The organism is Vibrio sp. STUT-A16, assembly GCF_026000495.1.
In the GTDB taxonomy this organism is placed as follows: Bacteria; Pseudomonadota; Gammaproteobacteria; order Enterobacterales; family Vibrionaceae; genus Vibrio; species Vibrio diabolicus.
This window is the reverse complement of sequence record NZ_AP026765.1, coordinates 2,883,426-2,941,096: the sequence shown is the minus strand read 5'-3', so window position 1 is coordinate 2,941,096 and position 57,671 is coordinate 2,883,426. Positions and strand designations below refer to the sequence as shown.

General features: G+C 45.2%; 47 protein-coding genes, 2 tRNA genes, 2 rRNA genes and 1 other annotated feature (2 of these 52 cut by a window edge). Of the genes, 32 read left to right on the top strand and 19 right to left on the bottom strand.

Translation table 11 applies throughout. The features are described 5' to 3' along the window. The 4 genes from prfB to OO778_RS13945 form a co-directional block, all read left to right on the top strand. Positions 1-399, top strand: a protein-coding gene (gene prfB / locus OO778_RS13960; protein WP_100068604.1) for a peptide chain release factor 2; it begins 700 nt to the left of the window's first position. Within the gene, positions 1-399 belong to an annotated coding region that runs on past the window's edge; the region does not span the whole gene. Between the two features lie 34 nt (positions 400-433). After that, positions 434-1,951, top strand: coding sequence for a lysine--tRNA ligase (gene lysS, locus OO778_RS13955; RefSeq protein WP_005397328.1), 1,518 nt, complete (start codon positions 434-436; stop codon positions 1,949-1,951). A gap of 244 nt (positions 1,952-2,195) precedes the next feature. Then, positions 2,196-3,530 (top strand): cyclic-di-GMP-binding transcriptional regulator VpsR, encoded by a 1,335-nt coding sequence (gene vpsR, locus OO778_RS13950; protein ID WP_046873964.1) that lies wholly within the window; start codon positions 2,196-2,198, stop codon positions 3,528-3,530. Positions 3,531-4,058: 528 nt separating this feature from the next. Next, complete coding sequence (locus tag OO778_RS13945; RefSeq protein WP_005397324.1) at positions 4,059-4,310, top strand: hypothetical protein; 252 nt, start codon at positions 4,059-4,061, stop codon at positions 4,308-4,310. Between the two features lie 134 nt (positions 4,311-4,444). On the opposite strand, the gene OO778_RS13940 is transcribed toward OO778_RS13945, so the two are convergent. Next, on the bottom strand, positions 4,445-5,479 hold the full coding sequence (locus OO778_RS13940) for an NADP(H)-dependent aldo-keto reductase (protein WP_047009105.1): 1,035 nt from the start codon (positions 5,477-5,479) through the stop codon (positions 4,445-4,447). A 154-nt stretch (positions 5,480-5,633) separates the two neighbouring features. On the opposite strand from OO778_RS13940, the gene OO778_RS13935 reads away from it, so the two are divergent. After that, positions 5,634-5,945, top strand: coding sequence for a DUF6482 family protein (locus OO778_RS13935; protein ID WP_005397320.1), 312 nt, complete (start codon positions 5,634-5,636; stop codon positions 5,943-5,945). 15 nt (positions 5,946-5,960) lie between these two features. Here the strand turns inward: OO778_RS13935 and mutH are convergent, their stop codons facing one another. Next, positions 5,961-6,641, bottom strand: a complete 681-nt coding sequence (gene mutH / locus OO778_RS13930; RefSeq protein ID WP_264910084.1) for a DNA mismatch repair endonuclease MutH — start codon at positions 6,639-6,641, stop codon at positions 5,961-5,963. A 619-nt stretch (positions 6,642-7,260) separates the two neighbouring features. Between mutH and rppH the strand changes: the two genes are divergently transcribed. The 5 genes from rppH (at position 7,261) to OO778_RS13905 (ending at position 12,599) form a co-directional block, all read left to right on the top strand. Beyond that, positions 7,261-7,782 (top strand): RNA pyrophosphohydrolase, encoded by a 522-nt coding sequence (gene rppH, locus OO778_RS13925; protein ID WP_005381953.1) that lies wholly within the window; start codon positions 7,261-7,263, stop codon positions 7,780-7,782. 2 nt (positions 7,783-7,784) lie between these two features. Continuing rightward, complete coding sequence (gene ptsP / locus OO778_RS13920) at positions 7,785-10,031, top strand: phosphoenolpyruvate--protein phosphotransferase (RefSeq protein ID WP_047009107.1); 2,247 nt, start codon at positions 7,785-7,787, stop codon at positions 10,029-10,031. A 6-nt stretch (positions 10,032-10,037) separates the two neighbouring features. Then, positions 10,038-10,829 (top strand): sulfite exporter TauE/SafE family protein, encoded by a 792-nt coding sequence (locus OO778_RS13915; RefSeq protein WP_006743341.1) that lies wholly within the window; start codon positions 10,038-10,040, stop codon positions 10,827-10,829. A gap of 87 nt (positions 10,830-10,916) precedes the next feature. Next, positions 10,917-11,738 carry a prolipoprotein diacylglyceryl transferase gene (gene lgt / locus OO778_RS13910; protein ID WP_005381948.1) on the top strand — a complete coding sequence of 274 codons (822 nt, stop codon included), beginning with the start codon at positions 10,917-10,919 and terminating at the stop codon, positions 11,736-11,738. Between the two features lie 9 nt (positions 11,739-11,747). Then, positions 11,748-12,599, top strand: coding sequence for a thymidylate synthase (locus OO778_RS13905; RefSeq protein WP_005381947.1), 852 nt, complete (start codon positions 11,748-11,750; stop codon positions 12,597-12,599). A 71-nt stretch (positions 12,600-12,670) separates the two neighbouring features. Here OO778_RS13905 and OO778_RS13900 read toward each other — a convergent pair whose 3' ends face one another. Together OO778_RS13900 and OO778_RS13895 are read right to left on the bottom strand one after the other, a co-directional pair. Continuing rightward, complete coding sequence (locus tag OO778_RS13900; protein WP_048626656.1) at positions 12,671-13,813, bottom strand: flavohemoglobin expression-modulating QEGLA motif protein; 1,143 nt, start codon at positions 13,811-13,813, stop codon at positions 12,671-12,673. A 148-nt stretch (positions 13,814-13,961) separates the two neighbouring features. After that, entirely contained in the window at positions 13,962-15,107 is a 1,146-nt protein-coding gene (locus tag OO778_RS13895) for a Na/Pi symporter (RefSeq protein ID WP_031780616.1), read from the bottom strand. Between the two features lie 386 nt (positions 15,108-15,493). Between OO778_RS13895 and nhaR the strand changes: the two genes are divergently transcribed. Beyond that, a complete protein-coding gene (gene nhaR / locus OO778_RS13890; RefSeq protein WP_005381942.1) occupies positions 15,494-16,384 on the top strand; it encodes a transcriptional activator NhaR in 891 nt (296 codons plus the stop codon). Positions 16,385-16,673: 289 nt separating this feature from the next. After that, positions 16,674-16,976 carry a metalloregulator ArsR/SmtB family transcription factor gene (locus OO778_RS13885; RefSeq protein WP_005397309.1) on the top strand — a complete coding sequence of 101 codons (303 nt, stop codon included), beginning with the start codon at positions 16,674-16,676 and terminating at the stop codon, positions 16,974-16,976. Positions 16,977-17,282: 306 nt separating this feature from the next. Here OO778_RS13885 and rpsT read toward each other — a convergent pair whose 3' ends face one another. Continuing rightward, positions 17,283-17,543, bottom strand: a complete 261-nt coding sequence (gene rpsT, locus OO778_RS13880; RefSeq protein ID WP_005381938.1) for a 30S ribosomal protein S20 — start codon at positions 17,541-17,543, stop codon at positions 17,283-17,285. 305 nt (positions 17,544-17,848) lie between these two features. On the opposite strand from rpsT, the gene murJ reads away from it, so the two are divergent. The 6 genes from murJ (at position 17,849) to ispH (ending at position 25,470) form a co-directional block, all read left to right on the top strand. After that, complete coding sequence (gene murJ, locus OO778_RS13875) at positions 17,849-19,411, top strand: murein biosynthesis integral membrane protein MurJ (RefSeq protein WP_046873949.1); 1,563 nt, start codon at positions 17,849-17,851, stop codon at positions 19,409-19,411. A gap of 70 nt (positions 19,412-19,481) precedes the next feature. Beyond that, a complete protein-coding gene (gene ribF, locus OO778_RS13870; protein ID WP_264910042.1) occupies positions 19,482-20,417 on the top strand; it encodes a bifunctional riboflavin kinase/FAD synthetase in 936 nt (311 codons plus the stop codon). Between the two features lie 64 nt (positions 20,418-20,481). After that, a complete protein-coding gene (gene ileS, locus OO778_RS13865; protein ID WP_264910040.1) occupies positions 20,482-23,310 on the top strand; it encodes an isoleucine--tRNA ligase in 2,829 nt (942 codons plus the stop codon). A gap of 73 nt (positions 23,311-23,383) precedes the next feature. After that, complete coding sequence (gene lspA, locus OO778_RS13860) at positions 23,384-23,893, top strand: signal peptidase II (RefSeq protein WP_005397302.1); 510 nt, start codon at positions 23,384-23,386, stop codon at positions 23,891-23,893. Between the two features lie 156 nt (positions 23,894-24,049). Then, positions 24,050-24,481: an FKBP-type peptidyl-prolyl cis-trans isomerase gene (fkpB, locus tag OO778_RS13855; RefSeq protein WP_012842130.1), complete on the top strand. Its 432-nt coding sequence runs from the start codon at positions 24,050-24,052 to the stop codon at positions 24,479-24,481. Positions 24,482-24,504: 23 nt separating this feature from the next. Next, positions 24,505-25,470, top strand: a complete 966-nt coding sequence (ispH, locus tag OO778_RS13850) for a 4-hydroxy-3-methylbut-2-enyl diphosphate reductase (protein WP_047009110.1) — start codon at positions 24,505-24,507, stop codon at positions 25,468-25,470. A 46-nt stretch (positions 25,471-25,516) separates the two neighbouring features. Here the strand turns inward: ispH and OO778_RS13845 are convergent, their stop codons facing one another. The 4 genes from OO778_RS13845 to OO778_RS13830 form a co-directional block, all read right to left on the bottom strand. Beyond that, positions 25,517-25,990, bottom strand: a complete 474-nt coding sequence (locus tag OO778_RS13845; protein WP_264910037.1) for a low molecular weight phosphatase family protein — start codon at positions 25,988-25,990, stop codon at positions 25,517-25,519. 71 nt (positions 25,991-26,061) lie between these two features. Beyond that, positions 26,062-26,790, bottom strand: a complete 729-nt coding sequence (gene btsR / locus OO778_RS13840) for a two-component system response regulator BtsR (protein ID WP_006743107.1) — start codon at positions 26,788-26,790, stop codon at positions 26,062-26,064. Between the two features lie 31 nt (positions 26,791-26,821). Next, on the bottom strand, positions 26,822-28,492 hold the full coding sequence (locus OO778_RS13835; RefSeq protein WP_264910035.1) for a sensor histidine kinase: 1,671 nt from the start codon (positions 28,490-28,492) through the stop codon (positions 26,822-26,824). 193 nt (positions 28,493-28,685) lie between these two features. Then, a complete protein-coding gene (locus tag OO778_RS13830; RefSeq protein WP_005381914.1) occupies positions 28,686-30,170 on the bottom strand; it encodes a carbon starvation protein A in 1,485 nt (494 codons plus the stop codon). Positions 30,171-30,450: 280 nt separating this feature from the next. Here OO778_RS13830 and OO778_RS13825 point away from each other — a divergent pair, with 280 nt between their 5' ends. Beyond that, positions 30,451-30,792 (top strand): DUF2799 domain-containing protein, encoded by a 342-nt coding sequence (locus OO778_RS13825; RefSeq protein ID WP_012842128.1) that lies wholly within the window; start codon positions 30,451-30,453, stop codon positions 30,790-30,792. 113 nt (positions 30,793-30,905) lie between these two features. Continuing rightward, the gene (locus OO778_RS13820) at positions 30,906-31,178 is read left to right on the top strand and encodes a hypothetical protein (RefSeq protein WP_012842127.1); all 273 of its coding nucleotides are present in this window, start codon (positions 30,906-30,908) and stop codon (positions 31,176-31,178) included. A 63-nt stretch (positions 31,179-31,241) separates the two neighbouring features. Here the strand turns inward: OO778_RS13820 and murQ are convergent, their stop codons facing one another. Both murQ and OO778_RS13810 read right to left on the bottom strand, forming a co-directional pair. Beyond that, positions 31,242-32,171: an N-acetylmuramic acid 6-phosphate etherase gene (gene murQ / locus OO778_RS13815; RefSeq protein ID WP_046873943.1), complete on the bottom strand. Its 930-nt coding sequence runs from the start codon at positions 32,169-32,171 to the stop codon at positions 31,242-31,244. Positions 32,172-32,191: 20 nt separating this feature from the next. Continuing rightward, positions 32,192-33,304, bottom strand: coding sequence for an anhydro-N-acetylmuramic acid kinase (locus OO778_RS13810; RefSeq protein WP_164666779.1), 1,113 nt, complete (start codon positions 33,302-33,304; stop codon positions 32,192-32,194). Positions 33,305-33,403: 99 nt separating this feature from the next. On the opposite strand from OO778_RS13810, the gene nagZ reads away from it, so the two are divergent. From nagZ to tyrA, 3 genes are all read left to right on the top strand, one after another. After that, positions 33,404-34,387 (top strand): beta-N-acetylhexosaminidase, encoded by a 984-nt coding sequence (gene nagZ, locus OO778_RS13805; protein ID WP_237311969.1) that lies wholly within the window; start codon positions 33,404-33,406, stop codon positions 34,385-34,387. Positions 34,388-34,594: 207 nt separating this feature from the next. Continuing rightward, positions 34,595-35,671, top strand: coding sequence for a 3-deoxy-7-phosphoheptulonate synthase (locus tag OO778_RS13800; RefSeq protein ID WP_005397501.1), 1,077 nt, complete (start codon positions 34,595-34,597; stop codon positions 35,669-35,671). Positions 35,672-35,692: 21 nt separating this feature from the next. Then, positions 35,693-36,820 carry a bifunctional chorismate mutase/prephenate dehydrogenase gene (gene tyrA, locus OO778_RS13795; protein ID WP_134647792.1) on the top strand — a complete coding sequence of 376 codons (1,128 nt, stop codon included), beginning with the start codon at positions 35,693-35,695 and terminating at the stop codon, positions 36,818-36,820. Positions 36,821-36,897: 77 nt separating this feature from the next. On the opposite strand, the gene OO778_RS13790 is transcribed toward tyrA, so the two are convergent. The 3 genes from OO778_RS13790 to ettA all read right to left on the bottom strand — a co-directional run bounded on the left by OO778_RS13790 (position 36,898) and on the right by ettA (position 40,195). Continuing rightward, positions 36,898-37,899, bottom strand: coding sequence for a M23 family metallopeptidase (locus tag OO778_RS13790; RefSeq protein WP_005397491.1), 1,002 nt, complete (start codon positions 37,897-37,899; stop codon positions 36,898-36,900). A gap of 28 nt (positions 37,900-37,927) precedes the next feature. Then, a complete protein-coding gene (locus tag OO778_RS13785) occupies positions 37,928-38,296 on the bottom strand; it encodes a PilZ domain-containing protein (RefSeq protein WP_012842125.1) in 369 nt (122 codons plus the stop codon). 231 nt (positions 38,297-38,527) lie between these two features. Further along, positions 38,528-40,195: an energy-dependent translational throttle protein EttA gene (ettA, locus tag OO778_RS13780; protein ID WP_005381894.1), complete on the bottom strand. Its 1,668-nt coding sequence runs from the start codon at positions 40,193-40,195 to the stop codon at positions 38,528-38,530. A 373-nt stretch (positions 40,196-40,568) separates the two neighbouring features. Between ettA and sltY the strand changes: the two genes are divergently transcribed. Continuing rightward, a complete protein-coding gene (gene sltY / locus OO778_RS13775; protein ID WP_264910026.1) occupies positions 40,569-42,506 on the top strand; it encodes a murein transglycosylase in 1,938 nt (645 codons plus the stop codon). 13 nt (positions 42,507-42,519) lie between these two features. After that, a complete protein-coding gene (trpR, locus tag OO778_RS13770) occupies positions 42,520-42,828 on the top strand; it encodes a trp operon repressor (protein ID WP_047009122.1) in 309 nt (102 codons plus the stop codon). Between the two features lie 110 nt (positions 42,829-42,938). On the opposite strand, the gene yjjX is transcribed toward trpR, so the two are convergent. From yjjX to OO778_RS13745, 5 genes are all read right to left on the bottom strand, one after another. Then, positions 42,939-43,472 (bottom strand): inosine/xanthosine triphosphatase, encoded by a 534-nt coding sequence (gene yjjX, locus OO778_RS13765; RefSeq protein WP_047009123.1) that lies wholly within the window; start codon positions 43,470-43,472, stop codon positions 42,939-42,941. A gap of 24 nt (positions 43,473-43,496) precedes the next feature. Next, entirely contained in the window at positions 43,497-44,675 is a 1,179-nt protein-coding gene (gene pheA, locus OO778_RS13760) for a prephenate dehydratase (RefSeq protein WP_005397485.1), read from the bottom strand. Between the two features lie 12 nt (positions 44,676-44,687). After that, positions 44,688-44,809: a sequence feature (Phe leader region), on the bottom strand. 108 nt (positions 44,810-44,917) lie between these two features. Continuing rightward, complete coding sequence (gene raiA, locus OO778_RS13755) at positions 44,918-45,244, bottom strand: ribosome-associated translation inhibitor RaiA (RefSeq protein WP_005397484.1); 327 nt, start codon at positions 45,242-45,244, stop codon at positions 44,918-44,920. A 325-nt stretch (positions 45,245-45,569) separates the two neighbouring features. Continuing rightward, positions 45,570-47,051, bottom strand: a complete 1,482-nt coding sequence (locus OO778_RS13750; RefSeq protein ID WP_309474336.1) for a lytic transglycosylase F — start codon at positions 47,049-47,051, stop codon at positions 45,570-45,572. A 145-nt stretch (positions 47,052-47,196) separates the two neighbouring features. Next, complete coding sequence (locus OO778_RS13745) at positions 47,197-47,925, bottom strand: outer membrane protein assembly factor BamD (RefSeq protein ID WP_006743118.1); 729 nt, start codon at positions 47,923-47,925, stop codon at positions 47,197-47,199. A gap of 136 nt (positions 47,926-48,061) precedes the next feature. On the opposite strand from OO778_RS13745, the gene rluD reads away from it, so the two are divergent. From rluD to OO778_RS13710, 7 genes are all read left to right on the top strand, one after another. Next, positions 48,062-49,039 (top strand): 23S rRNA pseudouridine(1911/1915/1917) synthase RluD, encoded by a 978-nt coding sequence (rluD, locus tag OO778_RS13740; RefSeq protein WP_005385913.1) that lies wholly within the window; start codon positions 48,062-48,064, stop codon positions 49,037-49,039. Position 49,040: 1 nt separating this feature from the next. Beyond that, entirely contained in the window at positions 49,041-49,769 is a 729-nt protein-coding gene (gene pgeF / locus OO778_RS13735; protein WP_074192068.1) for a peptidoglycan editing factor PgeF, read from the top strand. Between the two features lie 144 nt (positions 49,770-49,913). Next, complete coding sequence (gene clpB / locus OO778_RS13730; protein WP_005397478.1) at positions 49,914-52,487, top strand: ATP-dependent chaperone ClpB; 2,574 nt, start codon at positions 49,914-49,916, stop codon at positions 52,485-52,487. 507 nt (positions 52,488-52,994) lie between these two features. After that, positions 52,995-54,547: ribosomal RNA gene (locus OO778_RS13725) — 16S ribosomal RNA — on the top strand. A 95-nt stretch (positions 54,548-54,642) separates the two neighbouring features. Then, a tRNA-Ala gene (locus OO778_RS13720) sits at positions 54,643-54,718 on the top strand. Between the two features lie 11 nt (positions 54,719-54,729). After that, positions 54,730-54,805: transfer RNA gene (locus OO778_RS13715), tRNA-Glu, on the top strand. A 302-nt stretch (positions 54,806-55,107) separates the two neighbouring features. Beyond that, positions 55,108-57,671, top strand: a 23S ribosomal RNA gene (locus OO778_RS13710) (it continues 326 nt past the right edge of the window). The 16S and 23S rRNA genes sit together here with 2 tRNA genes alongside, the layout of an rRNA operon.

Genomic DNA, 57,671 nt, shown 5'->3' with positions numbered 1-57,671 from the left:
ATTAATCCTTCTGACCTACGCATCGACGTTTACCGTGCGTCAGGCGCAGGTGGTCAGCACGTCAACACCACAGAATCTGCGGTACGTATTACGCACGTACCAACGAACACCGTGGTTCAGTGTCAGAATGACCGTTCTCAACATAAGAACAAAGATCAGGCAATGAAACAGCTTCGAGCGAAGCTATTTGAGCTTGAATTGCAAAAGCAAAACGCGGAAAAACAAGCTAATGAAGACGCTAAGTCTGACATTGGCTGGGGTAGCCAGATCCGTTCTTACGTATTGGATGACTCACGTATTAAGGACCTCCGTACGGGCATTGAAAACCGTAATACTCAAGCGGTTCTTGATGGCGATCTGGACAAATTTATTGAAGCTAGCCTGAAATCAGGCCTATAAAGCTTTTCACCGACAAAAACAGGATACATCGAAAATGACTGATGCTGTTCAAAACGAAACTGTACTAGAAGAAAATAAGCTGATTGCTGAACGCCGCGCTAAACTGGATGAAATCCGAAAGAGCTGCAAAGCAAACGGCCACCCAAACGACTTCCGTCGTGACGCACTAGCGGGCGACCTTCAAAAAGAGTTCGGTGAAAAGACGAAGGAAGAGCTAGAAGAGCTTAACCACGTGGTTGCAATTGCTGGCCGTATTATGGCTAAGCGTGGTCCATTCCTAGTAATTCAAGAAACATCTGGCCGTATCCAAGCTTACGCTGCTAAAGACGTACAAAAAGAGCTAAAAGAGAAATACCAAGGTCTTGATATCGGTGACATCATCGGTGTTAAAGGTGCGCTGCACAAATCTGGTAAGGGTGACCTATACGTGAACATGGAAGAATACGAGTTGCTAACTAAAGCACTTCGTCCACTTCCTGAGAAGTTCCACGGTCTTACTGACCAAGAAATGCGTTACCGTCAGCGTTACGTTGATCTGATTGTGAACGAAGATTCACGTAAAGCATTTATTGTACGTTCTAAAGTAATGTCTGCAATTCGTAACTTCATGATCTCAAAACAGTTCATGGAAGTAGAAACGCCGATGATGCACGTGATCCCTGGTGGTGCAAGTGCACGCCCATTCATCACGCATCACAACGCGCTAGACATGCCAATGTACCTACGTATTGCACCTGAGTTGTACCTGAAGCGTCTAGTGGTTGGTGGCTTCGATCGCGTATTCGAAATTAACCGTAACTTCCGTAACGAAGGTCTTTCTCCACGTCATAACCCAGAATTCACTATGATGGAATTCTACATGGCGTACGCGGATTACAAAGATCTGATGGACTTTACTGAAGAACTACTAAGCTCGGTAGCGCAAGAAGTTCTAGGTTCAACATCAATGCCTTACGGTGATGAAACGGTTGAATTTGGTGGCACTTACACTCGTATGAGCATGTTTGAAGCAATCAAGCAGTACAACCCAGATCACGCGCAAATCCAAGCGCTAACCGAAGAAGATCTACAAAACCGTGAACTGATGGTTTCTATCGCGAAATCAGTACATGTTGAAGTAGAAGACTTCTGGACATGTGGTCAGCTTCTAGAAGAAATCTTCGGTGAAACAGCAGAACCTAAGCTAATGCAGCCAACGTTCATCACTGGCTACCCAGCGGACATCTCTCCACTGGCTCGCCGTAGCGATGACAACCCGTTCTTTACAGACCGCTTTGAATTTTTCATCGGCGGTCGTGAAGTAGCGAATGGCTTCTCAGAGCTTAACGATGCAGAAGATCAAGACGCGCGCTTTAAAGCACAGGTTGAAGCTAAAGAGTCTGGTGATGACGAAGCTATGTTCTACGATGCAGATTACATCACTGCACTAGAGCACGGCCTACCACCAACGGCAGGTCAAGGTATCGGTATCGACCGTCTGGTTATGCTACTGACTAACACGCACACTATCCGTGACGTGATCCTATTCCCAGCAATGCGCCCACAAGCGTAATTTGGCAGGATGATCAAAAAAACCACCTTCGGGTGGTTTTTTTATGCCTTTTAGTTAAATAAGTTCAAGTTGTTGCATTTGCTTTTTAATAGGATATGCAAATAAACATTCGCCAAATCTCAATCTATTGCATAGTCTTAATACTGAGACAGACGTGGGGGCGCGGAGTCTCGATAATGTTACCCGCTCGCAAAGATAGGTTTGTGGCGCAAAATTTCTATTAACAATGAAAAAGGGTTAGAGAATGGCTGGGCAGTTTAAGATGGATTCCATCCCGGGATCGCTTGTGGTAGTTGGCGGTACTTATGAGCCTTGGTTATCAGTACTTGAGCAAGTGGGCTGGAAGTGTCACCAAGTGGGTGACTTACGCAAAGCTAATACGTTGTTAGAGGATATTGGTCCATGTATCGGTATTGTCGATCTCAGCCATGACGAATTCAGCTTGAACGGTTTGGCGAACTTAGTCAGTTCTCACAAACACGTGCGTTGGTTAGCGTTTATTCGTGAATCTCAGCTTGGCACCGACACCATATGCCAGTTCATTGTTAACTTTTGTATCGACTTTTTCACTGCGCCAATCCCGGATGCCCAACTTTTAAGCACGATTGGTCACCAGCTTGGTATGCTCAAGTTGGAGAAAAAAGTTTGGCCTAGTTTTGGTAGCAGCTTAGACATGGGGCTGATCGGTGAATCTATCCCGATGAAGCGTTTACGCGATCAAGTAAAGCGAATCGGTCCGACGGACGTCAGTATTCTGATTTCTGGGGAAAGTGGTACAGGTAAAGAAGCGGTTGCTCGCGCTATCCACAAAGTCTCTTCACGCTCCCATAAACCGTTTATGGCAATTAACTGTCGCGCGCTCAATGAGCAACGTTTCCAGGCGGAAGTATTTGGTATTAACGCCGATGAAGATATGGAAGCATGCATGCTCGAACAAGCGGATGGCGGTACGGTGTTGTTTAATGACATTCTTACCATCTCAAAAGAGCAACAAATGAATCTGCTGAGATTCTTGCAAGAAGGCACCATTGATACCAAAGATGGTGTAAAAGCTGTCAATGTGCGCATCCTTGCGGCTAACTCGTCAGATGTAGAAAAAGCCTTGATTGACGGAGATTTTAATGAAGAGCTTTATCACTACATTAACGTATTACGCATTAATGTCCCGAGCTTAAAAGAGCGCGCGAGCGATATTTCTTTGTTAGCGCGCTACTACTTACAAGAGTTTTCTAAAGAGTATAACTCGCAAGCAAAAAGCTTTTCTGAGGATGCACTCAAGGCACTGACACGTTATTTCTGGCCAGGTAACGTACGTGAGTTGATGAACCAAGTGAAACGAGCGGTTCTGATGTCTGACAGCGTAATGATTGAAGAGCATCACCTAGATTTGCCTCAGCGTAATGACTCAAAGCGTAGTTTGAAATCGATTCGTGAGAAGAGTGAGCGTGACGCGTTACTGGTTGTTTTGGAATCTCATTCTGGTCAAGTTTCGAATGCGGCGAAGGAGCTTGGTGTTTCACGCGCGACGATGTATCGACTACTGAACAAACATAATTTGATTTCTGATCAAGCCATGTGATTTGTTCTTTCTGAAGTTAAATTGGTGAATGAATATCAGTGAAAGAGCGGCTACAAAGCCGCTCTTTTTGTTTTGTATTCAGTTTGATTTATAAAATCCGTAATTTCATATATTCCCTAGGTGAATATGTTATATAGAAAAGTATATGAAACTGAATTGCGGTGTATTGATTTGTTTTTAATCAAAAAGACAAAAAATGTTTGATATATATTCATCAAAGCTTACAATTTAACCGTAACTCAATGAGTTATACCTTTCATAAACGGATTAATTTTTAGCTAGGAGGCGCAAGATGAAACATTACGTTGTTAACACCACTGCTTGCGCTGATCGTATGCCTATCGCTCCGATGACTCTTAAGTCGGATGATACCAATACCACTGGCTCACAAGATAAAAATTAATCCGTAACCTATCTTATTTATTACTAGGCTGCGGAAAAGTAGCGGCTTAGTATCAACAGAGCGCCTCTGTTCATTTTACGCACTATTTTTCCCAGTCGAATACATCGATAATCGGAGAAAATATTATGCGTCACTCTATTTACCTACAACTGGCCACTTTGCTATTGAAAGCAGACCTTAAACGCGAAGAAAAGCAATGGCAGCGAACCATACGTCGCACTGCTCATGATGTTCCATGGACGAATGTTCATTTATTGAGAGATATTGGTTTAGATAGCGATGGTCGTTCCACACGCGCCAATGTTCCGGATGCAGTAAAAGTTGAACGTCGAGTTCGTCACCTTCGTCGAGTTTTAACGTCGCGAATAATGACGTAATCGTTAGCGTGTTGGACTGACTGAGTTGCTATCAAGTCATTCAACACGCTTAACGTGCGATATGAAGTCATACTTCATTTGATAAACAGCTGACCTTGAAGGTCAGCTGTTTTCGTTTGAGGGGAGCTTTACTGTTAAGGGCATGGATTCGAGTAGGTTGTACCAATTGCTTGAATCTCAGTAAGGAGCTCATCGCTTAGTTTTAGGTCGATACTGTCGATGTTGGCTTTTAATTGGTCGAGGTTGGTCGCGCCGATAATATTAGATGCTACAAATGGGCGCTGATTGACAAATGCGAGTGCCATTTGTGCAGGATCCAAACCATGCTCTTGGGCTAAATTGACGTAAGCTTCGGTCGCTTTTATCCCCTGAGGAGTAAAGTAGCGCGCAAAACGCTCCCACTTCGTGCATCGAGCACCCTCTGGTCTCTCACCATTCAAGTATTTGCCGCTTAGGCAGCCAAATGCCAGTGGAGAGTAGGCCAGTAGCTGGACACCTTCATAGTGGCTGATTTCAGACAAGCCCACTTCAAAGCTGCGGTTCAACAAGTTATATGGGTTTTGAATCGAGACAATGCGTGGCAAATCATGCTTTTCAGCTAAACGCAGTAATGACATCACACCCCATGGCGTTTCGTTTGATACACCGATGTAGCGTACTTTGCCTGCATTCACTAGCTCAGTCAGCGCTTCCAAGGTTTCAATTAATGTGACTTCTTCTTGCTTGTCTGGGTAAGGGTAGTTGAGTTGACCAAAGCAGTTAGTTTGACGTTGAGGCCAATGTAATTGGTATAAATCGACATAATCCGTTTGCAGGCGGTTAAGGCTGTCATCAATTGCTGTATGGATGTGGCGACGATTAAGGCTCATGTTGTCTCGGATGTGAGGGACACCGCGAGGGCCAGCCACTTTTGTTGCCAGCACAACTTTTTCACGTTTGCCGCTCTTTGCTAACCAATTCCCGATGTATTGCTCGGTGAGTCCTTGCGTTTCCGCTTTGGGAGGTACAGGGTACATCTCTGCGGTATCAATGAAATTCACCCCATGATCAAGGGCAAAGTCGAGCTGTTCAAAGGCGTCCTTTTCTGTATTTTGCTCGCCAAACGTCATGGTTCCGAGGCAGATTTTACTGATCTCAAGTGATGAGTGCGGTAGTTTTGTGTATTGCATATCACGTCCTTGAAGAGTTACCGACTAAATAAGTGATTCCAATATAGGGGATTTTTAACCGCTATCGCAAATGATTTACGTATAAAGGAAGACCAAACTCGAAAGCTATACATAGCCTAACTACACTTAAATGATCGTGTAAAGGAGGTACGTTATGCAGAAGCATCAATTGGACATGTGGTTACACGGTCCCCATAAAGATACTTATAAAACTCCCAAAGTATTTGTGATTGGGTGTTCTGATGTCTCTGACTATTTGCTAGCAGTGGAGTACAAGCATCAACTTGAGCCGATTAAAGACGGTGAAGATCCGATACATTTCGGTTCGCTAGATTTGGTGAAAGAAGAGCTGCTGAGGTTAGGGGTAGATAAAGCGTACTTAAGGCTGCACAATGCGTATGACGAATGTGGCACTGAAGAGGCAGCCTCGTACTGTGATATCGAGTTATCGCTCGTGACGCACTAAATGGTGGAAACAACATTACTCAGATGGCGTGCTGATGTAGTGCTTGAGTAAGATCTGCTCAGTAAACTGTGTTCTGAGGTAAAAACCTCGGGGCAGAGTTTTTATCGGCTTGCCATTTGAGCTATATGCTTCGGTGAGGGCATTTGCATTCGCGGCTTTAGGGCGAAGATGTAGCGCTTCTCCGTGTCTGGCGGAAATTTGATCAAATTTCCCCAAGACGATCATCTCCATTAGCTCTTCCCAGTCGTTTCGTAAAATACGCTCTTCTTCGTCGTCTGGTGACCAAATCAGTGGGCTACCAACACGTCTTTCTGCAAGTGGAATTTCTCGTTCCCCTTCCACTGGTACCCAAAGCACACGAGATAGCTTGTTTCGAACATGACTTGTTTCCCATGTAAGACCATGAACACCAGTGAGGGGAGCCACAGAAACAAAGGTTGTTTCTAAAGGTTTGCCAGAGTAACTGATCGGAATACTTTTCAACTCGATCCCTAGTTTTGCGAAATCTTGTTGAGGTTTACTGCCAGCCGGAGCGCCCAAATGCCATTCGAGTAATTGACCCACCCAACCTTTATCACGTTTTAAGTTTTCAGGAACAATCATATTCGCCTCGGCGGCCAGCTCTGCAAAGCTAAGTCCTGCCATATCATGAGCGCGTTCCAATAGCTCTGCTTCTGTTTGTGGTTCTGGTTTCATAGTCACAAGGTGGTATTACAAAAAATATAGTTTATCAAACTCCGGCCAAATCTACTGTTTAAGATTTCACCGAGGCGGTGTAAGAACGATCAATTCATAACTTATCCACAGATGGAGGAGGTATTGATAAGATCCTGACGGGGTCTGTATGAATAAACAGGGGTTAAAATGCATTTTTGGGGTTGATTTTGTTGTAATCATCTAAACGAATAGCAGGGGAGTGTGGATAAATAGCCTATTGGTGGATCTTTGACCGATCTGAGTTTGGTGAAAAGATCATCAAGAAACTGAAGATCGATTTATCGTTATTTTTAAAAATAAATACTTTTCTATCAATGTTTTATTTTTATTTTCTTGTTTCTTTATTTGTTTTGCTTTTGATGGGATTGAACTGAATTACTCATTTGAATTGAATTCTTCACAAAGTTATTCACAGAAAAGGTGAATAAATGTGGGCAATGTCTCACTCTTGTGTTGATAAGGTATGATTTGATTAAAAGATATCCAAATATGGTGAAAAGGTAATAAATCTTGCTCATATCACATCAGTAAGTTTGCTAGTAATGGGGATATGTGGAAAAATCACGGTAATAAAAAATTTATTCATAGAGGTTAGCCAGTGATAGATGGCGATGGTTACCGACTTAATGTTGGTATTGTGATATGTAATAACCATGGTCAGGTCTTCTGGGCTAAACGATACGGGCAACACTCATGGCAATTTCCACAAGGTGGAATTGACGAAGGTGAAACTCCTGAACAAGCCATGTTCAGGGAGTTATATGAAGAAGTCGGTTTAACGAAAAAAGACGTTAAGATCATTGCAACAAGTCGTCATTGGTTAAGATATAAGCTACCAAAACGATTGGTGCGTTGGGACTCCAAGCCTGTTTGTATCGGCCAAAAACAGAAATGGTTTCTGCTGAGATTAGAATGCGATGAATCTCGTATTAATATGCAACGCGGAAAATCCCCTGAATTTGATGGTTGGCGCTGGGTGAGTTATTGGTATCCAGTTAGGCAAGTTGTTTCTTTCAAGCGAGATGTTTATCGACGAGCGATGAAAGAGTTTGCATCCTTAGCCATGCCTTTTCGAGAGAGAAAAGCGAAAGGGAAAAGAAAAAAGCAACGTAGAGGATAATCATGCTCAGTCAGCTAAGGGAAATAGTTGAGAAAGTCTCCAGGGTCGATGATGTGCATCTGGCACTCGATATATTGGTGAAAGAGACTTGTGCTGCCCTTCGCACTGAGTGCTGTACTATCTATCTTGCTAATGAAGAAATGCAGCGCCTTGAGTTAATGGCAACTCAAGGCCTTATTTTTGAAGGTGATAGTATTCATATCAACTTCAATGAAGGCTTGGTTGGGTTGGTTAAACGAAGCGCAGAGCCACTCAACCTTGCCGAAGCCTCAAAACATCCCGAGTTTAAATTCTTCCCTCAACTCGGTGAACAGATTTACCACTCCTTTTTAGCCACTCCAATCATTCATCGCAAACAAGTTTTAGGTGTGTTGGTGATCCAGCAAAAAACACCGCGCTTGTTCAGTGAGATGGAAGAGTCGTTTCTTGTCACGTTATCCGCTCAGCTAGCAGTGCTTATTGCGCATGCGCAGAATCTTGGGCATTGGCAGTTGGCATCTAAACCCACGGTATTAAAAGGTTTGCCTGCATCTACTGGTGTCGCGATTGGAGAGTTTTGGTTCGACAATACCCAGCCGAGTTTATCGGATGTTTTCCCTTCGTCCACGTTAGATAAAGAACGTGAGCACGAGACATTGCTGGTGGCGATAGAGCGAGCGTTAAATGACTTTCGCCGTATGCGGAAAAAGCTGGACAGTGAAATCAACAAAGATGCGCTGGCGATCTTCGATCTGTTTACTCACTTACTGAATGATCCGATGCTTCGCGGTGATTTGAAGAAGCAGATTGAAAAAGGAGACAGGGCCGATTGGGCGTTACGCCAAGTGGTAGAATCATACTCGAATCGATTTGCCAGAATGTCGGATGTCTACATGCGCGAGAGAGCGCAAGACATCCGAGAGTTAGGGCAAAGGCTGCTCTATTTTCTGCACAACAGTGAGCAAGAAAATTCTGCAATTGATCGTCCCATTATTTTGGTGGCGAATGAACTCACAGCCACCTTGCTCGCGTCTGTACCTAAAGAGTTTTTGTTAGCCGTCGTGTCACTAGAAGGTGGCGCAAACTCTCATGCGGCTATTTTGTCTCGCGCACTTGGAGTTCCCGCAGTCATGGGCGCCAACATTAACCCGGATGTGGTGAATGGCAAACTCGGGATAGTGGATGGTTATACGGGCGAGATCTTCCTAGAGCCAAACCGTCAATTATTGCGAGAGTATCGCAGTTTAGTAAGTGAAGAGTCTGAATTGTTTGCCATGGTAAACAAGGACCTCGCACTCCCTGCGGTTACGCAAGATAATCACCATATCGAAATTATGCTGAATGCAGGACTCAGTGCAGACAGTAATATTGCCATCAATACAGGTGTTGATGGTGTTGGGTTGTACCGAACTGAGATTGCATTTTTACTTCAGCATCACTTTCCGTCAGAAGATGAGCAGTATCATCAATACCAAGCGATACTCAACAGTTATCCGAATCAACGAGTGGTGATGCGCACTTTGGATATTGGTGGTGACAAACCTTTGCCATATTTGCCCATCGAAGAAGATAATCCGTTTTTAGGCTGGCGTGGCATTCGTTTTACATTGGATCACCCAGATATTTTCTTGATCCAGCTGCGTGCAATGTTAAGGGCGAGTGCTGAAAGCGGAAACTTAAGTATCTTATTGCCAATGGTGTCAGGGGTAAAAGAGCTAGACGATGCCATTAGCTTGATTAATCAAGCTCACAGCGAAGCCGTGTTGCTTGATGATAGAATTCAGTTCCCACAAGTTGGGGTCATGATCGAAGTGCCATCAATGGTGTATTTATTGCCAACGATTGCTCACCGTGTTGATTTTGTTTCTGTCGGGACAAACGATTTAACCCAGTATTTATTAGCAGTTGATAGGAACAATTCGCGCGTCGCGGATGTCTATGAATCTATGCATCCTGCGGTACTGTTAGCGCTTAAGCAAATCCATGACGTGTGCGATAAGTATCAGGTGCCAGTGTGTATTTGTGGTGAGTTAGCTGGCGACCCATTTGGCGCTCTTCTCTTACTTGGGTTAGGGTATACCAGTTTGAGTATGAACACCTCCAACGTGGCTAAGGTGAAATATTTGATTCGTCATAGCCAACAAGAAGAATTAGAAAAATTAGCGGAGCAAGCAATGACAAAGTCCTACGGGGAGGACATTCATCAAATGATGCATGACTTCTTCATCCAACAGGGTTTTGCGGGCTTTATCCGTGCAGGTAAAAAGTAGGAAATCGTGACCGTCTCTTTATTTTTGTTATTGTTGGCGCTAGGCGCTTTTGTGGGTGTGATGGCGGGGTTACTCGGTATCGGTGGTGGTTTGATTGTTGTTCCTGCCTTGTTGTATTTGCTTCCTCTTGCTGGAATCTCTCCAGAAATGAGTATGCACATGGCCCTAGCCACTTCGTTAGCGAGTATTATTGTCACGTCAGGCTCATCGGCGATGAATCACCTTAAGCTCGGCAATGTCGATATGTTCGTCGTAAAATGGTTGATGCCAGGTGTGGTTATAGGTGGTTTTGTCGGTGCCAATATTGCTGAGTGGATCCCTACGCACTACTTGCCGAAAGTATTTGGTGTCATTGTTCTTTGCCTGTCAGTACAAATGTTCCGTTCCATTAAAGTTACGAGCAGTAAACCTATGCCGAGCAGCCCGGTGACCGTTGCGTATGGCACGGGGATTGGCGTCGTATCAAGCCTTGCTGGTATTGGTGGCGGTTCACTATCGGTCCCATTTTTAAATAAACACGGGATAGAAATGCGTAAAGCGGTAGGTTCATCTTCCGTTTGTGGTTGCGTGATTGCTATTTCTGGTATGATCGGTTTTATCTTACATGGCTATAAAGTAGAAGGCTTGCCTTCATACAGTATTGGCTATGTTTATCTTCCCGCTTTATTAGCAATTGCCATGGCCTCGATGCTCACAACAAAAGTGGGCGCAAAGCTGGCAACTAACCTTCCAACTGCGGTATTAAAAAAGATATTCGCGGTGTTCTTAATGTTTGTAGCAGCGACCATGCTGCTCTAAGTTTGTACCCAAGTCATTCTCGCTGAACCAAGCATCTAGAGGTTACTTGGGTATATTTATTTTGTTGTGATAAGAAGAGAATGATTTATGTCTCAGGGATATATTGAATTTCCCAATATTGATCCGGTTTTAATCTCTATTGGTCCTGTTTCGGTTCGTTGGTACGGTTTGATGTACCTTGTGGGCTTTATGTTCGCCCTATGGTTGGCGAACCGACGTGCGGATAAGCCGGGAAGTGGTTGGACACGAGAACAGGTTTCTGATTTGTTGTTCGCAGGCTTCCTTGGCGTGGTGATTGGTGGTCGTGTAGGCTACGTGCTTTTCTACAATTTTGAGCTCTTCTTGGCTGACCCTTTGTATCTGTTTAAAGTGTGGACCGGTGGTATGTCTTTCCACGGGGGCTTACTGGGTGTTATTACCGCGATGTTCTGGTATGCACACAAAAACGGGCGAACTTTCTTCGGTGTTGCCGACTTTATCGCGCCGCTTGTGCCATTTGGTTTGGGTATGGGGCGTTTAGGTAACTTCATGAACAGCGAATTGTGGGGCCGAGTAACAGATGTACCTTGGGCGATCGTTTTCCCAAATGGCGGTCCACTGCCACGTCATCCATCGCAGCTTTATGAAATGGCGCTTGAAGGTATCGTACTTTTCTTCATCTTGAATTGGTTCATCAAGAAACCTCGTCCTTTAGGTTCTGTTTCAGGGCTATTTTTAGCTGGATATGGTACATTCCGCTTCCTAGTTGAGTACGTGCGCGAACCAGACGCTCATTTGGGGTTATTCGGTGGCTTTATTTCCATGGGACAGATTTTATCCCTGCCAATGGTGGTTATCGGTGTCCTAATGATGGTTTGGGCATACAAACGTGGTCATTACAAAGACGAGTTACCACAAAAGACGAAGTAAGGTATTGGTGTGAAACAGTATTTAGATTTGTGTCAACGCATCGTTGACCAAGGTGTTTGGGTTGAAAATGAGCGTACAGGCAAGCGCTGCCTGACCGTAATCAACGCGGATTTAACCTACGATGTTGCGAACAATCAATTTCCGTTGGTAACCACACGTAAAAGTTTTTGGAAAGCGGCCGTTGCAGAGCTACTAGGGTACATTCGTGGTTACGATAATGCGGAAGATTTTCGTAAGCTGGGCACGAAAACCTGGGATGCCAATGCCAACCTAAATGATGCTTGGTTAAATAATCCATACCGTAAAGGTGAAGACGACATGGGCCGTGTCTACGGTGTCCAAGGGCGCGCATGGGCGAAGCCTGATGGCGGGCATGTTGACCAATTACGCAAGATAGTGGATGACTTAACGCGTGGTGTTGATGATCGCGGTGAAATCTTGAACTTCTACAACCCGGGTGAATTCCACATGGGGTGCTTGCGTCCTTGCATGTATAGCCACCATTTTTCATTGCTGGATGATACGCTATACCTGAACAGTACTCAGCGTTCGTGTGATGTACCGCTTGGCTTAAACTTCAATATGGTTCAAGTTTACGTGTTCTTGGCGATCATGGCGCAAATCACGGGCAAGAAACCTGGTCAGGCATTTCATAAGATTGTGAATGCGCACATTTATGAAGATCAGCTTGAACTGATGCGTGATGTTCAGTTGAAACGTGAACCATTAAAAGCGCCGACGTTCCACATCAATCCAGAGATTAAGTCTCTAGAAGATCTGGAAACATGGGTCACACTGGATGATTTTTGGGTTGAAGGATACGAGCATCACGACCCTATTCGTTACCCATTCTCAGTGTAACCAGTATTGTTCTTCAAGATATGAAAAAAGCTCCGAATGGAGCTTTTTTGCTTTTTCGTACTTTGAAGATATTACTTGAGTGCACTGACAATATAGCGGTGAATAGGGTTGGTCTGCATCGGTGCAGACAGTGCCGGGCTAATAAACTTGGGTTGGGTGAATATTTGTTTGCTCACTAATGAGCGGATAAGCTCAAAATACTTCAGTTCTGTTTTCCCACATAGCAACAATGAAAAGTCATTGCCCAGTTTATCGTAGGCATTGAGCACCTCTCGGAACCCTCTGAGGTACAAGTAATCCTTCGTCAAACCGCCTCCTCGATACACACGAGCAGTCGTTGTAAATGCTTGAAGGTCAGACGTTTTATACTGTTCTTTTAATAGCATGAACGTATGGCGGAAATCGCGATCCTTGATCATCGACTCTACCGCCAGGACTCGTAAGGCTAAGGTTCTTAGGCGTTTGATACTGAAATGTCCTGACAGATATTCACACAATATAGCCAGCCCTTCTTGGGTGTTTGTATTAGCTGGGCACCCTAAGCTCAGGACCTTTAGCGGTTGTTGACGACCGTTAAGCGTAGTAAGAAGGTGTACACCCATTTCATGATGTGCGAGAGCCTCTAACTCATCGGTCGTGATGTATGCTGCGTGGTTAATTTTGACTCGAGACCCCGAAACGAGTGCGTTTGCTAACATCCCATCCAACACCTGTATTTCACACTCATATCCATTACGTTGAGCAAAGTTTTGCATGAAGTGTGCTATCGCGCGGCTATCATGCTGCGGTTTGCTCTCTTCTTCCGTGGGAAGGTGTAAAATGAAATGGGCGTTGGCAATATCTTTGGCGCTCGGCTCTCCGTAATAGCGCAAGGAGTTATAAAGAAACTCTTGTGTACCGATAGTATTCACTTGATCCAATTTATCTGCGTAAGACTGAATCACATCCGCGTACAGCTTTTGTAATTGGGTGTCTTGAATATTTTCTAAAGGCAGTTCATACAGACGTCGTTTTGCGCTGTGAGTATCTAGATTGGTGGTTGAGTATTGGAAGTTAGGCTCTTGAGAGTATTTGTTCTTAATAAAGCGCTCTCTTTCCTGAGCATAATTGAGAGGATTCACGCTACTGAGGATATCAATATCAGCAACCAGTTGAGTTAGGTTTTCGTCTATTGCGAGTAGCTGATCAGAAATAGTGCCATTAAGCTGCGTCATGTTGTCGACTCCAAATGAGGTAGCCCAGCATAAGTATGCTGGTATGGCTCAAATTATCACCAGACAACGAATTTGAACAGCGTCATTAACGCAAAAAAGGCCCCACAATGTGGAGCCTAAACAATAAGCGATGGTATGTAAGTTATTGTTATGTCGTTAGGGCTAAGATCGCGCCTGGTAAAATAACGAATACAGACATTAGGTAGCCACCGACAACAGCTTTGTTCTTGATAGCCATTTCAGAAATCATCTCAGCGCCTTTCACTGGAATTTCACGTAGGAACGGAATACCAAAGATAAACAGCGTTGCCATGATATTAAATACTAGGTGTACCAGAGCGATTTGAAGCGCGAATACCGCAAACTCACCCGATACGGCTGTTGCTGCTAGTAGCGCCGTAATACAAGTACCAATGTTTGCACCTAGCGTGAATGGGTAAATATCACGAACTTTAAGAACGCCTGTACCCACAAGTGGAACCATCAAGCTAGTTGTTGTTGATGAAGATTGTACCAACACAGTCACGATTGAACCCGATACAATACCGTGAATAGGGCCACGACCAATCGCGTTTTTCAAAATTTCACGTGCGCGGCCAACCATTAGGCTCTTCATTAGCTTACCCATTACCGTAATTGCAACGAAGATTGTCGCAATACCCAAAACGATAAGCATGATGCCACCAACAGTATCACCGAATGTTGAAAGTGGCTCTTTGATTGCACCCACAACTGGTTTTGTTATTGGCTTAATGAAGTTGAAGCCTTTAATGCTCATATCGCCAGTAGCAAGTAGTGGAGAAACAAGCCAATGAGAAACTTTCTCTAAAATGCCGAACATCATTTCCAACGGAAGGAAAATAGCAACAGCAAGTAAGTTGAAGAAGTCGTGAATAGTTGCGCTTGCAAATGCACGTTTGAACTCTTCTTTACAACGTACGTGACCAAGAGAAACAAGCGTATTAGTCACTGTGGTACCAATATTGGCACCCATCACCATCGGAATCGCGGTTTCTACTGGTAAGCCACCTGCAACCAAACCTACAATAATAGACGTTACAGTACTTGAGGACTGAATTAAGGCTGTTGCCACCAAGCCGATCATTAGACCTGCAACAGGGTGAGCGGCAAACTCAAATAGCACCTTAGCTTGATCGCCAGTTGCCCATTTGAAGCCACTACCAACCATAGATACTGCTAGAAGAAGCAGATACAACATGAATGCCAAGTTAGCCCAGCGTAACCAACGAGCAGTGCTCGAAATTGGCGCCACTGTTGAAGTAGCTTGGTTCATCATAATTTTCTCCGTTGACCTTTCAGTTCATTTTTCGGTCTGTAGTTGAAACTGCGGGCGATGTTAGAGAACAAATATTTCAGTAATATTACAGATTTCTTGCTGTGAGTAATTTTTATTGTTCTTTTTGATAGTGGTGTGAGTAGGGAAAAATGAAGGTTTTTAACTCTTTGAATTTAATGAATAAAATTGACTTTTGTTTTGTGTGGTTTTTGCGTTTTCTTTAGAAAGAAAATGCGCCTCAGTTCAACTTTTATGACAGTGTTAATTTTATATATTCGGTAAAACTTATGTTTTTGTAATGTATTGTATGGTTTTGTCGAGTTTATTGTTTGTCTCTGTCACATTTGGTATAAAAAGCATCACTTTCTTTTCGGGACTTGATCATGTCACATCTAAACTACAACCATCTATATTATTTCTGGATGGTGTGCAAACAGGGCTCTGTAACTAAAGCGGCCGATGCGCTTTTCCTGACACCGCAAACCGTGACAGGGCAGATTAAAGCGCTTGAAGAACGCATGAAAGGAAAGTTAACCAAACGAAATGGTCGTACAGTTGAGCCAACTGAGTTAGGGCAACTTGTTTTTAAGTACGCCGACCGAATGTTTGGTTTGAGTTATGAGATGTTAGATATCGTCAATTACAGCCAGCACTCGAACATTCTGTTTGAAGTTGGCGTAGCCGATGCGTTATCTAAACGCTTGGTCAGTAAAGTACTAATGACGACTGTCCCGGAAGATAACAGTATTCATTTACGCTGTTATGAGTCAACCCACGAATTGCTACTTGAACGACTGTCTCAGCACAAGCTGGATATGATCCTCTCGGATTGTCCCGTTGACTCAACTCAAAGCCCTGGCCTTTATAGCAAAAAGCTAGGTGAGAGCAGCATGAGCTTTTTCGCCTCTTCTGAAATTGAAAATGTGCGTTTCCCTGAGATTCTGGAACAGAAAAAGCTTTTGATTCCTGCAAGCCGAACAGCAATGGGGCGTAAGGTTATTCAGTGGTTTGATCGTCAAGGTCTTCAGCCTAATGTGTTGGGAGAATTTGATGATGTTGCGTTGATGAAGGCTTTCGCACGGTATCACGATGATGTAATTTTCTTAGCGCCGACCGTATACATGTCGGAGATTGAGGACGACCGAAATCTACAGCTAATTGGTCATGTCGATGGGTTAAAAGAAGAGTACTACGTGATTTTTGCGGAACGAATGATCCAACACCCAGCGGTAAAAAATGTTTGTGATGCTGATTTCAGTCAAATGTTTGAGTAAACCCGTATCGTTGCGCAAATAAATAGATTACTATCAATAAAAATATAATTCTAAATAATACCTAAGTAACTCAAGATACTTGTTTTAGTGAGCAAAACTATTAATTATTGATGGCGCATCAATTCTCCACTTTGGTGGATAATATTGGTGTATCACTAACAACTAAATTAGAGGTTCTAATAATGAAGACTCTGGAAGTGTATCTTGATTTTCTTAGATATATAAATCAGTGCAACACAACAAGCTGGCCAGGGTTGGAATAAGTAAGTTGTAGCTAGAGGTCCAACACATGAATCTACAAGAAATGGAGCAGAACTCCGCAAAAGCCGTCGTGTTGCTCAAAGCGATGGCAAACGAGAGACGCCTACAAATCCTTTGTATGCTGCATAACCAAGAGCTGTCCGTGGGAGAGCTGTGTGCAAAGTTAGAGCTAAGCCAGTCGGCATTATCTCAGCATCTTGCTTGGCTTCGCCGTGATGAGTTAGTCACGACAAGGAAAGAAGCACAAACCGTGTACTACACATTAAAGAGTGATGAAGTGAAAGCGTTAATAAAAACACTGCATAGTCTTTATTGTGCTGAAAGCGCTTAGCGTTAATTACATATACCTAATATATCGTTCATTTTAGGCTGTGAATCTAACTCGTTGGAATATTTGAGAGTGGCGTTAAACTTTTGATGGTAGAGTTGCTGCGCATCGACCAATTTGCTTTGTTCTCAAGTGTTTTATTGGTGCTTTCCAGTTTGAGCTTTATAAGGTAAATAAGCTGATGCCTTTGAATAGGCGTGCAGAAAAAAGAAAAGCTGGCATTGCCAGCTTTTTTATTAAGAAAATTTTGTAGATATAAAAAAACCGACACAAGGTCGGTTTTTTCTTCACTGTAAAACCAGGACTCTATTAAAGAGCTTTGATTTGTGCAGCGAAACGAGACTTATGGCGAGCTGCTTTATTCTTGTGAATAAGGCCTTTAGTTGCCATGCGGTCTAGGATAGGTGTAACTACAGCGAATGCAGCAGTTGCAGCTTCTTTGTCGCCTGCTTCGATAGCAGCAACAGTTTTCTTCATGTAAGTACGCATCATTGAGCGACGGCTAGCATTGTGCTGACGACGTTTCTCAGCTTGGATAGCGCGCTTCTTAGCAGATTTACTATTTGCCAAGGGTCTAACTCCCAAAAACTTAGTTCTGTGACAATTTAAGGGCGAGGAATATCCCTCATTTGCGCTTAAATGTCAAATGATTTGTGCAAAAACCGATCTAAGCCAAAACAAATTTTGGTAAGAGAGGTTATCGCGGTTAAGATGGCGGGGATTCTAACAGCATTTTTATACCAATGCTAATAATTATCCGCGAAAGGCACACTTATTCCTTACAACCCGCGGATAGATTTTTGACGTCTATTTACAGCACCTGTCAGAGAAACAGTATAGGGTTAGCTGTCTTATGGTGATATTCCGAGGTTACAGTGAGTAAAAGACTACTCAAGTCTGGCATGATCGTCAGTGCTATGACATTTATTTCCCGCGTTCTTGGCCTAGTTCGTGATGTTGTAGTGGCAAATTTAATGGGGGCAGGAGCAAGCGCAGACGTCTTTTTCTTCGCCAATAAAATCCCTAACTTTTTACGACGTTTGTTTGCTGAAGGAGCTTTTTCCCAAGCGTTTGTACCTGTTTTAACGGAAAGTCATGCTCAAGGTGACATGGACAAAACTCGGGAACTGATTGCTAGAGCAGCGGGTACGTTAGGGGTGATAGTCTCGATTGTTACCATTTTAGGTGTCCTAGGCTCCGGCGTGGTCACTGCTGTGTTTGGTTTTGGTTGGTTCCTTGACTGGATGCATGGTGGCCCGGCTGCAGCAAAGTTTGAGCTTGCTAGCGTGATGCTCAAAATCACCTTTCCCTATTTATGGTTCATTACCTTCGTCGCTCTATCGGGCGCTATCCTCAATACATTAGGTAAATTTGCTGTCTCCTCCTTTACCCCTGTTTTCCTCAATGTGATGATTATTTTGGCGGCGTGGTTTATCTCGCCGCAAATGGAAATGCCAGAAATAGGGCTTTCCATTGGTGTTTTCTTAGGTGGTTTGGTCCAGTTCTTATTCCAAATTCCCTTCCTTATTAAAGCTGGCGTCATGGTTAAGCCAAAATGGGGCTGGCGCGATCCGGGTGTGGTAAAAATCCGTACTTTGATGATCCCCGCTTTATTTGGTGTATCGGTCAGTCAGATTAACCTGTTGTTTGATACGTTCATCGCCAGTTTTTTGCAAACCGGTTCGATCAGCTGGCTGTATTACTCAGACCGCTTATTGGAATTTCCTTTAGGCCTGTTTGGTATTGCGATTGCGACTGTGATTTTACCCGCGCTTTCACGTAAACACGTTGACGCACAAAGTGAAGGCTTCGCGCAAACCATGGATTGGGGGGTGCGCATGGTGATCTTGCTTGGCCTTCCTGCAATGCTTGGTCTGATGGTACTGGCAAAACCTATGCTGATGGTTCTGTTTATGCGAGGTGAATTTTCTCCTCAAGACGTACATCAAGCATCATTGTCGCTTTTTGCCTACGCTTCAGGTTTGTTGAACTTCATGCTGATCAAGGTGCTCGCGCCAGGTTATTACTCGCGTCAAGATACTAAAACGCCAGTAAAGTACGGCATCATTGCGATGGTGACCAACATGGTGTTTAACGCAATTTTTGCGTACTTTTATGGCTACGTTGGTTTGGCTATCGCGACGGCACTTTCGGCGTTCGTAAATATGGCATTGCTGTATCGTGGTCTACATATCGCAGGGGTATACCAAATCACCAAACGAACCGTCTTCTTTATTATACGTTTGGTTATTGCAGGTGCGGCGATGGTGGCTGCGATCTTATGGCAATTGGAAGACATGTCAGTGTGGCTAGATTGGAGCTTTGCTCACCGCAGCGGTGTACTAGGAATGTTGATCGGTCTAGGAGCCGTGGTTTACCTAGTGGTTCTATTTTTAACTGGTGCACGCTTAAAAGACCTAAAAGCTGGGACAGACTAAGGGTGATTAGTATATAATCCGTCAGTTTCACACAGTGTAAAGTAAAAACAGAGGCAGAAAGCAGTATCCAATGGAACTGATTAGAGGCATTCACAATATCACCCCGCGACATCATAGTTGCGTGCTGACTATTGGCAATTTCGATGGTGTCCATAAAGGCCATCAACAAGTATTGCAGCAAGTGTCTGAGCAAGCGGACAGGCTATCATTGCCTTCTGTTGTGATGACCTTTGAACCTCAGCCGATGGAGCTGTTTGCCAAAGATAAGGCACCTGCACGGTTGACGCGATTACGCGATAAGTTCGTGCAATTGAGTAAGCTCGATATTGATCGCTTGCTCTGCGTCAATTTCAATCGTCATTTTGCAAGTTTAACCGCGGAAGAGTTTATCCGTGACTTGTTGGTCGAGCGTTTGGGTGTTAAGTTTCTTGTCGTTGGTGATGATTTCTGCTTTGGCAAAGGCCGTACAGGTAACTTTGCAATGCTGCAGGAAGCGGGGGAAAAGTACGATTTTGATGTCGTGAGTACCCAGAGCTTTTGTTTACAACAATTACGTGTCAGCAGTACGGCTATCCGTCAAGCGCTGGCGCGTGACGATTTGCATTCCGCGCAACAGATGCTGGGAAGAAACTACAGCATCAGCGGTCGTGTTTCTCACGGAAGAAAGCTGGGAAGAACGATAGGTTTTCCTACTGCGAATATTCCTTTGAAACGCTGTGTTTCTCCGGTTTCCGGAGTCTATGTTGTTCAAGCGCTTGGCTTAGGAAATAAGCCAGTTGGTGGTGTTGCTAATATTGGTCAAAGACCGACTGTCAATGGCGTTCGCCAGCAGTTAGAAGTACACTTATTCGACTTTCATGCCAATTTATATGGCAAGCAACTAGAAGTGGAACTTTTGCATAAACTTCGAGATGAGCAAAAGTTTGAGTCGTTTGAAGCACTTAAACAACAAATCGAATTGGATGCTGAAGCAGCAAGGGTGTGGCTGCGTCAGCTTAAGCGTTGAGCGGTTTATTCCACCGTTCAACATAATGTCTAATTTTCGCCCAATATAACGGAATTAAGAATCGATGAGTGAGTATAAAGATACCCTGAACTTACCTGAAACAGGGTTTCCAATGCGCGGCAATCTGGCCAATCGTGAGCCAGAAATGCTTAAGCGTTGGTACAAAGAAGATCTTTACGGTGAAATCCGTAAAGCTAAGAAAGGCAAAAAGTCATTCGTATTGCACGATGGCCCTCCTTACGCAAATGGTGACATTCATATTGGTCACGCACTAAACAAGATTCTTAAAGACATTATTATTAAATCCAAAACACTTTCAGGTTTTGACGCACCTTACATTCCTGGCTGGGACTGCCACGGTCTACCTATTGAATTAATGGTGGAGAAAAAAGTAGGCAAGCCAGGGCAAAAAGTGACGGCAGCAGAATTCCGCGAGAAATGTCGTGAATACGCAGCAGGTCAGGTTGAAGGTCAGAAAGAGAGCTTCAAACGCCTTGGTATCATGGGTGAGTGGGACAAGCCATACCGCACTATGGATTTCGCAACTGAAGCGAACATTATTCGTGCTCTTGGTAAGATCGCAAGCAATGGTCACCTGCTAAAAGGTTTCAAACCTGTTCACTGGTGTACAGACTGTGGTTCTGCTCTTGCTGAAGCAGAAGTAGAATACAAAGATAAAGTATCGCCATCTATCGACGTTCGCTTCAAAGCGGCTGACGAAGCGGCACTGCTATCTAAGTTTGAGCTAACTGAAGGTCATGAAGGCCAAGGTGACGTATCTATCGTTATCTGGACAACAACACCTTGGACACTGCCTGCAAACCGCGCAGTATGTCTACGTGATGATCTAGAGTACGTGCTTATCCAAACAGAAGGCGACAACGCTGAGCGTATCATCGTTGCTGCTGAGCTAGCGAAAGACGTAATGGACCGTGCAGGTATCGAGCACTTCCACAACCTTGGCTTTGCTAAAGGTGCGGACCTAGAGCTTTCTCAATTCCAACACCCATTCTACGATTTCACTGTACCGGCGATCCTGGGTGATCACGTTACGACTGATTCAGGTACTGGTGTTGTTCACACTGCACCTGGTCACGGTCAAGAAGACTTCGCGGTTGGTAACAAGTACAACCTAGAAGTAGCGAACCCAGTTGGTTCAAACGGTGTTTATCTACCAGATACTGAGCTATTTGCTGGTCAGCACGTATTTAAAGCGAACGATGCAGTAGTAGAAGTATTGAAAGAAAAAGGTGCACTACTACACCACCACGCTTACGAGCACAGCTACCCACACTGTTGGCGTCATAAGACTCCAATCATCTTCCGTGCTACACCTCAATGGTTCGTTTCTATGGACCAAGCTGGCCTACGTGCTAAAGCATTAGAGTCAATCAAGAACGTAGAGTGGATGCCTGAGTGGGGTCAAAGCCGCATCGAAGGTATGATCGAAGGTCGCCCTGAGTGGTGTATCTCTCGTCAACGTACTTGGGGTGTGCCAATTGCTCTGTTTGTTCATAAAGAAACAGCAGAACTTCATCCAAACACGCTAGAGCTGATCGAGAAAGTCGCTAAGCTGGTTGAAGAGAAAGGCATCCAAGCATGGTGGGATGTAGATGCCGCTGAACTACTAGGTGCTGACGCTGACCAATACGAAAAAGTACTAGATACGCTAGACGTATGGTTCGATTCAGGTGTCACTCACTTCTCCGTTGTTGATGCTCGTGAAGAGTACAACGGCAACAGTGCAGACCTATACCTAGAAGGTTCTGACCAACACCGTGGTTGGTTCCAGTCTTCTCTAATTTCATCTATCGCGATGAAAGACGAAGCGCCTTACAAACAAGTACTGACACACGGTTTCGTGGTTGATGGTCAGGGTCGTAAGATGTCTAAATCTATCGGTAACGTGGTTGCGCCAAAAGACGTAACTAACAAGCTAGGTGCTGACATTCTTCGTCTATGGGTTGCTTCAACAGACTACACTGGTGAAGTTGCGGTTTCTGATGAAATCCTAAAACGTAGCGCAGATGCTTACCGTCGTATCCGTAACACAGCGCGTTTCTTCCTTGCTAACCTAAGCGGCTTCAACCCTGAAACAGACATCGTTCCTGTTGAAGAGATGGTTGCGCTAGATCGCTGGGCAGTTGGTCGTGCGCTAGCAGCACAAGAAGAGATTGTTAAAGCATACGAAGAGTACAACACACACGGTGTGACTCAGCGTCTAATGCAATTCTGTTCGATCGAAATGGGCTCTTTCTACCTAGACGTAATTAAAGACCGTCAGTACACAGCAAAACGTGGCGGCAACGCTCAACGTAGCTGTCAGACTGCGCTTTACTACATTGTTGAAGCGCTTGTTCGTTGGATGGCTCCTATCATGTCGTTCACTGCAGATGAAATTTGGAACGAAATGCCAGGCGAGCGCGACAAGTTCGTATTCACTGGTGAGTGGTTCGACGGTCTATTCGGCCTTGCTGAAGGTGAAGAGCTGAACAATGAATTCTGGGCTGAGATCCAAGCGGTTCGTGGTGCAGTAAACAAACTTCTAGAAGATGCGCGTAAAGAGAAAACCATCGGTGGTGCACTACAAGCTGAAGTGACTCTATTTGCTGATGACGCTTTAGCGGCGAAGATCAACAAACTTGAAGATGAACTGCGCTTTGTTCTACTAACCTCTGCGGCGAAAGTTAAGCCTCTAGTTGAGAAGACTGATGCAGCACAAGCCACGGATATCGAAGGCTTGTTTGTTGAAGTAGCAGCAGCTGAAGGCGAGAAGTGTGATCGTTGTTGGCACCACACGCCAGACGTAGGCACAATTGAAGGTCACGAGAAAATCTGTGGTCGTTGTGTGTCTAACGTAGAAGGCGAAGGTGAAGTACGTAAATTCGCGTAATCACCTAGAACGACTGAACTTTTTTTAAAATTAACAGCCCCAGTATTTACTGGGGCTGTTTGTAGGTAAAGTAATGAGTGAAAAAGCACTGTCTTTAAAGCAATCTGGTATTCGCTGGTTATGGTTAGCGGTGGTTATCTTTTTAGCTGATATTGGCATTAAGTATGTTGTAATGAACAACATGGGATATGGCTGGGCAAACCGCATAGAAATTTTGCCATTCTTTAATCTTTTGTACGTGCATAACTATGGTGCTGCTTTTAGCTTTTTGAGTGATCAAGCGGGCTGGCAACGTTGGTTATTTACAGGTATTGCTTTTATCGTTACAGGTCTTTTGACTTACTGGATGAGTAAACTACCAGCGAAAGAGAAATGGAATAATATTGCTTATGCCATGATTATTGGTGGCGCAGTAGGCAACGTATTCGACCGAGTAATACATGGGTTTGTCGTGGATTATTTGGACTTTTTCTGGGGTAATTATCACTGGCCAGCGTTCAACCTTGCAGACATGGCGATCTGTATTGGTGCCGCGATGATTATTCTTGACGGCTTTCGAAAGAAAGACGAGGCGAAAGCCTAAGTAGTGGCAGTGTATATTGCGAAAAGTTGAATAACCCTAAGCGTCGCCCGTTGATTCGAGCGACGCTTTTTATTATGTTGGAGCGCCAATCAGCATATCAATGTATAAAAAGACCAAGCTGACAGCGTAATAACCCAAGAACAAGGAAGCAGTAACGTGACAACAATAACCAATGAATCTGTAGTAACCCTTCACTTTACGATTAAAATGAAAGATGGATCGGTTGCGGATAGTACTCATAACATGGGTAAACCAGCGAAATTTGTTATGGGTGATGGCAGCTTGAGTGAAAACTTTGAGCAGTGCTTGATAGGCCTCGAAACAGGCGCACAAAAAGCGATTGAGCTAAAAGCAGAAGACGCGTTTGGCATGCCAAACCCAGATCATGTACACCATATGGATCGCACTAAGTTTGTAGGTGATGCAGAAGTAGAAGTGGGTACAATCATGGCGTTCAGTGGTCCTGATGGCATGGAAATCCCGGGCATTATTACAGAGATTGCTGGCGATTCAGTCACTGTGGACTTCAACCATCCTCTAGCGGGACAAGACGTGACTTTCGAAGTTGAAATTTTGTCAGTAGAATAGCGAACCCAATAAAGATAATTTCCATGAGCAATGAAATGAAAATCCTATTAGCTAACCCACGCGGCTTTTGTGCTGGTGTAGACCGTGCGATTAGCATCGTAGAGCGTGCGCTAGAGATGTATCAGCCACCGATTTATGTTCGTCATGAGGTGGTGCATAACCGTTTTGTGGTTGAAGGGCTAAAACAACGTGGCGCTGTCTTCGTTGAAGAGCTGCATGAAGTGCCAGACAACAACATTGTGATTTTTTCTGCTCATGGTGTATCGCAGGCGGTTCGTCAGGAAGCCAAGCAGCGAGATTTGACGGTATTTGACGCGACGTGCCCGTTGGTAACCAAAGTGCATATGGAAGTAGCGCGAGCAAGCCGCCGCAATATGGAAGTGGTTCTGATTGGTCACGCAGGTCACCCTGAAGTCGAAGGCACAATGGGGCAGTACGCGAGTGAAACCGGTGGTATGTACTTGGTTGAAACCCCGGCCGATGTTGAGAAACTGAAGTCGATCGTGAAAGATCCATCTGATCTTCATTACGTAAGCCAAACGACACTTTCTGTAGATGAAACTGCCGATGTTATCGAAGAACTACGCCGCGTCTTCCCAGATATCCAAGGACCACGTAAAGACGATATCTGTTACGCGACACAAAACCGCCAAGATGCCGTACGTGAATTAGCGGGTGACGTAGATGTGATGGTTGTTGTGGGTTCAAAAAACTCATCAAACTCTACACGTCTTAAAGAGCTAGCTGAAAAGCTAGGGACACCTGGCTACTTAACCGACTGTCCGGAAGATATCAAACCTGAATGGTTCGAAGGCAAAACAAAGGTCGGCGTGACTGCGGGGGCATCTGCTCCGGAAGAGCTCGTTAATCAGATTCTAGAGCGAATCAAAGAACTCGTCGGTGCCGAAGCGGTCGATGAAGTGCTTGGTCGTGAAGAGAATATGTTCTTTGAAGTACCCAAAGAACTGCAAATCAAGCAAGTGGATTAATCTCCATTTATCGAATATTAAAAAGACGACCCGCGGGTCGTCTTTTTTACATCTCTCTCAGTTCATTTAGGTAATCACGAATCTGGTCTTTCCCTAAACCATCGATAATCATATCGGACATCTTCGTGATTCTTCGCTCAAGCGACTGAGCAACTCTTTCGCAATGTGCGTACACCTCTTCATCAGAACCTTCAGTCGGAAAGGCATCGACTTGCCAGTTTACTCGAACGCCACCCGCAAGCCACTGAGGATCTGCCTCTTGATGTAAAGAGTCACAGAGAATAATAACGATGTCAGGAAGAAACTGAGTTCGCTCTTCCCATGAGTGGGTGTGGATATGTGGAATGGGAAGTTGGTGGTCATCTAAATATTTTTGCACCACCGGGTGAACTTTGCCTGTGGGATGAGAGCCACCGCTGGCGACACTAAAATCTGCTGGCAGGATATGGGTTGCGATCGACTCAGCGAGCACACTTCGTCCAGCATTGTGCTTACATATGAACAAAACTTTATACATCATCGCCTCGTCTTTTCGGAGCGTCTTATTTATACGCTAGCGGAAACTCAGCGGTGATGTGTGAACTTTTTGTGTTAGTGGCTAATGCCCAGCATCTCTTTGAGCACTTTAAGGTAGCGGCGGCTTACTGGTATCTCAAAGCCAGTTTTGGTGATGATTTCTGCTAATCCGTTTTCGAGTAATTTGATTTCGCTGATGGCCTTAATGCTGACTAAGTATTGGCGATGACAGCGTACCAGTGGGGTTTTCTCTTCTAGCGTTTTTAATGTTAGTTGAGTGCTCGCGGCTTGGCTGGTGGAACGTACATGCACGCCGCTGATGTCACTGTATGCACATTCTACCGTGTCGGTGGCCATGATGACGATACGGTTGTGCCCGATGCACGGAATCTGATCTAAAGTGTCGGGCGTAATAGCAGACAGCTGTTGAGTTAGGGCGGATTGACTAATGACTTTATTTAGCCGTTTGACCGTTTTGGTTAAACGGCATGGGTCGACAGGTTTGAGCAAGTAATCAAAGGCGTTGTCTTCAAACGCTTGAATTGCATACTGGTCGTAAGCCGTGACAAAAACCACATAAGGCATGGTTTCTGGATCAAGCATTCCAAGTAGTTCAATCCCAGTGACTTGAGGCATTTGGATATCGAGAAACACCACATCAGGTTTGAGCTCATTGATTTTTTTTAGACCAAGGATCGCGTTTGAGGCATTGCCCACCACTTCAACTTGTCCTGTTTCATCCAATAACTCTGTCAGCTCTTCACGAGCAAACTGTTCATCATCAATGACGAGTGCGGTTAACATCCAACATTACCTTTATTGCTTCAGCGTGCTTTTATGATTTTGGGGGAATGATAAAGCTCATTTTAGTAAATTGATGTGGCTCGCACGCAATTTTTAGCGATGCATCACGCCCAAATTGATTAGTGAGACGTTTGTCGACAATTTCTAAACCTAGCCCGGAGTGGTTTTCTTTTGGCGGTTCAAAACTGCCTGCATTGTCTTCGACAGTAATCAAATGACCTTGTGGGTGTGCTTCGCTGTATATATGAACTTTACCACCTTCAAGCATGTTTGAAATGCCGTGCTTAATGGCATTCTCAACCAAAGGCTGGAGTGTAAAGCTTGGCAATTTGATGTCCAGCAATTCAGGCTGAATATCGATTTCAACCTCTAAGCGGTCCGTAAAGCGGGCTTTCTCGATGCTCAAGTAAGAGTTCACATGTGCTAGCTCTTCTTTTAGCGTCACGGTATTAATGTTTTGCTTTAAATTGCTACGGAAAAAGTGCGATAAATTTTGGATTAACTCACGTGCTTTATCAGGATCACGACGAGTAATCGCACTAATGGTATTGAGTGCATTAAACAAAAAATGTGGATTCACCTGAGCGTGAAGCAGTTTGATTTCTGCTTGAGCGAGTAAGGCTTGTTGTTGTTGGTAGTCGCCATACAAGATTTGGCTAGAGAGAAGCTGAGCTATCCCTTCCGCCATTGACATGTTGGCCGTAGAGAACAATTTACGCTTCGGTTCATAGAGCTTAATGGTACCAATGACCTCTTTTCCCGCACGCAGTGGGATGATCAGCGCGGAGCCAAGTTTGCAGTCTTTTGCTATGGAACATTGGTATGGACGTTCTGCGCCATCAAGATAAATGATGTCGTTTTTCTCCATGGAGTCTAATGTGCTTTGCGATGAAATCGGCGTGTTCGGTTTATGGTGATCATCGCCAATGCCCACAAACGCTAAGATTTTTTCTTGGTCGGTAATCGCGACAGCGCCCACTTTGGTTTCTTCGTAAATAATACGCGCGATTCTCTCTGCGTTTTCGGTGTTGAAGCCGTTGCTTAGAATTCCCACTGAGCGATCAGCAATGGTGAGCGCTCGACGCGAAAACGTCGCAGAAAACTTTTCAAAGATCGCTTTTCTGTCTTGCAGGATACTCATGAACAACGCCGCACCAAATGAGTTCGCGATGATCATAGGCGCTGCAATAGCGGACACCAGTTCATAGGCTTGATCAAAAGGTTTCGCGACGGCGAGCAGCAAAATCATTTGCACCACTTCTGCAACAAACGTGACGCTGAATACAACGCTTGGATTAAACAGCAATGCGCCTTTATTTCGCTTGATAAGGTAAACGTGGAGCAAGCCACCAATTACGCCCTCGGCGGTGGTTGAAATTGCACAGGCTAGGTCAGTAAAGCCACCAAGAGAGTATCGATGGATGCCACCAGTAAATCCGACGGCGAAACCTACCACTGGGCCACCAAACAGCCCGCCCATGACCGCGCCGATCGCGCGAGTATTGGCAATAGCGTCGTTGATATGCAGACCGAAATAGGTGCCGAGAATACAAAAGCCAGAGAAGAGTACGTAACAAATTAGGCGGTGGCTTAAGCGCGAAGAAATACTCAGCAAAGGTAAGATGATTGGCGTTTTACTTAGCATGTAAGCCAAAACTAAGTACACACACATCTGTTGTAAAAGGGAAACGACCAGTTCCATAGTGAACCTAACCTAGAATCAATGTTGTTATTGTATACCTAAGTCACCTCAAGATACTTGGCTCAGATAAATAAAGACACCTAAATACATGGCGCTGCGCTCCGAGTTCTGAATCTTAAAGTAACTTGGGTATAAAACAAAAAGAGCCTGCAATTGGCAGGCTCTTATCTTAGTCACTCGGATGTGACGAGTATTACGCTGTTTCTGATACGGCTTGTGGTTTCTCTTCGTCAGCCAGTTCAGTTTCACCTTTACCCTTAGAGGTTTTGATAACGTAACCAGTCACTGCTAGGGCAAACACAATACCGACGATAGTTGATAGTTGCATTGGCAGGCCAAAACCTAGCGAGCTGTTGTTTAAGATGAACGTGACACATACCGTGGTCATGAAGATAGCAGGGATAGTGGTAATCCAGTGCAGCTTGTTGTGACGTAGTAGGTAAGCGGACGCAGTCCAAAGCATCATTACTGCTGTTGTTTGGTTAGCAAAACCGAAGTAGCGCCAGATAATGCCGAAGTCTACTTGAGTTAAGATACCGCCGATAACGAACAGTGGAAGTGCCATCAGTAGGCGGTTACGTAGCGTCTTTTGTTCCATGTTGAAGTATTCAGCAAGGATCAGACGGCTTGAACGGAATGCTGTATCGCCAGACGTAATTGGTAGGATAACCACACCTAGGAACGCAAGGATACCACCGAACACACCAAGCAGACCAAATGATGCGCTGTATACCACGTTACCAGGACCACCGTTTTTCACAGCTTCTGATAGTGCGTCTAGAGAGCCGAAGAAAGACAGAGCGATAGCACACCAGATTAGCGCGATAACACCTTCACCAATCATTGCTCCGTAGAAAACGAAACGACCGTTTTTCTCGTTTTCCATACAACGCGCCATCAGTGGAGACTGAGTCGCGTGGAAGCCAGAGATAGCGCCACATGCGATAGTGATGAACAGTGCTGGCCATAGTGGCATATCATTTGGGTTAAGGTTCGAGAACATGTCTGAAACTTGGAAGTCACCCATTACTGTGTGTTCGCTAGAAAACGCAACGGCTGTCATTAGACCAACAGACATAAAGATAAGTAGAGCGCCAAACAGTGGGTAGAAGCGGCCAATGATTTTATCGACAGGAACAATCGTCGCAATGATGTAGTAAGCGAAGATAGCGATAACCATTGTAGTCATGCTTACGCTCAAGCTTGTTTGATCATTGATGAGGTTAGTAATCATGCCTGCAGGAGCAGAAACGAACACTACGCCAACAAGAAGCAGTAGGACAATGGCAAAAATATTCATAAAGTGTTTTGCGCCATTACCTAGGTAGCGACCTGTGATAGTAGGTACAGATGCGCCGCCGTTACGCACTGAAAGCATGCCTGAGAAGTAATCGTGTACTGCGCCAGCAAAAATACAACCGACAACAATCCAAAGCATTGCCGCTGGACCGTATAGTGCACCCATGATTGGGCCGAAAATTGGACCAACACCAGCGATGTTAAGTAGCTGAACTAGATAAACTTTCTTTGTTGACATTGGAACGAAGTCAACACCGTCCGATTTGGTGTGAGCAGGCGTTTGGCGTTTTTCATTGATGCCGAAAATCTTCTCGACGAAAGCGCCGTAGATGAAGTATCCGCCGATTAGGGCTGCGACACAGGTTAGAAACCACATCATAGCAATTGTCCTTGGTCTTAGTTGGGTAGGGTAATTTTTTAATCTCAGGATGCATGTTATGCGTCACTTGTGTTAAATGCATTCGGTTAGTAGATGAGTGGTCGAATAGAGCACTGAGTGGTCGATATACTGCTTGAGCGGTTTTTAAACATGGCGAATGGTTGATTGCAGTAGTGAGCGGCTGATTTGAGGCGTCAGTGGTTTAATCTGCAAGCTAAGCGGCAAACGCCAATAATTAGTGGTAAGCTTATTTTTGAAAACAATTGCTTAAGGAAGAACCATGAAAAAGGCAACGTTAGGTTTGGCGCTGGCTTTACTTGCAGGATGCGCTGCAACGACGGAAGATCTTGCCAAGTCAGGAGATTGGCATCAGATCGGATATCAAGATGGTGTAGCCGGACACACATCACGCACGATGAGCGAGCTGCGTGAGTTGGGTAGCGTTAAGCAAAGTGACTACGACCAAGGTTATTTAGAGGGTCTACGTGAATACTGTAACCCTGCTTTTGCGTATCAAATGGGGCTATCTGGTCAGTATTATGAAGGGGTTTGTGAGGGTACTGAGCAAGCACAAAAATTCCGTATGGAATGGCAACGTGGCTGGAATGAGTACTCAAATTAATAGTCAATAAAGCCGCAGTGATACCGTCTGCGTAACATAAATGTGGCAAAATTCTCATTATTAAACTATGTTCATATTGCTTGATAGTGAGCACAGAAAAAAGGAATCACATTATGTCAACGCAAATGGCTGGTGGCTGGAGTCCATTTAATGAACTCAAAGCAGAGGATAAAGAAGTATTTGCTAAAGGTATCGAGGGGTTTGTCGGCGTCAAATACTCCCCTTTGGTTGTGGCTACTCAAGTCGTAGCCGGACAAAACTATGCGTTTTTCTGTAATGCAGAAGTTGTATACCCTGGAGCACAACCATACCCAGCAATGGTTCATATGTTCAGCGACCTTGAAGGTAAAGTCGGTATTACTCACATTGAACGACTGAACTACTAACTGAACTACTAAATTAAGCCATAAAAGGCGCCTGACTTTTAAATAAGTGAGGCGCTTTATTGATTAAGATTGATTCGCTTGATCGATCACGACTTTTCTTAAATATCCTTGTTTGGCTTTCAGTTGCTCAGTCGCGCTTTCTTTATCCAGCCCGGTTAAAATCATCAAAATCGCTAACTTGGCGTCGTAGTCCGTTTCTTTGAGCGCAGTTTTAGCCTCTTGGTTAGTACAATCTGTTGCTTGCATAACAATGCGAGCCGCTCTTGCAACTAGCTTTGCATTCGTCGCTTTCACATCTACCATTAAGTTCTGATAACTTTTGCCTAGGCGAATCATGCTTGCAGTAGTGAGCATGTTCAGGACGAGCTTTTGCGCGGTCCCTGATTTTAAGCGAGTGGATCCCGTTAACGCTTCAGGTCCAACAACGGGGCTGATCGCAATATCGGCAATATCTGCAATCGGAGAGTCAGGGTTACAAGATAGTGCTACAGTGGTGGCACCAAGTTCGTTCGCATACTCTAAGCCACCAATCACGTACGGTGTCCGTCCACTTGCCGCAATACCAACGACGACATCGCGTTGTGTTAGCGCATTCTCTTTAAGATCTTGCTCGCCTAGTGCCGGATCGTCCTCTGCCCCTTCTTTCGCGCGGAACATGGCCTCTTTTCCACCCGCAATAATGCCAACGACCATCTCTGGATCCGTGCCAAAAGTTGGTGGGCATTCTGAAGCGTCCAAGACGCCGAGCCGACCACTGGTGCCCGCACCGATGTAAAACAACCGACCTCCGACCTTAAATGCTTCCGTAATCTTATCAACGGCTTGAGCAATCTCTGGTAGCACTTTCTCGACCGCAATTGGGACGAGTTTATCTTGTTGGTTTAAACGCTGCACAATATCGAATGAAGGAAGAAGATCGATATCCATTGTTTCAGGATTTCGACCTTCAGAGACAAGGTGAGAAAGAGCCGCAATAAGCGCGTCATTTGTCATAGTAATTTAAGCCTTCGTGATTAATTTTTTGAGTAGAGTACGCCAAGTGAAGCGAGACGACTTGCCCCTGTGACTTCCGGTAAATTGCTAGGGAGGCTATGAATATAGCGTTGCGCAAGCCAAGCAAATGCCATGGCTTCCATGTAGTCACCATCAACGCCTTTTTCTGCCGTTGTCGCAACGTGCCATTGTGGCAATAACTTAGTCAATCGCTGCATTAAAAGTGGGTTTCTTGCTCCACCGCCACAGACCAATAGTTGAGGAGTGATGCCATGAGAAAACTTGTCGACTTCGTTGGCAATGGTAATCGCAGAGTATTCGCAGAGTGTACGCTGTACGTCTTCGGTTGGTAAATTGTAATGAGCCAGTTGCTGATGCAGCCAGTCAATATTGAACAGTTCTCGCCCGGTACTTTTAGGTGCTGGCATGGCGAGGTAAGCTTCTTTAAGTAATTGAGTCAACAAAGTAGCGTTTACCGTTCCTTTCAGTGCAAATTGTGCATCTTTGTCGAAGCTTTGCCCAGTGTGCAGCGCACACCACGCGTCCATCAACATGTTGCCCGGACCTGTGTCATAGCCAATGACTGGTTGCTCGGGATGCAGTACAGAGATGTTGGCAATGCCACCGATGTTCAGCACGACGGTGGTGGAATCTTGCATGGCAAAGATACTTTTATGAAAAGCGGGAACCAGCGGTGCACCTTGACCACCTAGCGCCATATCTTTACGTCGAAAATCTGCAACCGTATCAATCCCTGTTTTCACTGCGATGATGTTGGCATCACCCAACTGAGTGGTAAAGGGTAACTCTCCAGTAGGTTGGTGGAATACCGTTTGGCCGTGATTACCAATCGCACGAATTTGTTCCGCGACGTAGCCAGACTTATTGAGCAGTTGTAAAACGGCGTCAGCGAAGAGGTGGCCAAGTTGGTGATCCAATTCACCTATGGCTTTTAAATTTGTGGCTTGACCGGTACAAACAGATAACAGCATTTCTTTCAGTGCAGTGGGCATTGGGTAATCGTCGTGCGCAACCAGACGAACGTGCTCATCACTTATTTCAACCAGAGCGGTATCAACGCCGTCCATACTCGTTCCAGACATCACACCAATGTACAGTTCGTTAAATTTCATAGCCGATCTCGTCAATTCTTCATTCACTTATTGTAAAGCAAATCTGAAGCGAATAACCTCATCGAATACGAGATATTCAGCCGATTTTGAGGAGAAAACATGGGACCGTTATGGGTTGACGTCGCGGGTTATGAACTGACCGCTGAAGACAAAGAAATTCTGGAACATCCTACGGTTGGTGGCTTAATTCTATTTGCTCGTAACTATCATGATAGTGAACAGCTTCAAGCACTTACTCAATCAATCCGCAAGGCAGCCAAGCGCCCGATTTTGATCGGTGTGGATCAAGAAGGGGGGCGAGTACAACGCTTCCGTGAAGGTTTCTCGTTGATCCCTGCAGCCGAAGAATACGCCAAACATCAAAATGGTGAAGAGTTAGCATGTATGGGCGGTTGGCTAATGGCAGCGGAGTTGATAGCACACGACATTGATTTAAGCTTTGCACCCGTGCTCGATAAAGGTCATCAATGTAAAGCGATCGGTAACCGAGCATTTGGCGAAGATGCCGATACCATTCTTCGATTTAGCACCGCTTACATGCAGGGTATGAAGAGCGTTGGAATGGCAACAACAGGCAAACACTTCCCGGGTCACGGTGGTGTGATTGCTGACTCACACTTAGAAACGCCATACGACGAGCGCAGCGACATTTTTGAACAAGACATGGCTATCTTTAAAGCGCAAATTGATGCCGGTATTTTAGATGCCATGATGCCTGCTCACGTTATTTTTCCGAACTACGACTCTCAGCCTGCGAGTGGTTCAGAATACTGGTTGAAACAAGTTTTGCGACAGCAACTCGGTTTTAAAGGCTTGGTTTTCTCCGATGATCTGACGATGGAAGGCGCTGCCATCATGGGTAGTCCTGCCGAGCGTGGGGCTCAAGCCTTGAAAGCCGGTTGCGATATGCTATTGATGTGTAATAAGCGTGAAGCACACATTGAGGTGTTGGATAACTTGCCAGTATCAACAGTGCCACTGGCGGATGCGTTACTGAAAAAACAGTCGTTTTCTCTAAGCGATCTCAAGTTATCTCAAGAGTGGAAAGCGGCGAGTGAAGCGATGAAACGCTTGACCAGCTAAACCTCTTGTAAACGATTCAAAACACCGATTAGAAGCCAAAGTTAATTATACTTTGGCTTTTTATTTGTGTGTAAATAATAATTTACACTAAATGTTTTTTATTGTGTACGCTTGTTTTTCTTTTTCAGCCTGTTATCTTGTCGTTAAAGCTTAGTTGTCTCACCAAGAATTTGGTTGGGTGTAAAAATAAATATACAGGTTGGAGTTATGCAGAAAAGTGAGTTGAGCAATATTAATATTAGCGAAGAGCAGGTTCTTATTACCCCAGAGGAGCTAAAAACCAAGCTTCCTTTGAGTGAAAAAGCGCGCCGCTTTATTCAAGAGTCTCGCCAAACTATCGCTAATATTATTCATAAAAAGGATCATCGCCTGCTAGTTGTATGTGGTCCATGTTCTATCCACGACGTGGAAGCGGCGAAGGATTACGCAAAACGTCTTAAAGCGCTCTCTGAACAACTAAGTGACCAACTGTATATTGTTATGCGTGTTTACTTTGAAAAACCACGCACCACGGTCGGCTGGAAAGGGCTGATTAACGATCCGCACCTCGATGGCAGCTTCGATATTGAACATGGTCTGCATGTTGGACGCGAACTGCTAGTGGAATTGGCAGAGATGGAAATCCCGCTCGCGACTGAAGCTCTGGACCCAATTAGCCCACAATACTTGGCGGACACTTTTAGTTGGGCTGCGATCGGCGCACGTACTACGGAGTCACAAACTCACCGTGAAATGGCAAGTGGCCTGTCTATGCCAATTGGTTTTAAAAATGGCACGGATGGTAGTTTGGCAACCGCAATCAATGCGATGCAAGCTGCGTCTTCTAGCCACCGTTTTATGGGGATCAACCGTGAGGGACAAGTAGCGCTATTGACCACTCAGGGTAATGCTAATGGACACGTGATCTTACGTGGTGGCAAGCAAACTAACTACGACTCAGTATCAGTTACTGAGTGTGAGCAAGAAATGGCGAAGTCTGGTCTTGATGCATCACTAATGGTGGATTGTAGTCACGCCAACTCACGTAAAGATTACCGTCGCCAGCCATTGGTCGCAGAGGATGTGATTCATCAAATCCGTGAAGGTAATAAGTCCATTATCGGTCTTATGATTGAAAGCCATATCAATGAAGGAAATCAATCTTCTGACTTAGCTCTTGAAGAGATGAAATACGGTGTATCTATCACTGACGCATGTATCAATTGGGATTCAACTGAGGCACTATTACGTCATGCACATGAAGAGCTAGTGCCTTTCTTAGAAAATCGTCTAAAGGCTAATTAATACAGGATTTAAGGAACATCAATGGCAGTTGAACTTAACGCATTACGCGATCAGATTGATGCAGTCGACAAGCAAATGTTGGAGCTATTAGCTCAGCGTTTGGCGCTCGTAGAGAAAGTTGGGGAAGTAAAAAGCGAACATGGTTTGCCTATTTATGCCCCTGATCGTGAAGCGGCGATGCTGGCTTCTCGCCGAGCAGAAGCTGAGAAAATGGGAATTCCTCCACAGCTTATTGAAGATATTCTGCGTCGTACCATGCGTGAGTCTTATGCCAGTGAAAAAGACTCCGGTTTTAAGTGTTTGAACCCTGAATTACGCTCAGTGGTCATTATTGGTGGTAATGGCCAGTTAGGCGGCCTGTTTGGACGTATGTTCAAGCTATCTGGTTATCAAGTCAAAGTGCTTGGTAGCAAAGACTGGGATCGTGCGGATGACATCCTAAAAGATGCGGGCCTGGTGGTGGTTACTGTGCCAATTCACCTAACAGAAGGTGTGATTGAAAAGCTAGGTAATCTGCCACAAGACTGTATTCTGTGTGACCTGACTTCTATAAAATCTAAGCCACTGCAAGCAATGTTGAATGTGCACCAAGGACCGGTGGTTGGTTTACACCCAATGTTTGGTCCAGATGTGCCGAGCCTTGCCAAGCAGGTGATTGTGTACTGTGATGGGCGTGGAAATGATCAATACCAATGGTTGCTGCAACAGTTTGGTATTTGGGGCGCGAGCTTGTGCCAGATTGATGCGCAAGAGCACGATCATGGCATGACGTTAATCCAAGCGCTGCGTCACTTCACCTCATTTGCTTACGGCATGCATCTAAGCCAAGAGAACCCGAACATTGAGCAACTGTTAAAGTTGAGCTCACCAATCTACCGCCTGGAGTTGGCGATGGTAGGGCGTCTGTTTGGTCAGGATCCAAACCTCTACGGTGACATTATTCTCTCATCGCAAGAAAACATCGACATGATTAAGCGATTCCACCAACGCTTCGGCGAAGCACTTGCGATTTTGGATAGCAAAGATAAAGCCAAATTTGTCGAAAGCTTTGAGCAGGTGAGTGAGTGGTTTGGTGATTATTCACAACAATTTATGAATGAGAGCCAAAACTTACTCAAACAGGCGAATGATAATATTCATCGCGGTTAATCGCGGGTTATCTATCCGTGTGGAGCCCGAAACGAAAAGAGCAGCTTACGCTGCTCTTTTTTGTGTCGAGAGATAAATCAGTTAGTCGCGGTATTGCTGGTATCTTCACTTGATACTGTATTGATACTGGTGTCGCGATAGGGGGAGTTGGTTAAATTGACTTGCAGACGCACGACATTATCAATCAATTGAACTAAAGGGCCCCATTTCACTTTTTTCTCTTTTTCAAATACATAATTGAAGTTTTCAGGTGTCCACTCCATCAAGTATTGAGGGTTGAGTGCTCGCCCGAGAAAGCGCACCTCGTAATGCAGGTGCGGGCCAGTGGAATTACCTGAACTACCACATTGAGCAATCACATCGCCTTTACTGACAAATTGGCCGCTTTTCACTTTAAAGCGTTGTAAGTGAGCAAAGGAGCTCATAAAGCCAAATGAATGACGAATAGTGACATAGTTGCCATAGCCACGATTACTCGGGCGAACGGTTTCCACCACTCCGTCTGCAGGTGCGAGGATTTCTTCTCCTCGTTTACAGGTAAGATCGATACCAGTATGAACGTGTCGTTTACCTGAAATAGGATTAATGCGACTGCCATAGGAAGAAGAAATACGTTGGTATGTCACTGGGCTATCATTTGGAATCAAACGAAACATGGTTGCTCGAACCGCGGAATCGATAGCTGCTGCATCAATTCGCTCTTCTAACGCCATGTTGTTTTCATCGATCATCAGCTCTTCGTCAGCGAGACCTAGAACCGATTCGACGTCGAATACCCGTTTTCCTAATAGCTGAATTTGATTGTTTTTATCGGTCAATGACTGAGAAAGCGAGTGGTTGGTATCAAGCTGCTCTTCATAAAGCGCGGTGATTTCGGCCTTTTCACTTTCTAGTTTGGCGATGGTTTGTGTTAGTTCGTCTTTATTGTGTATCTGCTGTTGATTGAGATACCACGCGCCACCAACGACGGCGGGTAATGCCAATACCGAAGCAAATACTGCTAGGACCGAACTGCGGCCCAAATAGAACTGCTGATCGCCGTCTTTCGTCGGGATCTGCATGATGATTTTTTTAGACATAGTTATTGTTACTTAAATAGGCGTTCATTTATTTTTCTCCTAAATCAGAGAGATGTTCTAACTCTCGGTTCAGAAGGTCGTTATTGCCTACATTCAATTCTATAAATCGTTTTAGTTGGCTAATGCTCTCGATGTCTATCTTGATGATCTTTAACCTAATCTCACACTTAGAAACATCCACAATTTGCGCTTTTAACGTAATCACTTGTTCGGATTGATCAAATGAAAAAGTAACATGGGCTGGAAGGGCTGGATCCAAAGCCTCAGTCTCTTCCACTTTCATGAGTAAACCATGTAAGGAAAGATCTTGAATCCTAGCTTCAATTGCCAAGTCACGTTGTTCTACCTTCGCTGGCGCTTGATGGAGAATGCGTGAAAAGCGTCGTCTCTCTGCAATGTGCATTTTCTCGTCATGTCTTCAAACAGAATTGAATAGTATATCAATGTGAACAAAAAATGTTCGATTGCTGTTTGAAAAGTGTCGAGGTCGCTACAGAGTGACGTAAGTGCAATGTCATGTTCTTAACGAACGAGACGGGCTAATGAGCTCTTTTTTATAACAAAGAAAACAAAGGCCGCTATGATAGCGGCCTTTGTACAAATTACAATCAAACTTTGCGGGTTGCGATTACTTCGCAATACGCTTGTATTTGATGCGGTGTGGTTCTGCGGCTTCAGGGCCCAACGTTTTCTTCAACCAGTCCATGTACTCGGTGTAGTTACCTTCGTAGAAGTTAACTTGGCCCTCGTCACGGTAGTCAATGATGTGGGTCGCAATACGGTCAAGGAACCAACGGTCGTGCGAGATAACCATTGCACAACCTGGGAACTCTAGTAGTGCTTCTTCTAGGGCACGCAATGTTTCAACGTCAAGGTCGTTGGTCGGTTCGTCGAGTAGTAACACGTTACCGCCCGCTTTAAGCAGTTTCGCAAGGTGGACACGGTTACGCTCACCACCTGATAGCTCACCAATGATTTTTTGTTGGTCGCTGCCTTTAAAGTTAAAGCGTGAACAGTATGCGCGAGCAGGGATTTCGAAGTTGTTGATCTTAATGATATCAGCGCCTTCAGAAATCTCTTGGAATACGGTTTTAGAATCGTCCATGCTGTCACGGAACTGATCGACCGATGCAAGTTTCACAGTGTCGCCCATTTCAATTGTGCCTGAATCTGGTTGTTCAGTACCACTTAACATCTTGAATAGGGTCGATTTACCTGCGCCGTTCGCACCGATAATACCAACAATCGCACCTTTAGGGATGCTGAATGATAGGTCATCAATGAGAACACGGCCGTCAAATGACTTCGTTAGGTTCTTCACTTCAATAACTTTATCACCTAGACGCTCACCTGGCGGGATAAACAGTTCATTGGTTTCGTTACGTTTTTGGTGATCAGAGCTTTGCAGTTCTTCAAAGCGTGCCATACGTGCTTTTGATTTCGCTTGACGACCTTTAGGGTTTTTACGTACCCACTCAAGTTCTTTCTCGATGGTTTTTTGACGAGCACTTTCTTGAGATGCTTCTTGTTGTAGACGAGCGTCTTTTTGCTCCAACCATGAGGTGTAGTTACCTTCCCATGGGATACCTTCACCACGGTCAAGCTCTAAGATCCAACCCGCGGCGTTATCTAGGAAGTAACGGTCGTGGGTGATAGCGACTACAGTACCTGTATAATCCACTAAGAAGCGCTCTAGCCAAGCGACAGATTCTGCATCTAGGTGGTTGGTAGGCTCATCAAGCAGCAGCATGTCTGGCTTAGAAAGTAGCAGGCGACAAATAGCGACACGGCGGCGTTCACCACCTGATAGGTGCGCAATTTTTTGGTCCCATTCAGGTAAACGAAGTGCGTTTGCAGCTCGCTCAAGTGCGTTTTCTAGGTTGTGACCATCCTTCGCTTGGATCAGAGCTTCAAGTTCGCCTTGCTCTTTTGCAAGTGCGTCGAAGTCTGCATCTGGTTCTGCGTAAGCCGCATAGACCGCATCCAAACGTTTCAGTGCGTCAGCAACGTCAGCAACCGCTTCTTCAACAACCTCACGAACGGTTTTTGATTCGTCTAATACTGGCTCCTGGGGTAGGTAGCCTACGTTTAGACCAGGTTGTGGACGCGCTTCACCGTCGATATCCGTGTCGATACCTGCCATGATACGTAGCAGTGTGGACTTACCTGCACCGTTCAGACCTAAAACACCGATTTTCGCACCAGGGAAGAAGCTCAGAGAGATGTCTTTAAGAATTTGACGCTTAGGTGGCACAATCTTGCTCACCCGCGACATGGTATATACGTATTCAGCCATTGCCGATCGTTCCTAAATTAACTGTCATTCAAACCCATCATTTTATACCAAGTGCTTTGTTTTTGTTACCGCATTGCAAGAATTTCCCTTTCGAATGGATTTCTTATTTTGAGCTGACCGGAAACTTACACGGTTAGGGTATACACTTTTGTTATTCGTTATAAATGACGAAGTGCTTTCTGCACAAGTTAGGAACTCCTTGTCTCCATCGTCTTAAAAGTTTCACGAGTACAATTTTTAATACACTAAGTTGCTTTACATGGACATCTGCATTCTGTGTAAATAGATGCATGTGTGAAAATTGCCTTAACATCACATGAACGCTAACAAAACGAGGCTTTGGGGCAGTATATGTCTGGGGAAAATGACACAAATGAGATTCAACGTATCTGAATTGGCTAAAAACGTATGCTGCGCCGCCGCGCTGTGTGCGATGAGTTTGAGTACTAATGCTGCGCTGAGCTTGGAAAAGCAGCGTGAAGTTTATGAGCAAGCTCAAGATTTATTAGATAAAAATGACATCGACGGATACCTTTCGATCCGTCCTAAAATTTCTGACTATCCACTGACGCCTTATGTGGACTACCGAACATTTATTAGAAAGTTACCGGAAAAGTCGCCACAGCAGGTGAACGAATTTATTTCGGAGTACGAGTCGTTTCCTTTTTCTCGTCGTGTTCGCGCTCCATACCTCAACCATCTTTATAAGCAAAAAGATTGGAAAACCATTACTGAGTTTCAAAAAGTCATTCCAAGTGGCGAGCGTTACCAATGTATTTTCTACGTGGCTCAGTTAGAGCAAGGTAAGAAAGTCGCCGCGTTTAAAGGGGCTGAGCATATGTGGTTGCGTGGCAGAAGTATTGCCGATGAGTGCGATCCATTATTCGCAGCATGGGACAAGGCAGGTGAACGTACTGATGAATTGATCCTCCAGCGTATGCTACTGGCGTTTGATGCTCGTAATGGCAGTTTGATGAGTTACTTACTTAAACTGCCTAAATCCTCGCAGGCAAGGCAACAAGCGAAAGAAATGAAGGCGTTGTTTGATAACCCTTCAAGCGTTGCGGAGTTCGCGAAGAAAAAACCGGCTAATGATTTTAATCGAGCGCAAAGCGAATATGCGTTGGAAAAGCTAGCTCGCATGAATACCAGTCAAGCGCAGAGTGCGTATGATACCGTCATTAAAGGGCAGAAGTTTTCTCCAGAAAAGGCGCAAGCCCTGGCTGACTATATCGCATTTCGATTGACCCGTACTGAGTCTGAGTCACTATCTAAGTGGCGCGATGATAAAACGAAAACCAGCCAGTACTTACCGCTCATTGAAACTCGCATTCGCTTAGCGATTCAGAACGCGGATTGGAAGGGCGTACAAGAGTGGATTGCCGTTCTCAATAAAGAAGAGCAAGCGTCGCTTCGCTGGCAATACTGGCTTGGACGAAGTGAAATTGCGTTAGGTGATGACATCGCAGGGAAACAGCGTTTAGCGACTTTGGTCGGGCAGCGAAACTTTTATAGTGTGGCAGCCGCTAATGCGATTGGACAATCAATCAAATACCCTACGCATACGGTTAAGTTTGATAAGCGAGTGGTTCAACCCTATCAAGACTCGTTAGTTCGTATTGAAGAGTTGATCGCGACGGACAAAATTGCAGCAGCGAAAAGTGAATGGGCACATTTATTGCGCCGCGTAGGGAAAGATGAAAAGGCGATGTTGGCGGCTTATGCGTCTTCTAAGCGTTGGCATAACCTAACGGTGACCGCGAGTATTCAAGCGCAGATGTGGGATAATATCGAACTGAGGTTCCCGATTGCGCATCGCTGGTGGTTTAACTTTTATGCAAAAAAACACAACATAGATCCCGTGACGATGATGTCCCTAGCTCGACAGGAAAGTGCGTTGGATGTCGAAGCCCGTTCTCCAGTTGGTGCTCGTGGTCTTATGCAGATCATGCCCGCAACAGCAAAGTACACAGCACGTAAATATAAGTTGAGTTATCAAGGTACGCAGGACCTCTACAATGTGGGCAAAAATATCGAAATTGGTAGCCATTATTTGCAAGGCTTATTAGAGGATTACGATAATAATCGTATTTTTGCTCTTGCTGCTTATAATGCAGGTCCTAACAGAGTAAAAACGTGGCGAGAGCGTACCCAAGGAAAAGTGGATGCTTATGCCTTTATTGAGGCAATTCCATTTAGAGAGACACGCGGTTATGTACAAAACATCCTGATGTTTGAAACATATTACCGTGATCTTTTGGGTATCGATGGCGCGTTCTTGAATCAACATGAGATCAATACCAAGTATTGAGTGAGGTAACTTGATGTCGCACGAACCCGAGTACAAAGACTGGCAACAGATTATTGAGCTAATTCGAACTAGCATGGACAGTGAGCAAGATGACATTCTGTTAACCATGCTGATGTCACGTGATGAGAGAGAATCATTAATATCACGCGTTAATATTATTAACGAGCTTCTTAAAGGAGAATTATCTCAACGTCAGATCAGCCAGATGCTTGGCGTGGGTATTGCCACTATTACTCGTGGTTCTAACGAGTTAAAGTCTAAATCTGATGAAGAGAAAGACAAACTCAAGGTTTTGTTAGAGCAAGTTGCGGTATCTAAGTAGTCAGTGATTCCAATTCGCTTTTAGGTATTGGTATCACAAGTGGTTAAGATAACGTGTTAAAAAGGGCGGAAATATCCGCCCTTTTTCGTACCTAGCGAATAGGATGAGCGTTATAAATTTGAAGGGAAGTGCTCAGAGTTTGTGAATGGAATCAGAGCCAGAATCAAGGCTTGATGGTAAACCGAACTTCGAGTCAGCTGGTTTTGGGTGAGCAGGCTGATGGCACCACCTTTCTGTTTGATGTTCTCGGTACCAAACACCTCATCCATGACATCTCCCAGCTCATTCGCATGCTTGAGTTTGTCCAATACTTTAGGCGGCAGCATTAAGCTCGCAGAGCGAGATTCACCACGGTGAGTATTCGACTCAATCACCATCCACGCAAACGTCACGTTTGTTTCAATTCCCGCTTCAAGTCCGACATAGTAATCCGCGTTTGGCATCTCTACTTTTGCGTTTTTAACGCGGTTTAGTGCACCGCGATGAGTTTCTTCATCAGTCATAGGTTGAGCTGCGACCTCACTCGGTACACTGACGCCAACGAAGTTGAACTCTTGGTGCGGAAATGCACTGTTAAATGCACTTTGAACGGCATTAATTTTAGCTGGGTTTAGCGATGCGATTACGACTTTTTGGGTTGCCATGATCTTTTTACTCACAGGTGTCTATTAACTCAATTTCACTTGGGTAGGCTTTACGTTCTCACTAGGGTAACAGCCTAATACTTTCAAGTGTTTAGTGATTTTTGTTAGCTCTTCTAGTGCCTGTTGCATTTCTGTCGAAGCAAGATGAGATTCCAAGTCTACGTAGAACATTTCTTCCCATGGGTTCCCCATAATTGGACGTGATTCTAGCTTGGTCATATTGATACCGTAACGTTGCAGCACTAATAGTGTTTCAACCAATGAGCCAGCCTCTTGGGAGGTCGACATAATCAAGGTGGTTTTTGCTGGAATCTGAGTTGAAACCTCAACTGGTTTGCGAGCAACCACGATAAAACGAGTATGGTTCTCAGTTTGGTTTGCGATGTTGCCTTGAATTGCTTGCAAGCCGTATAGCTTACCGCTTGATGCATTACCAATTGCAGCAACATCATCACGATCCATCTCTTGGACTTTTTGCATTGCATCTGCCGTGCTGGCGCAAGACTCCAGTTTTACACCTTTCATACGGCTTAAAAACTCACTGCACTGTTGGTGTGGCTGAGGATGTGAATACAGCGTTTTAATGTTTTCCAGACGAATGTCTTTTTTCGCAACCAAGCAGTGCTCGATTGGTTGAGTTAGCTCTCCAACGATGTACAGCGTCGTGTGTTGTAGTAGGTCATACACTTCATTAATAGAGCCTGAACTGGTGTTTTCGATAGGCAGAACACCATAATCAGCATGGCCCGATTCTACTGTTTGAGTCACTTCTTTGAAGTGTTCGCAGTTGAGCTCGATAAGTTCTGTATTTTTACGGCTGAAGTATTCGCGGCTTGCCAAGTGCGAGTAAGAGCCTTTGGCTCCTAAGAAAGCGACGCGAGCAAGTGGCTTACGACTTTGTTGCGGGTTAACGAGGTTTTGCAGGTAACTTTGCTGAAGAAGCACAGAGTCTTCAATGATGGTATGGAAAAGTTTAGTGATGTACTGCGCGTCGAGTTCATATTTATCTCGGCCATTAGAAATCAGCTTAACTAATAGTTGTTGTTCTCGAACGGCATCACGAACGGGTTTTGAGGTTTGTACTTTACTTTTGGCTACTTCAATGCTGAGTTTACGGCGCTCAGACAATAAGCTGAGAAGTTGGTCATCCAGCTCATTCAAGCGCAAACGAATTTCTTCGAGGGAAATAGGTTGGTCAGTCATCAATTCTTTCCTTATAAAAAAGCCTCCCGATTTGGGAGGCTTTCTGTTTGTTTTTGACTTTTCTTTCACAAACGAGTTCGCCCCTCCGACTATGGGAGGAAAAAGAAGTCAAAAATAAACAGTGAGGTTAAATGCATAAATAGTGCTTAATTTATGAGTGTTTAAACACAATAAGCAAGGCAGGGGAGAGCGTCAAGCAAAAAAATAGCGCCTTTCGGCGCTATTTCCTCAATCTGGTCAGTTTACTCTTCTTCTTCCACTAGCTCAGGCTTATTTGCACGTCGAGCTTCAGGTTTGTGGGTCAGCTTGTTCAATTGTCGTTCTAGTTTTTGCTCCACTTCGTTGATAGCTGCGTAAAGATCTTCGTGAGTTGCTGAGGCAATGAGCTGGCCTTTAGGAACTTTAATAACCGCTTCGAATTTCTTCTGTTTGTTTGGTTCCTCACTGAAAGTTGCTTGGCAACCAATTAGGTCTACTTGCCATTTCTCCAGTTTTTTAAACTTGCTCTCAATATGAGCTCGGATTGCAGAGGTGATTTCGATGTTTTTGCCAGTGATATTCATTGTCATAAGTGTTTTTCCTCTGTTGCATCCCTCATGGGTTGAGTTCAGATTACCGCTTTAAGCATAAAAAAATGTGATTTAGATCATTATTTTGTTCGGGGTTTTTATGATGAAAAATGAATGTGATCTCACTCAAGATCTGCTGAGATTTATCGTGAAATTGCTTGTTATCGGTTAGTAAATCCGTAGATTGGATAGAGTACTAAGCTGAAAACGTCTTCGTTTTTAGGGAAGTTTTACGGCCTAATATTAGAGGTGGTTAAAATTTAACTATACGTAAAGTGTGATGACAGTCACTGAGTCTCTCAGACGAATTTATTTACAAAGCCGCTTATTGTACAAGCGGCTTTTTTGTGTCTGGCGTTTGACTGACTTTTCGTAGCGGTATCATGAAGACGGGATCCTTTGGAGCTAGTGATACCCGCTCTAGACTTTTGACCTGGTCCAAACTTTCTAGCTGTTTGTATATAACGTAATAGCGATTAATACTGGTAACGTATCCAACCGTTGAGCTTAAACTTTTCCGCATAACGACTTCCACGTTATTGAACCAAACATTAGGATCGTAGCCTTGCTGGGCTGCACGTTTACGAATTCGTTCTACATTCCCGGGGCCAGCATTGTAAGCAGCTAAGGTAAAGTAGAGTTTATTTTCCGCCGTAATAGCAGGATCACTGAAGTACTGCTTACGCAAAAATGCTAAATACTTCACGCCAGCATGAATATTGTTTTCTAGCTGCCGAACGTTTTTGATATTGATATTAGGGTCTCGAGCCGTGCTGGGTAGAACTTGCATTATGCCGACTGCACCTCGACTTCCAACGAGGTCGTTATTAAAGCCGGACTCTTTATAAGCGACGGCTGCGATCAGTAAATAGTCGATATCGTACTTCTCACCATAGCGTGAAAACAACGTAGCAAGCTTTTCTAGTTGATCAATTTTGTTGGGGTTAAGGGCTTTGTTTAGCCAACCTGTGTTATCGATGTATTTTCCGTAAATGACGTTACCGAGCAGTGTCCCAGAACGAGATTTCTGAATAAACTTGTTCACGACGGCTTTCAAACTTGGGCTGTTTTCCCGCATTGCCCAAGCGATTTTACCATTTTCACGAATAGGAATTTCTGGGTGAGCTCGAATATCATCCATCACTTTCAGCCAAAGTTTGGCTTTATGGCTATCGAGAACAATGGCTTTGACGTAGCCGTTATTGAGCATCCCAACCAGTTCGTAGTCTTGCAGTGTTTCTTCAATAAAATGTACGACAACGGGTGGCAAGCCTTTTTTATTTAGCTTCTTATTTAGTGCTTGAATACTCTCAAAGTAGCTAGAACTGGCACGTACCCAAACCTCTTTGCCGCTCAGTTGCTCAATGTTAGTCATGGCTGGTGTGCTTTTGTTCGTGACTATCCACTCGTCAATACCAGTAAGAATGGGTGAACTAAAATCGACTTTCTGTTTACGTGTGCTGGTAATGGTCAGATTGGCTACGACTAGATCACCGGAGCCATTTTCTAAGGCTGGCAGAAGTTGGTCACGGGCTAGAGGAATAATTTGTACGTTAAGTTTCGGTTTGAGCTTACGAAGGTCTTTTTCGAAATGCGCCAGGAGTTCTGCACCTATTCCTTTTGGTGTACCGCCTTCAATGTAATAGAAGCCTAGATCAGCAGAAACGAGGACACGTAAAACATTCTTCTCTTTAATGACATCGAGATCCCCAGTGTAAGGAGGTTGCTTGAGTGGTGATATTTGCAGTGCGCAAACGGAAGCAGACAATAAGAGCAGCATAACTGCGCATAGCTTAGGTATCGTCACGTTCACATCCTTTTATAAAGGGGAGGGGGAACTTTAAGCATATGTAGAGCCCCGTAGATCATCAAGAAAGGGCAGAAGACGCTATTGCGGGTAATAAAAAACCGCCACGGTAAAAACGGTGGCGGTTTAGTTTGAAGCAGCTCAGTTACTTCACAGGGTTGAGCTCGATGAGCTTTTCAGTTCTTGCTACTGCGTCTTCCAAACCGAGTTGCTTGTAGGCCTCTAGCTGGATAGTCAGTGACTTACGTGCCGCTTCTGTGTCTGGGAATGCTTTTTGTAGCTCTTGGCTGCGATTAATTGCAGCTACCCAGGCTTCACGGCGGAGGTAGAAGTCAGCCGTCGCTAAGTCATAGTTCGCTAGGCGGTTTTTCAGCGCAACCATGCGTTTTTGTGAATCTTCTGCGTATGGGCTGTTCGGGTAGCGTTGAAGCAGTTTTTTGAAGTCATCAAACGCTTTTTTTACTGGCTCAGGATCGCGATCGCTTCGATCTACGCTGAACAGATCATGCATAAAGTTACGATCTTGCGCCATATGGCTTAGGCCGCGCATGTACAGTACCCAGTCCATTTTTTCATGGGTTGGGTTTAAACGCATAAATCGAGAAATGGTTGCCAAGCCCAAAGCAAGGTCGTCGTTTTTGTAGTACGCATAGATTAGGTCAAGCTGCACCTGTTCTGAGTAGGCACCGAATGGGTAACGTGAGTCTAATGCTTCCAGTTTCTCAATTGCAGAAAGCCAATTACCACTTTGAAGAGAAATCTGTGCGTCTGCATACAGTTCCGAAGGCGGCACATCAGGAACGATTTCTTCTTTGCTTGCACATCCAAACAGAAGGGATACCGCTAAAAGGCCTGTTAAAGTCTGACGTTTCATATCAGGAGTCTGTTCCTTGAATCTAAATATTTCTTAAGCTGCCGTTACTTTCTTTCCAGTAACAGATACAATGACGTAATAGTCTATTTTTTCACAGTCGTGAGCATTAGTCTCACAGTTTTTAAAAAAGTTCGATATGGCTCAGCAGATTGTATTAACAAATACCGTAAAAGATAGCCAATTAGGTCAACGTTTAGACCAAGCTATCGCCGAATTATTCGCGGACTTCTCTCGCTCGCGCCTGAAAGAGTGGCTGCTTGATGGGAAAGTTCAAGTTAATGGTGAAGTTGTCACCAAACCTCGCACCAAAGTAATGGGTGGCGAGGAAATTACATTGCAAGCCGAGTTAGAAGATGAAGAACGCTGGGAAGCGCAAGATATCCCGCTAGATATCGTTTTTGAAGATGACGATATTATCGTTATCAATAAGCCTCGTGACTTTGTGGTTCACCCAGGTGCCGGTACGCCAGATGGTACGGTGCTTAATGCGTTGTTGCATCATTACCCTGATATCGCAGAAGTGCCTCGTGCGGGCATTGTGCACCGTCTGGATAAAGACACAACGGGGCTGATGGTGGTGGCGAAAACTGTACCAGCACAAACTCGCCTGGTTCGCGCACTGCAAAAACGTAATATTACTCGTGAGTACGAAGCAATCGCTATTGGTCGTATGACAGCGGGTGGTAAAGTGGACCAACCTATTGGTCGTCATTCTACCAAGCGCACGCTTATGGCGGTAGCACCAATGGGTAAACCAGCGGTAACGCACTACCGTGTCGCTGAGCGTTTCCGCGAACACACACGTATCCGTCTGCGTCTTGAAACGGGTCGTACGCACCAGATCCGTGTGCACATGTCTTACCTTCAGCATCCGCTGCTCGGTGATATTGCATATGGTGGACGTGCTCGCATCCCGACAGGTGCTTCTGAAGAGCTAACGGCAATGATCCGTGGCTTCGATCGCCAAGCATTGCACGCCGTAATGCTACGCTTTGAACATCCAATTACGGGAGAAGTACTTGAGTTCCATGCCCCTGTGCCTGATGACATGGTGGCGATGACTGAAGCGCTTCGTCAAGATACGGAAGAGCACGGTTTACCGGAAGAGTTCTAAGATGAAGACAATCATTCCGAATTGGCGTGCGCCTAAAAATGTCAAAGCTTTTGCCTCAACACGCATAGGCGGTTTTTCGACAGGCCCTTATCAAGGGCTAAATTTAGGTACTCACGTTGGGGATGATTTGTCTTTAGTAGAGAAGAACCGAGCTTGGTTGGCGCAGCAGGCGAACATGCCCCATGCGCCAATCTGGTTAAACCAAACGCATTCAACCGTTGTGGCTCAAGCAAATGAACCGACAACACAAGTGCTTGATGCGGACGGTGTATTTACTTCTTCAAGCCATGTTGTTTGTTCAGCGATGACCGCCGATTGTCTACCTGTATTATTGACTAATACACAAGGCACGCAGGTCGCTGCCGTTCATGCAGGTTGGCGCGGCTTAGCAAATGGTATTGTCGAAAATGCATTAGCGTTGTTCTCAGGTGAAGTGATAGCGTGGCTTGGGCCTGCTATTGGGCCTGAAGCTTTTGAAGTCGGTGAAGATGTTCTGCAAGCTTTTGTTGATGTCGATTCTCTGGCACATCAAGCTTTTATGCCACGAGAGGCTAAAGGTAAATGGTTGGCTGATATGTCAAAGCTGGCAACGCAACGTCTAAATCGAGCTGGAGTGACACAAGTGTTTGACTCTGGACTTTGTACTTACCAAGATAAAGCCTCTTTTTATTCGTATCGCCGTGATGGTAAAACTGGTCGACAAGCAACCTTTATTTGGATTGAAGATTAGTTATAAGCACTAAAGTGCCAAGATGCATAGTGCTATTTTTGCAAAGCTATCTTTATTCATTCACTCCCTTGAAATTCCTCCTCTGAGTATCCATCTTTCTAACTGTCAAAAGAATTTCCTTTAGTTGAGGTTAGGAAGGTAGATATGCGTCTTGATCGATTCACAAGTAAGTTTCAAATCGCTATCTCTGATGCTCAATCACTAGCGTTAGGGCGCGATCATCAATATATCGAGCCAGTTCACCTAATGGTGGCTTTGCTTGACCAAAATGGCAGTCCAATTCGTCCATTGCTTACTATGCTGGATGTGGACGTAACGCATTTACGCTCTAAATTGAGTGAAATGCTAGATAGATTACCAAAAGTCAGTGGCATCGGTGGAGATGTACAGCTCTCTAGTTCGATGGGCACGTTGTTTAACCTGTGTGACAAAGTGGCGCAAAAGCGTCAAGACTCCTATATCTCGTCTGAAATCTTCCTGCTTGCTGCTTTAGAAGATCGCGGACCATTGGGGCAATTACTCAAAGAGATCGGTTTAACAGAGCAAAAAGTTAGCCAAGCAATCGAAAAGATCAGAGGTGGTCAAAAGGTTAATGATCCGAATGCAGAAGAGCTTCGCCAAGCATTGGAAAAGTTCACCATTGACCTTACCGAGCGAGCAGAACAGGGCAAACTGGATCCGGTTATCGGCCGTGATGATGAAATTCGCCGTACCATCCAAGTATTGCAGCGCCGTACTAAAAACAACCCTGTGATCATCGGTGAACCTGGCGTAGGTAAGACCGCAATTGTTGAAGGCTTAGCTCAGCGCATTGTCAACAATGAAGTGCCAGAGGGTCTGCGTGGTCGCCGTGTGCTGTCATTAGATATGGGTGCACTGGTTGCTGGTGCTAAGTACCGTGGTGAATTTGAAGAGCGCTTGAAGTCGGTATTGAATGAACTCGCTAAAGAAGAAGGTAATGTCATTCTGTTTATCGACGAGCTCCACACTATGGTTGGTGCGGGTAAAGGTGAAGGCTCAATGGATGCGGGGAACATGCTCAAACCTGCATTAGCCCGTGGTGAACTGCACTGTGTTGGCGCAACAACACTGGATGAATATCGTCAGTACATCGAAAAAGATGCGGCGTTAGAACGTCGTTTCCAAAAAGTGCTGGTGGATGAGCCGACCGTTGAGGATACCGTGGCGATTTTACGTGGCTTGAAGGAGCGTTATGAGCTTCATCATCACGTTGAAATTACTGACCCAGCGATTGTTGCAGCGGCGAGTTTGTCACATCGTTATGTTTCTGACCGTCAACTGCCAGATAAAGCGATCGACTTAATCGACGAAGCGGCTTCAAGCATTCGTTTACAAATTGACTCTAAGCCAGAGTCATTAGATAAGCTTGAACGTAAAATTATCCAACTTAAGATTGAGCAACAGGCGCTTAGTAACGAGCACGACGAAGCGAGTGAAAAGCGTTTGAAAGCGCTTAATGAAGAACTCAATGAAAAAGAACGTGAGTACGCTGAACTAGAAGAGGTTTGGAATACAGAAAAAGCCGCACTTTCTGGCACTCAACATATTAAGTCTGAGCTTGAACAAGCTCGTATGGACATGGAGTTTGCTCGCCGAGCTGGTGATTTAAACCGCATGTCGGAACTTCAATATGGTCGTATTCCTGAACTTGAGAAGCAGTTAGATCTTGCAACCCAAGCGGAAATGCAGGAAATGACACTATTGCGTAATAAAGTAACCGACAACGAGATTGCAGAAGTACTTTCTAAGCAAACTGGCATCCCAGTATCCAAGATGCTAGAAGCGGAAAAAGAGAAACTACTTCGTATGGAAGACGTACTGCATAATCGTGTGGTAGGGCAAAGCGAAGCGGTCTCTGTTGTATCGAATGCCATTCGTCGTAGTCGAGCTGGGCTTTCTGATCCAAACCGACCAATTGGCTCCTTCTTATTCTTAGGTCCAACTGGTGTAGGTAAAACAGAGCTTTGTAAGACACTTGCGAGCTTTATGTTCGACAGCGAAGATGCGATGGTCCGTATCGACATGTCTGAGTTCATGGAGAAACACTCAGTGGCAAGATTGGTGGGTGCGCCTCCCGGCTATGTCGGATATGAAGAGGGTGGTTACTTAACGGAAGCGGTTCGTCGCAAGCCGTATTCGGTGATTTTGTTAGATGAAGTAGAGAAAGCGCATCCGGATGTATTTAACATTCTGCTGCAAGTTCTCGATGATGGGCGTTTAACGGATGGTCAAGGTCGTACTGTTGACTTCCGTAATACCGTTGTGATCATGACATCGAACTTGGGTTCATCTCGTATCCAAGAGAATTTCGCAACATTAGACTATCAAGGTATCAAGAGTGAAGTAATGGATGTGGTTAGCAAACACTTCCGTCCTGAGTTCTTGAACCGTGTTGACGAAATCGTGGTGTTCCATCCACTTGGTCAAGAACACATCAAGTCTATCGCTTCTATTCAATTAGAACGTTTGGCGAAACGACTAGAAGAAAAAGGATATCAACTCGAGGTTTCTGACAAAGCACTCGATTTGATCGCTCAAGTTGGTTTCGACCCTGTATATGGTGCGCGTCCTTTAAAACGCGCAATTCAACAGAATGTCGAGAACCCATTAGCCAAATCGATTCTTTCTGGTGAAATTGTTCCAGACAAGAAAGTGCAGCTAATCGTTACTAATGACCAAATTCGTGCCCATCAGTAATTGCACAGATACAATAAGAAATGAGATAAAAATCACATTCAAGGGGCCATTTGGCCCCTTTTCTATAATGTTTTAGAACCTTTTGCCTGTTTTCTATACGAATGAACTAAAAAGGTGAGTTTTTTTTAAAAATGCACTTGTGTTCCTTAATGAACGCCCTATAATGCGCCTCCGTTGTCAAGGGAAAGCAAGTTAAGCGAAGCCTAGACAACAAGGTCAGTGAGTTAAGAATTAACTCGCAGATAAATAACTTAAAAAAAGTGTTTGACACGATAAGTTATCTAGCTAAAATGGCCGTCCACTTTGAAGAGAAGTTCAAAGTGTGCTCTTTAAAAATATAGACCTATCAATCTGTGTGGGCACTCGTTGATGATAATCCAATTAGATACTTCGGTATCAAATTAGGTTTCAATGAAACGAAGTGACCATTGAATCTTCGGATTCAGCACAGTCAATTCAAACATTACTTATGTAATGTTCAGTATTCATTGAGCCGAACAAAATCTTAAATTGAAGAGTTTGATCATGGCTCAGATTGAACGCTGGCGGCAGGCCTAACACATGCAAGTCGAGCGGAAACGAGTTATCTGAACTTTCGGGGAACGATAACGGCGTCGAGCGGCGGACGGGTGAGTAATGCCTAGGAAATTGCCCTGATGTGGGGGATAACCATTGGAAACGATGGCTAATACCGCATGATGCCTACGGGCCAAAGAGGGGGACCTTCGGGCCTCTCGCGTCAGGATATGCCTAGGTGGGATTAGCTAGTTGGTGAGGTAAGGGCTCACCAAGGCGACGATCCCTAGCTGGTCTGAGAGGATGATCAGCCACACTGGAACTGAGACACGGTCCAGACTCCTACGGGAGGCAGCAGTGGGGAATATTGCACAATGGGCGCAAGCCTGATGCAGCCATGCCGCGTGTATGAAGAAGGCCTTCGGGTTGTAAAGTACTTTCAGTCGTGAGGAAGGCGGCGTCGTTAATAGCGGCGTTGTTTGACGTTAGCGACAGAAGAAGCACCGGCTAACTCCGTGCCAGCAGCCGCGGTAATACGGAGGGTGCGAGCGTTAATCGGAATTACTGGGCGTAAAGCGCATGCAGGTGGTTTGTTAAGTCAGATGTGAAAGCCCGGGGCTCAACCTCGGAATAGCATTTGAAACTGGCAGACTAGAGTACTGTAGAGGGGGGTAGAATTTCAGGTGTAGCGGTGAAATGCGTAGAGATCTGAAGGAATACCGGTGGCGAAGGCGGCCCCCTGGACAGATACTGACACTCAGATGCGAAAGCGTGGGGAGCAAACAGGATTAGATACCCTGGTAGTCCACGCCGTAAACGATGTCTACTTGGAGGTTGTGGCCTTGAGCCGTGGCTTTCGGAGCTAACGCGTTAAGTAGACCGCCTGGGGAGTACGGTCGCAAGATTAAAACTCAAATGAATTGACGGGGGCCCGCACAAGCGGTGGAGCATGTGGTTTAATTCGATGCAACGCGAAGAACCTTACCTACTCTTGACATCCAGAGAACTTTCCAGAGATGGATTGGTGCCTTCGGGAACTCTGAGACAGGTGCTGCATGGCTGTCGTCAGCTCGTGTTGTGAAATGTTGGGTTAAGTCCCGCAACGAGCGCAACCCTTATCCTTGTTTGCCAGCGAGTAATGTCGGGAACTCCAGGGAGACTGCCGGTGATAAACCGGAGGAAGGTGGGGACGACGTCAAGTCATCATGGCCCTTACGAGTAGGGCTACACACGTGCTACAATGGCGCATACAGAGGGCGGCCAACTTGCGAAAGTGAGCGAATCCCAAAAAGTGCGTCGTAGTCCGGATTGGAGTCTGCAACTCGACTCCATGAAGTCGGAATCGCTAGTAATCGTGGATCAGAATGCCACGGTGAATACGTTCCCGGGCCTTGTACACACCGCCCGTCACACCATGGGAGTGGGCTGCAAAAGAAGTAGGTAGTTTAACCTTCGGGGGGACGCTTACCACTTTGTGGTTCATGACTGGGGTGAAGTCGTAACAAGGTAGCGCTAGGGGAACCTGGCGCTGGATCACCTCCTTATACGATGATTATTGCGATGAGTGTTCACACAGATTGATATGGTTTAGATTTCAGAGCAAAATTGGTTCTGCATAAAATGCTGAAGCAATTTATGTGGGGCTATAGCTCAGCTGGGAGAGCGCTTCGCTGGCAGCGAAGAGGTCATCGGTTCGATCCCGATTAGCTCCACCACATACTTCTGTGTCCCGTTCGTCTAGAGGCCTAGGACACCGCCCTTTCACGGCGGTAACAGGGGTTCGACTCCCCTACGGGATACCATCTTTAAGCGCATTTACTTAAGTGTTCTTAAAAATGGTTACTTCTTTGAAGTGATTAGCTCTTTAACAATTTGGAAAGCTGACAAAACAACAATTTATTGTTGTTTGTAAAGTTCTCAATGTTTATCGAAAGATAAACACCAAAAAACACATTCAAGTGTTCTTGGCTTTTTGTTTTCATTTTTTCTAAAAATGAAGGTAAAGAGATGAGTCCGGCAAAATCGATATGTCTCTCGCTCATTCAAATAATGAGAGACAACTTTGGTGATTTGAACATCAACTCGAAACTCCTTCGGGTTGTATGGTTAAGTGACTAAGCGTACACGGTGGATGCCTTGGCAGTCAGAGGCGATGAAGGACGTATTAACTTGCGATAAGCCCAGATTAGGTAGTAAAAACCACTTGAGTCTGGGATTTCCGAATGGGGAAACCCACTTACATAAGTAAGTATCGTTATGTGAATACATAGCATAACGAGGCGAACCGGGGGAACTGAAACATCTAAGTACCCCGAGGAAAAGAAATCAACCGAGATTCCGAAAGTAGCGGCGAGCGAAATTGGACTAGCCCTTAAGCTTTATAGGCGTTAGGTGAACAAGCTGGAAAGCTTGGCGATACAGGGTGATAGCCCCGTAACTGACGACGCATATTCAGTGAAATCGAGTAGGGCGGGACACGTGATATCCTGTCTGAATATGGGGGGACCATCCTCCAAGGCTAAATACTACTGACTGACCGATAGTGAACCAGTACCGTGAGGGAAAGGCGAAAAGAACCCCTGTGAGGGGAGTGAAATAGAACCTGAAACCGTGTACGTACAAGCAGTAGGAGCAGGCTTTGTCCTGTGACTGCGTACCTTTTGTATAATGGGTCAGCGACTTATATTCAGTGGCAAGGTTAACCATCTAGGGGAGCCGTAGGGAAACCGAGTCTTAACTGGGCGTTCAGTCTCTGGATATAGACCCGAAACCAGGTGATCTAGCCATGGGCAGGTTGAAGGTTGAGTAACATCAACTGGAGGACCGAACCGACTAATGTTGAAAAATTAGCGGATGACTTGTGGCTAGGGGTGAAAGGCCAATCAAACCTGGAGATAGCTGGTTCTCCCCGAAAGCTATTTAGGTAGCGCCTCGGACGAATACTACTGGGGGTAGAGCACTGTTAAGGCTAGGGGGTCATCCCGACTTACCAACCCTTTGCAAACTCCGAATACCAGTAAGTACTATCCGGGAGACACACGGCGGGTGCTAACGTCCGTCGTGGAGAGGGAAACAACCCAGACCGCCAGCTAAGGTCCCAAATTACTACTAAGTGGGAAACGATGTGGGAAGGCTCAGACAGCCAGGATGTTGGCTTAGAAGCAGCCATCATTTAAAGAAAGCGTAATAGCTCACTGGTCGAGTCGGCCTGCGCGGAAGATGTAACGGGGCTAAGTAGTAAACCGAAGCTGCGGCAATACTCTTTGAGTATTGGGTAGGGGAGCGTTCTGTAAGCGGTTGAAGGTGTGTGGTAACGCATGCTGGACGTATCAGAAGTGCGAATGCTGACATGAGTAACGATAAAGGGGGTGAAAAACCTCCTCGCCGGAAGACCAAGGGTTCCTGTCCAACGTTAATCGGGGCAGGGTAAGTCGACCCCTAAGGCGAGGCCGAAAGGCGTAGTCGATGGGAAACGGGTTAATATTCCCGTACTTCTTACAATTGCGATGGGGGGACGGAGAAGGCTAGGTGGGCCTGGCGACGGTTGTCCAGGTTCAAGTGCGTAGGCTTGAGAGTTAGGTAAATCCGGCTCTCTTTAAGGCTGAGACACGACGTCGAGCATCTACGGATGTGAAGTCATTGATGCCATGCTTCCAGGAAAAGCCTCTAAGCTTCAGATTGTAAGGAATCGTACCCCAAACCGACACAGGTGGTCGGGTAGAGAATACCAAGGCGCTTGAGAGAACTCGGGTGAAGGAACTAGGCAAAATGGTACCGTAACTTCGGGAGAAGGTACGCTCTCGACGGTGAAGTCCCTCGCGGATGGAGCTATTGAGAGTCGCAGATACCAGGTGGCTGCAACTGTTTATTAAAAACACAGCACTGTGCAAAATCGCAAGATGACGTATACGGTGTGACGCCTGCCCGGTGCCGGAAGGTTAATTGATGGGGTTAGACTTCGGTCGAAGCTCTTGATCGAAGCCCCGGTAAACGGCGGCCGTAACTATAACGGTCCTAAGGTAGCGAAATTCCTTGTCGGGTAAGTTCCGACCTGCACGAATGGCGTAATGATGGCCACGCTGTCTCCACCCGAGACTCAGTGAAATTGAAATCGCTGTGAAGATGCAGTGTACCCGCGGCTAGACGGAAAGACCCCGTGAACCTTTACTACAGCTTGGCACTGAACATTGACCCTACATGTGTAGGATAGGTGGGAGGCTTTGAAGCGCAGTCGCTAGATTGCGTGGAGCCGTCCTTGAAATACCACCCTTGTAGTGTTGATGTTCTAACGTCGACCCCTCATCGGGGTTGCGGACAGTGCCTGGTGGGTAGTTTGACTGGGGCGGTCTCCTCCCAAAGCGTAACGGAGGAGCACGAAGGTGGGCTAATCACGGTTGGACATCGTGAGGTTAGTGCAATGGCATAAGCCCGCTTGACTGCGAGAATGACAATTCGAGCAGGTGCGAAAGCAGGTCATAGTGATCCGGTGGTTCTGAATGGAAGGGCCATCGCTCAACGGATAAAAGGTACTCCGGGGATAACAGGCTGATACCGCCCAAGAGTTCATATCGACGGCGGTGTTTGGCACCTCGATGTCGGCTCATCACATCCTGGGGCTGAAGTCGGTCCCAAGGGTATGGCTGTTCGCCATTTAAAGTGGTACGCGAG

What these genes read in the sequence shown, in the direction of transcription:
- lysS (WP_005397328.1), top strand. Translation starts at nt 434, where the DNA reads ATGACTGATGCTGTTCAAAACGAAACTGTACTAGAAGAAAATAAGCTG.
- vpsR (WP_046873964.1), top strand. Translation starts at nt 2,196, where the DNA reads ATGGCTGGGCAGTTTAAGATGGATTCCATCCCGGGATCGCTTGTGGTA.
- OO778_RS13945 (WP_005397324.1), top strand. Translation starts at nt 4,059, where the DNA reads ATGCGTCACTCTATTTACCTACAACTGGCCACTTTGCTATTGAAAGCA.
- OO778_RS13940 (WP_047009105.1), bottom strand. Translation starts at nt 5,479, where the DNA reads ATGCAATACACAAAACTACCGCACTCATCACTTGAGATCAGTAAAATC.
- OO778_RS13935 (WP_005397320.1), top strand. Translation starts at nt 5,634, where the DNA reads ATGCAGAAGCATCAATTGGACATGTGGTTACACGGTCCCCATAAAGAT.
- mutH (WP_264910084.1), bottom strand. Translation starts at nt 6,641, where the DNA reads ATGAAACCAGAACCACAAACAGAAGCAGAGCTATTGGAACGCGCTCAT.
- ptsP (WP_047009107.1), top strand. Translation starts at nt 7,785, where the DNA reads ATGCTCAGTCAGCTAAGGGAAATAGTTGAGAAAGTCTCCAGGGTCGAT.
- lgt (WP_005381948.1), top strand. Translation starts at nt 10,917, where the DNA reads ATGTCTCAGGGATATATTGAATTTCCCAATATTGATCCGGTTTTAATC.
- OO778_RS13900 (WP_048626656.1), bottom strand. Translation starts at nt 13,813, where the DNA reads ATGACGCAGCTTAATGGCACTATTTCTGATCAGCTACTCGCAATAGAC.
- OO778_RS13895 (WP_031780616.1), bottom strand. Translation starts at nt 15,107, where the DNA reads ATGAACCAAGCTACTTCAACAGTGGCGCCAATTTCGAGCACTGCTCGT.
- nhaR (WP_005381942.1), top strand. Translation starts at nt 15,494, where the DNA reads ATGTCACATCTAAACTACAACCATCTATATTATTTCTGGATGGTGTGC.
- OO778_RS13885 (WP_005397309.1), top strand. Translation starts at nt 16,674, where the DNA reads ATGAATCTACAAGAAATGGAGCAGAACTCCGCAAAAGCCGTCGTGTTG.
- ribF (WP_264910042.1), top strand. Translation starts at nt 19,482, where the DNA reads ATGGAACTGATTAGAGGCATTCACAATATCACCCCGCGACATCATAGT.
- ileS (WP_264910040.1), top strand. Translation starts at nt 20,482, where the DNA reads ATGAGTGAGTATAAAGATACCCTGAACTTACCTGAAACAGGGTTTCCA.
- lspA (WP_005397302.1), top strand. Translation starts at nt 23,384, where the DNA reads ATGAGTGAAAAAGCACTGTCTTTAAAGCAATCTGGTATTCGCTGGTTA.
- ispH (WP_047009110.1), top strand. Translation starts at nt 24,505, where the DNA reads ATGAGCAATGAAATGAAAATCCTATTAGCTAACCCACGCGGCTTTTGT.
- OO778_RS13845 (WP_264910037.1), bottom strand. Translation starts at nt 25,990, where the DNA reads ATGATGTATAAAGTTTTGTTCATATGTAAGCACAATGCTGGACGAAGT.
- btsR (WP_006743107.1), bottom strand. Translation starts at nt 26,790, where the DNA reads ATGTTAACCGCACTCGTCATTGATGATGAACAGTTTGCTCGTGAAGAG.
- OO778_RS13835 (WP_264910035.1), bottom strand. Translation starts at nt 28,492, where the DNA reads ATGGAACTGGTCGTTTCCCTTTTACAACAGATGTGTGTGTACTTAGTT.
- OO778_RS13830 (WP_005381914.1), bottom strand. Translation starts at nt 30,170, where the DNA reads ATGATGTGGTTTCTAACCTGTGTCGCAGCCCTAATCGGCGGATACTTC.
- OO778_RS13825 (WP_012842128.1), top strand. Translation starts at nt 30,451, where the DNA reads ATGAAAAAGGCAACGTTAGGTTTGGCGCTGGCTTTACTTGCAGGATGC.
- OO778_RS13820 (WP_012842127.1), top strand. Translation starts at nt 30,906, where the DNA reads ATGTCAACGCAAATGGCTGGTGGCTGGAGTCCATTTAATGAACTCAAA.
- murQ (WP_046873943.1), bottom strand. Translation starts at nt 32,171, where the DNA reads ATGACAAATGACGCGCTTATTGCGGCTCTTTCTCACCTTGTCTCTGAA.
- OO778_RS13810 (WP_164666779.1), bottom strand. Translation starts at nt 33,304, where the DNA reads ATGAAATTTAACGAACTGTACATTGGTGTGATGTCTGGAACGAGTATG.
- nagZ (WP_237311969.1), top strand. Translation starts at nt 33,404, where the DNA reads ATGGGACCGTTATGGGTTGACGTCGCGGGTTATGAACTGACCGCTGAA.
- OO778_RS13800 (WP_005397501.1), top strand. Translation starts at nt 34,595, where the DNA reads ATGCAGAAAAGTGAGTTGAGCAATATTAATATTAGCGAAGAGCAGGTT.
- tyrA (WP_134647792.1), top strand. Translation starts at nt 35,693, where the DNA reads ATGGCAGTTGAACTTAACGCATTACGCGATCAGATTGATGCAGTCGAC.
- OO778_RS13790 (WP_005397491.1), bottom strand. Translation starts at nt 37,899, where the DNA reads ATGTCTAAAAAAATCATCATGCAGATCCCGACGAAAGACGGCGATCAG.
- ettA (WP_005381894.1), bottom strand. Translation starts at nt 40,195, where the DNA reads ATGGCTGAATACGTATATACCATGTCGCGGGTGAGCAAGATTGTGCCA.
- sltY (WP_264910026.1), top strand. Translation starts at nt 40,569, where the DNA reads ATGAGATTCAACGTATCTGAATTGGCTAAAAACGTATGCTGCGCCGCC.
- trpR (WP_047009122.1), top strand. Translation starts at nt 42,520, where the DNA reads ATGTCGCACGAACCCGAGTACAAAGACTGGCAACAGATTATTGAGCTA.
- yjjX (WP_047009123.1), bottom strand. Translation starts at nt 43,472, where the DNA reads ATGGCAACCCAAAAAGTCGTAATCGCATCGCTAAACCCAGCTAAAATT.
- pheA (WP_005397485.1), bottom strand. Translation starts at nt 44,675, where the DNA reads ATGACTGACCAACCTATTTCCCTCGAAGAAATTCGTTTGCGCTTGAAT.
- raiA (WP_005397484.1), bottom strand. Translation starts at nt 45,244, where the DNA reads ATGACAATGAATATCACTGGCAAAAACATCGAAATCACCTCTGCAATC.
- OO778_RS13745 (WP_006743118.1), bottom strand. Translation starts at nt 47,925, where the DNA reads ATGAAACGTCAGACTTTAACAGGCCTTTTAGCGGTATCCCTTCTGTTT.
- rluD (WP_005385913.1), top strand. Translation starts at nt 48,062, where the DNA reads ATGGCTCAGCAGATTGTATTAACAAATACCGTAAAAGATAGCCAATTA.
- pgeF (WP_074192068.1), top strand. Translation starts at nt 49,041, where the DNA reads ATGAAGACAATCATTCCGAATTGGCGTGCGCCTAAAAATGTCAAAGCT.
- clpB (WP_005397478.1), top strand. Translation starts at nt 49,914, where the DNA reads ATGCGTCTTGATCGATTCACAAGTAAGTTTCAAATCGCTATCTCTGAT.